Source organism: Streptomyces sp. NPDC047706, from assembly GCF_043204795.1.
In the GTDB taxonomy this organism is placed as follows: domain Bacteria; phylum Actinomycetota; class Actinomycetes; order Streptomycetales; family Streptomycetaceae; genus Streptomyces.
Genome location: NZ_JBIDCW010000020.1, coordinates 1 through 54,905, shown reverse-complemented (window position 1 = coordinate 54,905; position 54,905 = coordinate 1). Strand labels below are relative to the sequence as shown.

Here is a 54,905-nt window from a genome sequence, read left to right as displayed (position 1 = left end):
GCCGTGGAGGCCGCCTGTCCCACGCAGAACGTCGAGATCGGCGCCTGTACGAACGTCATCGTGTCGTAGATCGCCATCAGTGAGGTGAACGATCCGCCGGGGGAGTTGATGTAGATCGCGATCTCGTTCTCCGGCGCCGCCGACTCGAGGTGCAGCAGCTGAGCGATGACGACGTTGGCCACACCGTCGTCGATCTCCGTGCCGAGGAAGATGATCCGCTCCGACAGCAGCCGGCTGAACACGTCGTACGACCGCTCGCCCTGCGGGGTGCGCTCGACCACGTTCGGAATCGTGTACGTCCCCATGGCTACAGCCCCGTCCGTCGCCGTGCGCCCGCCGGGCGGATGTCGGTGAACGATTCCACGACCCGGTCCACGAGGCCGTACTCCCTGGCCTGCCCGGCCGTGAACCAGCGGTCCCGGTCACCGTCGCGGGAGATGGTCTGCGGACTCTGCCCGGTGTGCTCCGCGGTGATCTGCTCGATGGTGCGCTTGGTGAACTCCAGGTTGTCCGCCTGGATCTCGATGTCCGCGGTGGTGCCGCCGATACCGGCGGACGGCTGGTGCATCATGATGCGCGCGTTCGGCAACGCGAACCGCTTGCCGGAGGTGCCCACGCTGAGCAGGAACTGCCCCATGCTCGCGGCGAACCCCATCGCGAGGGTGGAGACGTCGTTGGGGATCAGCCGCATGGTGTCGTAGATGGCGAGTCCCGCGTGCACCGAGCCGCCGGGGCTGTTGATGAACAGGCTGATGTCGGTGCGCGGATCCTCGGCGGACAGGAGCAGCAGCTGCGCGCAGACCCGGTTGGCGGAGACCTCGTCCACCTGGGTGCCCAGCAGGACGATCCGCTGCCCGAGCAACTGCGCGGCCAGGTGGTCGTCGAACCGGGTGGGCGGGGTGTCGCCCTCCTCGGCACGGGGCGGCAGCAGGGCGGTGTGTGGCGACATGTGCGCTCCTCGGGTCGGGGGAGTGGAAGCGTGTGGTGCGTTCTCCACTCTCGGCCCCGGCCCCCGCGCCTGGCGGACTTCTCTGCCCGCCGCAGATTCGCCGAGGGCAGAGCCGCCGCACCCGGCGGCCGCGGTCACCGGCCCCGCTGCTCGCGCAACTGCCGGAAGAACGCCCGGACGTCGCCCACCAGCAGGTCCGGCTCCTCCATCGCCGCGAAGTGCCCGCCCCGGTCGAACGTCGTCCAGCGCACGATGTTGTCGGTGCGGGCCGCCAGGTGGCGCAGCGGGATCTGGATCTCGGCCGGGAACAGGGCGACGGCGGTCGGCGCGGTCGACCGCTCCCGCGGCTCGGCCCTGCGGGCCCCGGTGCGCGCGTGCGCCCGCTCGTAGTAGATCCGGGCCGACGAACCGGCCGTCCCGGTCAGCCAGTACAGCATCACGTTGGTGAGCATCCGGTCCCGGTCGACTGCCTCCTCCGGCAGCTCCCGCGAGTCCGTCCACTCCTTGAACTTCTCGACGATCCAGGCGAGCTGACCGACGGGCGAGTCGGTCAGCGCGTACGACAGGGTCTGCGGCCGGGTGGACTGCAGCGCGGCATACCCCGTGCCCTCCCGCGACCACGCGTTCCACCGGTGCCAGGAGGTGAGCGTCCGCTCCCGCTCCTCGGCGCTCAGCCCCGCCAGGTCCTCGCCGGTCGGCTCGGTGGCCGCCTGCGCGCCGGGCAGCAGGTTCAGGTGCACGCCGATCACCCGGCCGGGATGGGCGCGGCCCAGTTCGCGGGAGATGGCCGCCCCCCAGTCACCGCCCTGCGCCCCGAAGCGCTCGTAGCCGAGCCGGCTCATCAGCTCGGCCCAGGCGTCGGCGACCCGTCCCGCCTCCCAGCCGGTGTCCCGGGTCGGCCCGGACAGCCCGAAGCCGGGGATGCCCGGCAGTACGACGTGGAACGCGTCGGCCGGATCCCCGCCGTGCGCGGCCGGGTCGGTCAACGGTCCCACCACGTCCCGGAACTCCACGATCGAGCCCGGCCAGCCGTGCGTGACGATCAGCGGGGTGGCGTCCGGCGCGGGGGAGCGGACGTGCGCGAAGTGGACGTTCGCCCCGTCGATCGTGGTCGTGAACTGTGGCCACTCGTTGAGCTGCGCCTCGGCCGCACGCCAGTCGTAGGTGCTCCGCCAGTACCGCACGAGTTCACGCAGATAGTCGCCGGGCACGCCGTACGCCCAGCCGGCGCCGGACAGTCCCTCGGGCCACCGGGTGCGGTCGAGGCGGTCGTGCAGGTCGTCCAGGTCACTCTGCGGGATGTCGAGCCGGAAGGGCCGGATGCCGTCGGCGGGCGGTGACGTCGTCATGGTCGCGATGCTAGTTCCGCGTTCCTCCACGTCCGCGGGATGAATGCCGGACGTGGCCGATGAGTTTCGCGGGCCGCGCCGGTCGATACGGATGACCGCTTCGCCGCACAGGAGGTGCCCATGGCCACCGACGGATTCACCACATGCCTCTGGTTCGAGGACCAGGCCGAGGAAGCCGCACACCACTACGTCTCGATCTTCAAGAACTCCCGCATCGGAAGGCTCGCCCGCTACGGCGAGGGCGCCCTCCGGCCCGCGGGCTCGGTGATGACCGTGGAGTTCACGGCCAACGGCCAGAAGTTCGTCGCGCTCAACGGCGGACCGCAGTTCAAGTTCAACGAGGCGGTCTCCTTCCAGATCTTCTGCGCGGACCAGCAGGAGGTCGACCACTACTGGGCCAGGCTCACCGAGGGCGGCGGCGAGCCCGGACCCTGCGGCTGGCTGAAGGACAAGTACGGTGTGTCCTGGCAGGTCGTCCCGGAGGGCCTGGTCGAGCTGGTCACCGACCCGGACCCGGAGAAGGCCGCCCGCGCCACCCGGGCGATGATGTCGATGGGGAAGCTCGACATCGCCGCCGTGCGCGAGGCCCACGCGGGCGAGTGACCCACCGCCGGCCAGGGGCCCGCCACCACGCCCACCCGCGCGGCGGGCCCCCTGCCGCAGCGCGTCCGGCCCGGCCCGTGCGGGCGTGCCCGTGCTCACCGGAAGGCGGCCCTCACCGCCGCTCGGCCAGAACCTCCCCGATCACGTGCCGTGAGTTGGCGGCGAGCAAGGGGTTGGTCTCCCAGTAGTACGGCAGCTGGATCAGCGAGATGGACAGCGCCCAGCCACGCCCGCGCGCCCATGCGGCGGCGTCGGCGCCCACGGCCCGGCGGAAGGTCTCCCGCGCCCCCGCCGGCAGCAGGTTCCAGGCCACGATCAGATCGACGGCCGGATCCCCCACCCCCACCAGACCGAAGTCGATCACGCCGCTGAGCCGTCCCTCGCGGACCAGCACGTTGCCGGGGGAGAGATCTCCGTGCGCCCACACGGGCGCCCCGGTGTACGCCGGTGCCCGCAGGGCCTCCTCCCACAGTGCCGTCACGGCGGCCGTGTCCACCCGCCCCACCAGTTGCGCGACGGCGGCGCGGGTCGGTTCGTCCCGGGTGGCCAACGGCACGCCCCGCAGGTTCGGCGGGCCGTTCCCGGCGTCGACCCGGCGCAGTGCGGTGACGAACTCCGCCAGGTCCTCGGCCAGCCGCTCCGGCTCGTCGAGCCTTCCGGCGACGGGATTGCGCCCCTCCAGCCACCGGTACACCGACCAGGGGAACGGGAATTCCGCGTCAGGCTCACCCCGTCCGGCCGGCCGGGGCGTGGCCACCGGCAGCCGTGGTCCCAGTTCGGGCAGCCAGGTCAGCTCGTGCCGCACGTCGCCCACGGCCCCGGGACGCCGCGGCAGCCGCACCACCAGGTCGCCGCCCAGCCGGAACATCGCGTTCTCCGTCCCGGAGGACTCCAGTCGGCGCACGGGCAGCTCCGCCCACTGCGGGAACTGCCCGGCGATCAGCCGCCGGACCAGCGGGGCGTCCAGGTCGACTTCGTCGGCGTGCATCTTCATGGCACACATGGGAGCCATCCCAGTGGAACGGCCCATGTCGTGTCGAACGATTTTGCGGGCACGGCGGCCGGAGACAGCGACCTCAGGGGGACCGGACCGCCTCGCCGATCACCCGCGTGATCTCCCGCGCGATCCGAAGGATCCCCGGCGAGCGCACCGGGCACGGCTTCGGGGTGGACGTCGTGGGCGCCAGACAGAAGTGCAGGTAGTCGTCGTCGCGGTGGCGCGCGGTGCGGTCACCGGCGGGCTCGGTGCAGTAGTCGGGGTGCGCTCGCTCGTAGGCGGTGCAGGGCAGGTACTAGGTCCAGGTGTAGCGGGCGCCGGCCGGGCTCACCGCCCCGCCGGCGTCGGCCACCAGGTCACCGGCCGCCTCGGCGCGCTCCTCGTACACGGCGTTCACGCGCCGGACCCGGTCGGGAGTCATCGGGTCCGGCCCCTGCAGCACCCAGACGATCCGCGGCCGCCGGTCACGGCCGGCCGCGTCGATCTGCTCGGCGAGACGCCGCGCGTCGGCGGCGTACCGCTCCAGGTAGCGGCCAGGGGAGGTGTCGTGGATGACGCCCTCCATGCACGGCGTGTAGTCCCAGGCGTTCCCCCAGAACTGCAGGACCACGAAGTCCGGCCGCACCGACCGCACCAGCACCGCCGCCTTGTCCGAATCCGGCACGAGGGACCGCACCCCGGTGCCCTCCAGGTAGTCGCACAACGTGGTGCCGGAGTAGGGAGCGCTCGTGTATCGCGCCCGCAGGTCCCGGCGGAGTTCCGAGCCGAGGACCTTCTGGTTCTCCATCGCGAGCGAGTCGCCGAGGTACAGCACGGTGGGAGCCCGCACGGGGACGCGTGGCGCACGCTGCTGGGTGGTGGCCGGTGCCTCGGGCACGGCAGGCGCGGGCGGTGCGGCCTGCGGTGCGGACGCGGGATCCCCGCAGGCGCCGAGCAGCACGGCACCTGCCAGCAGTACCCCGACCATCCACGGCCTGCCCATACGGCAACTCCCGCCCCGCCTCCGACAAGGCCACCCAGGCAAGCACACCCCGGCGGCCGGCGGAAGACACGCGCCGGACAGCGGGCCGGTGACCGCACGCGTGTCCGGTTTCGTCTCCCCGCGTTGGCGTGCCGGTCATCCGGTGTCCCGCCGGTGCCCGCCATGAGAGGACCTTCGATCCTGCTCGGCGCCGCCCTGCTGACCGTGGCGCCGGCCTCTCCCGCGGGGGCCGGGGACGACTGCGCGGACGGCGACTTCGGGCGGGCCACTCTGGTCGCCGACGGCACGTACTGGACGGGCGACGAGTTCGGCCCGTTCCTGCTGCACTTCGACGCCAGCGGACGGCTCCTCGAAGCGCCCATCGCGCTGGACGGCGTCCAGGCCCCGGAGAACCCCTGCCTCGACGGTGGCCGGACCACCCTTGCGGGCAGCAAGGGCTTCGAGGGCCTGGTCCGGTCCGTCGACGGCCGGCGCTTCCACCCGCTGCTGGAAGGCACCGTCACCGGCGACACGCCTGGCGGCCTGCGGTTCAGCGAGTTCGATCTGCGGCAGCGGGCGTACAGGGGCAAACGGTTCGTCTACCACTCGTTCACCAGCACCGCCGCCCCGTCGAACCGCCCCGCCTTGAGATCCGCAAGCGCCTGGTCCGCGCGCGCCATGGGATAGACGTGCGTCCTCGCCCGCACCCCGTGCCGTGCGGCCAGCGCCAGGAACTCGCGGGCATCCTCTCGCGTGTTGGAGGTGACGCTGCGCACCTCCTTCTCGTAGAACAGGTCGGTCTCGTACCGCAGTGGCGGGATGTCCGTCAGATGGATGCCGGCGATGGACAGCACCCCTCCCCGGTCCAGCGCCCGCAGCGCCACCGGGACCAGATCCCCGACGGGGGCGAAGAGGATCGCGCTGTCCAGTGGCTCCGGCGGCGGCTCGCGCACGTCCCTCGCCGAGGCCGCCCCCAGCTCCAGCGCCAGCCGTCGCGCCCCCGCGCCCCGGGTCAGGACATGCACCCGGGCGCCCTCGGCGAGCGCGAGTTGCGCGCACAGATGGGCGCTGCCCCCGAAGCCGTACAGACCGAGCCGTCCACCCGGCGGCAGCGAGGCGCGCCGCAGGGCGCGGTGGCCGATGATGCCGGCGCACAGCAGCGGTGCCGCCACCACGTCGTCCAGGCCGGGCGGCAGCCGGTGCGCGAACGCCGCCGGCACGGTCGTGTACCCGGCGTATCCGCCGTCCGCGTCCCAGCCCGTGTACCGCGAGGCAGGGCACAGGTTCTCGGCGCCGCGCACGCAGCAGGCGCAGATGCCGTCGGTGCGCCGCAGCCATGCCACGCCCACCCGGTCCCCGGCCGCGAAGCCCCGCACCCCCGCTCCGGACCCCGCCACCGCACCGACCACCTCGTGCCCCGGCACGACCCCCGGCCGGTGGACGGGCAGGTCCCCCTCGGTGACATGCAGATCGGTACGGCACACCCCGCAGGCCCGCACCCGCACGAGCAACTCGTCGTCGCCGGGCAGCGGCACCGGCCTGTCCACCCGTCGCAGGCCGCCCCGCTCCACCGGGCCCGGCTCCACCACCGACCAGGCCCGCATCGTCGCGTCCGCCACCGTCATGAGACGCCCCGATCCGCAAGAGCCCCGCGTCCGCCGTCTCCGCCCCCTTCCCCGACCGTCCGGACCCCCTTCCAGTCTCGGACGGAAGTGGGCGTTCGGCGCGCAGGCGGACTTCACGGTGGTTAGCGTGAGGAATCGGAAAAACCCTACCGATCGGAAGGTGCGCAGCCATGGCCGGGAAACCAGAGGGAACCCCCATTTGGGCCGACGCGATGTTCAGCGACGTCGAAGGAGCCAAGACCTTCTACGGCGACGTCCTCGGCTGGACTTTCGGCGAGGCGACGTCGGAGTTCGGCAACTACACGCAGGCCTACTCGGAGGGAAAGGCGGTCTCCGCCGTCGTGCCGCCGGTACCCGGCCAGGAGGGCCAGTCGCAGTGGTGTCTGTACTTCGCGTCGCCGGACGCGGCCGCGACCGCCGGCCGGATCCGCGAGAACGGCGGCCAGGTGCTGATGGACCCGATGCAGGTCGGGGACTTCGGCAGCATGTGCCTGGCCGCCGATCCCAGCGGGGTCGTCTTCGGTATCTGGCAGCCGGGTACGCACGAGGGGTTCGAGGCACCCATGGACCAGCCGGGCGCCTATTGCTGGGCGGAGGTGTTCACCCGCGAGCCCGAGAAGTCGGACCCGTTCTTCTCCGCCGTCTTCCCTTACACGGCGCAGCAGATGGAGGACGACGGCGTCGACTTCCGGATCTTCAACCTGCGGGGCAACCCCGTCCTCGGACGGATGAAGATGACCGACGAGTTCCCGCCCGACGTCCCGCACTACATCAATGTCTACTTCACCGTGGCCGACTGCGACGCCGCCGTCGCCCAGGCCACCAAGCTCGGCGGCGTGCTGCGGTTCGGGCCGGTCGACAGCCCGTTCGGGCGGTTCGCCGCCCTCAGCGACCCGCAGGGCGCGAACTTCTCGGTGATCGACCCCACGACGACCGTGGGGGAGATGCCGGACCTGAGTGACGCTTCCTGACCGGCTCCGCGATCAGGGGCCCGGCCCGCTCATGGCATGATCGGACACATGCGTGAACGAGTGGTGGCCGCGTGCGACGGGGCGTCCAAGGGAAACCCCGGACCGGCGGGCTGGGCCTGGGTCGTCGCCGACGAGGGCGAGACGCCCAGCCGCTGGGAGGCCGGGCCGCTGGGCCGTGCCACCAACAACGTCGCCGAACTCACCGCGCTGGAGCGGCTGCTGGCGGCGACGGACCCGGGCGTACCGCTGGAGGTCCGGATGGACTCGCAGTACGCCATGAAGGCCGTCACCACCTGGCTGCCCGGCTGGAAGCGCAACGGCTGGAAGACCTCCGCGGGCAAGCCGGTCGCCAACCAGGACCTGGTCGTGCGCATCGACGAACTCCTCGACGGCCGTGCCGTGGAGTTCCGCTACGTCCCGGCCCACCAGGTCGACGGCGATCCGCTGAACGACTTCGCCGACCGTGCCGCGAGCCAGGCCGCCTCGGCGCAGCAGCCCGCGGGCAGCGGCCTCGACTCACCGCAGCCGCCGCCCTCGCCGGACACTGCGCCGACGGCCCCGCGCCGCAGGGCGGCCGCGGCCAGGACGGCCCGTAGGGGCGGTGGTTCCGCCCGAACGATCAAGGCGAAGTTCCCCGGCCGCTGTGTCTGCGGCCGCGCCTACGCGGCGGGCGAGCAGATCGCCAAGAACTCCGAGGGCTGGGGTCACCCCGAGTGCCGAACCGGCAACCAGGGGTAAGGGGTTCGAGGATGGCGACGCGCGGCTCCGGAGGGGAGTCGCGCATCGCGTAGGGAGCACTAACTGTCAGTGGCCGCCACCGCCGCCACCGCCGCCACCGCCGTGACCGCCGCCACCGCCGTGACCGCCGCCACCGCCGTGGCCACCGCCACCGCCGTGACCGCCACCGCCGTGGCCGTTGCCACCGTCGTGGCCGCCGCCGTAGCCATTGCCGCCGCCGTGGCCGCCGCCGTTGCCCCAGCCGTTGCCGTTGCCCCAGTCGTCGTCATCGTCGTCGTAATTGCTGTGGTGGCCGTTGCCCCAGTCGTCATCGTCGTCCCACGAGTCGTTGTCGTAGGAGTTGCTGTAACTGTGCCCGGTCGTGACATCGGCGGAAGCCGTGCCCGCTGCGCCGATCGCTGCGCCGCCGGCCATCAGGACGCTGGTGGCAGACGCCGCGATGAGACGCCTCGCGCGAAGTGATCGCATGGTTGTACCTTTCCTTCCATCGTCTCGCGCAGTACGCAGCGCGAGATGGATGGCCGCACCCGCAGCTGATGGAGCGAGCGGCGCGGTCATGGGCGTCGCCGCAAGAATGAAGAAGCACCTCTCGGCCGCCGGCGCCACTTGTCAGCTTCCGCGCCCTGTCGGGCGGGCGGCGCAACGGTCGCGGTCCTCGTTGTGCAGGAACCATGCCGACCGGGGTGTGCCCCGGTTTGCGGCTTTCAACACTAGACGTTAGTCCCGCGCGCGTAACGCGGCATCTTGAAGCGGGCTATTTTTTGAAATTGTCGAAATTGACTGCATAGCTGTGCAAACGCCCGCATCGGGCCGCGCGGGGAAGGGGGGCGTCAGCGCACCGCTGCCGCCCCAGGAGCCAGTCCTGGGGCGGCAGCGGACGGCGCGTCAGCGGGCGGTGCCGAAGTTCTGCGTCCAGTAGTTGCCGGGCTGGGCGAGCCCGACACCGATCTCCTTGAAGGCGCAGTTCAGAATGTTCTTCTTGTGGCCGGGGCTGGACATCCAGCCCGCCATGACCTGCTCGGGGGAGCTGTATCCGTACGCGACGTTCTCGCCGTACGTCCGCCAGTTGTAGCCGGCCGTCGTGATCCGCTGGCCCGGGTCCGAGCCGTCGGAGCCGGTGTGCGACATGTTCCGGTGGGCGGCCATGTCGGCGCTGTGGTCCTGGGCGGCCTTCGTGAGCTTCGCGTTCAGCTTCACCGCGGAGCAACCGGCCTTGCTGCGCTCGCTGTTCACCAGGGTCACGACGCGCTTCACGGCGCTGGACGCGGAGGCCGGTGCGGTGGAGTCGCCCGGCGGTGTCGCGGCGGGGGCGCTGCTCTCCGGCGCTGCCGGCGTCTGCGGTGCCGTGTTGCCCGCAGGGGTGGTGTTCTGCTGCGGATGGGATGCGTTCATCCAGTGGTGCCATTGGCCGTAGGGCCTGGGGGCCTCACTTGCCTCGGCCCTGCCGTCGTTCAGGCAGGCCATGGCGGCCGACGGTACTGCCAGCGCAGTGAGGGCGACGGCGGCGACGGCTATGTGCCGATGGCGCGTCTTCCTGCGGTGCTTCCTCATGGGACCTCGCTCGGTCGTCGCGGGTCGCCTCCGGGCAAGGCACGGCGTGGGCACTGTGCCTGACCTGCGGTGACGCCTTCTGGGGCCGTCATTGTTAAAAGGGGCGTGAGTAGGGGGCAACGAGGCTCACTACTACCCGGCCTCGTAGTGGCCGAAGGCCCTTGAACCGGGCGCGTGGGTGTGCACACCGGGCTCACCGCCCACGCGGCGACGCCTGACGCTCCGTCAAGGCTTCGTGTGCGCCGGGTGGGTGGCGCGAAAGGGGCGAGCCGGTCCCATATGGCCGTATCGTGCGCGCTGTTTGTCTGTTTCGGTCTGGCAAGTCCGTGTATATCGCCCGGGGCTCATGTACTACCGAGACCCGTTGGTGCGGCACCGCCACGTGAGGGATGTCACTGTGTGCCGGTGCAACCTTTTCGGGAGGGCCAATAGCCCGCACGGATGGAAGGCGCGCGCATATAAGCCGATTTGCGGACATCCTGCTGGCATCATGCGCCCATGAGGATCACGACTGCCGGCCACCGGGGCCCGCGAAGATGGCGCCGGTGAAGGCGGCACCCACGGGCACTCAGGAAGCACCGGACGGGAAGCGGCGGCCCCGCCGCGGGGCGCTCGCCCTCGCCCTCGCCGGAGCCGTCGGCATCACCGGCGTCGCCGCGCTCACCGGCACGTTCCCCTTCGGCGACCAGCAGCGGGCCGCACACCGGGACACCCCCGCCGCCGGCCCGTCCGGCATCCCCTCCGGCCCCGCCCCCGCGCCCGGCGCCCCGGGCGCCGGCGATCCTCTCCTGCCGCTCGACGGCAATGGGGGCTACACGGTCCGCCGGTACACACTCGCCTTCGACTGGCGCGCCCCGCGCACGCCCTTCGCCGCCCGGACCACCGTCAGCGCCACCGCCACCCAGGCGCTGTCCCGCTTCAACCTCGATTTCGCGGGCAACACGCTGCACGCCGTGACCGTCGACGGCGCACCGGCGAGGACCGCGCGCGACGGCGACGAACTCGTCGTGACGCCCGCGAAGCCGATCTCCAAGGGCCGCGCCTTCACCGTGCGGATCGCCTACACCGCCGATCCGACCCAGCAACGCGAGCGCGGCGACGCGATCCAGACGTACGGCTGGGTGCCCACCCCGGACGGCACCGTGGTCTGCGCGCAGCCCAACGGCGCCAAGATGATCTTCCCGGTGAACGATCACCCGAGCCTGCGCGCACCGGTGACCTTCCTCATCACCACCCCGCCGGGCCTCAGCGCGGTGGCGAACGGCCGGCTGGTCGAGCGCGTCCGGAGGCCCGACGGCCGGATCCGGTGGACGTACGACTCCGAGCATCCGGTCGCGGCCCAGCTGATCCAGCTGGCGATCGGGAAGTTCTCCTTCGTCGACAGCACCGGCCCGCGGGGGCTGCCCGTCCGGGACGTGGTCCCGGCAGGCCTCGTCGCCGGCACCGAGGCCCCTCGCGCACGCACCGCGGGTCATCTGCAGTGGCTGGAACGCCGACTCGGCCCCTACCCGTTCCGCCGCTACGGTGTCCTGGTCGGCGACACCGATCTGCCGGTGGCGCTGGAGACGCAGTCGCTGTCCGTGGTGCCGAAGGGCGACCTCCTGGGCGACCAGGTGGACGCCGAACGTGACCTCGTGCACGAGCTGGCGCACCAGTGGACGGGCAACAGCGTCGCCATCCGGCGGTGGTCCGACCTGTGGCTGAGCGAGGGCCATGCCCGCTTCTACGAGCGGCTCTACTCCGAGGCGCACGGCGGCGTCGGTATCGAGGACGCGATGCGGGCGGCGTACGAGCAGCACGACCAGTGGCGGCACGACGACGGGGCGCCCGCCGAACCCACCGAGCCGACCCTGTTCAAGGTGATGCGCTACGACGGCTCGGCGCTGGTGCTCTACGCCCTGCGGGAGAAGGTCGGCGAGGAGACGTTCGACAAGATCGAGCGGTCCTGGGTGACGAAGTACCGGGGGCGGGTCGCCGGCACCCGAGACTTCGTCGCGCTGGCGTCCGAGGTGGCAGGCGAGGATCTGACGCCGTTTCTCACGCCGTGGCTGTACGGCGAGCGGACCCCGCCCATGCCGGGCCATCCCGACTGGGAGGTGGACCCCGTCCAGGACTGATCCGGCATGCGGCGGGCCCCGGACCGTACTGTTCGGTAGCCAGGGACGGGACGACCGCCGCCCGGGGCGGGCCCGCCGCCGCCGACCGGGTGGCCTGTGGCGGGCGGCTGGTCCAGCCCGGTGACGCTTGGCGCGACGTGGCGCTTCGGGCACGGAAGCGTACGAGGGGTGACGTGGAGAGCGACTCCGCCGTCGTGGTTGCGCCGAGCATCGCCGGAGGCCCTTGCAATGACAGATCCCGCCACCCCCCGTGTTCCCGACGCAGTACGCCGGCGCCGCCGACGGATCGTCTGCGTGACCGCGTCGGTGGCGCTCCAGGTCCCCCTGCTGGTCACGCTGCTGAGCGTGCCCCACTCCGACAGCGGTCCCGCGGCCGGGAACAGCGCGGCGGAGGAGCGGCGTCTGCAGGACGTCTTCACGGCCGCCGCCGCCGAGTACGGCGTGCCGCCCAGCGTGCTCATGGGCGTGTCGTACCAGCAGACGCGGTGGGACTCCCACCGGGGCGCGCCGAGCGTCGCCGGCGGCTACGGGCCGATGCACCTGGTGGACAGGCCGCACGTCCAGGGCGCGCTGCCGGGCACGGGCGGCCGCGCGAACGCGGGACCGCAGGCCGCGCCGGGCAAGGAGAACACCCCCGGCAGCCGCTCCGTGCAACCCGCCGACCTGCAACGCGCCGCCCGCCTCGTCGGGGTCCCGGTGGAACAGCTGCGCACGGACCCGGCAGCCAACGTGCGCGGCGGCGCGGCACTGCTGGCGGCGACGCAGCGCGAGCTCGGCAAGCCGCTCAGCGCCGACCCGTCCGACTGGTGGGAGGCGGTGGCACGCTTCCCGGGCATGGCCGACGCCGTGTCGGCGAACATGTTCGCGAGCGATGTCTTCGACGTCATCCGGCGCGGTGCGCGGCGCACCACCGACGTGGGACAGCAGATCGTCCTCCCCGCGAGCCCCGGCGTGAAGGCCCGTCCGGCCGACCCGCTCCGGCCGAAGGACATCGAGTGCCCGCCCGAGCTGTCCTGCTCCTGGGTCAGGGCGCCGCACGTCGAGATCGGTGACGGCGAGTACGGCAACTACGACCCGGCCGACCGGCCCAACGACCAGCAGGTCGAGTACATCGTCATCCACGACACCGAGGGTCCGCTGCCGGCGATGCTCAAGACGGTCAAGAACCCCTACGAGGTGTCATGGCACTACTCGGTCCGCTCCAGTGACGGGCACGTCGTGCAGCACGTCAGGACGAAGGACGCGGCCCGGCACTCCGGCAGCCAGTACATCAACGCCCGTTCGATCGGCATCGAGCACGAAGGGATCCTCGCCCAGCCCGACACCTGGTACACCGAGCAGATGTACCAGGCGTCGGCGCGCCTGGTGCGCTACCTGGCCAAGAAGTACGACATCCCGCTCGACCGCCAGCACATCTTCGGCCACGACAACGTGCCGTCCCCGGTGGGCGTGACCATCCCCGACATGCACGACGACCCCGGCCCCTACTGGGACTGGGAGCACTACTTCGACCTGCTCGGTGCGCCGCTGCGCGGCAGGGCCGGACGGGACAGCGACATGGTGGTCGTGCTGCCCGACTACGAGACCCACAAGCCGCTGTTCACGGGCTGCAGGACCAGCGGTGTCCCGTGCGCGCCGCACGGCTCCAGCGCGGTCCGGCTGCACACCGAGCCCCGCGACGACGCCCCGCTGATCCAGGACCCCGGCCGCCGCCCGGACGGCGACCCCTCCACGGAGGACGTCAACGACCTGGGATCACGGGTCTCCGCGGGACAGGTCTTCGCGGTCGCCGGTCGGCGCGGCGACTGGACGGCGATCTGGTACCAGGGCAACCGGGCCTGGTTCAAGAACCCGAGGACACGCCCGACGGCGATCGGGACGACCGGCCGGATGGTGACCCCCAAGGAGGGGCTGAGCGAGATCCCGGTCTACGGGCGTGCCTACCCGGAGCCGGACGCCTATCCGGACGACGTGGCGGCGCAGGACCAGGCACCGCTGCCGTACGGCCTCCTCGCGGGCCAGCGCTATGTGACCCAGGACCGCGTCACCGGTACCTATGTCGACAAGTCGGGCTCCGGCAGCGCCTTCCGGGTGGTGCAGGGCGACGAGGAGTTCTACGAGATCCAGTTCGGCCACCGGCTCGCGTACGTCCGGGTGGGCGACGTGGACGTGGTGAACGGGTCCGCGGCGGCGGGGGCGCCGTCCGGGTCGCGCAAGTGACCCGCACCGTCCTCGGCGCCACCCGCCCACCGGGGCGCTAGGCGTCCGTGTCGAACGTGTAGTGGGCGGTGTGGTCCAGCAGATCCGCCGGGGTCGCGTCGTTCCACGGCTTCATCGGCTCGTTCAGGTCGACCACGTTCGGCGTCCCGGCCGCCGGGAGGTAGCCGGAGTCCGGGTGCCGGCGCTGCCACTCGGCCCACAGCTTGTCGACGAAGGCGTGGTGCAGCCAGAACACCGGGTCGTTGGGGGAGGCCCCGGTGGCCATCTGACCGCCGACCCACACGTGCACCCGGTTGTGCAGATTGACGCCGCGCCAGCCCTCCAGGTGGTTGCGGAAGCCGTCCGAGGCGCTGTTCCACGGCGCCGTGTCGTACGTCGCCATGGCGAGTACCGACTCGACCTCGGCCCGGGTCGGCAGCTCACGCACCCCGCCACCCAGCGACCGGCGCAGGAACGTCCGCCCGTCCACCCGTACGTTGATCGGCCAGTCGCCGCCCGCCCCGGAGAACGGCCCGTCCTGCACCCGCCCGTCCCGGGCCCGCCCGCTGCCGCCGAGGAAGTCGGGGCCCCACAGCGAGGACCGCACCGTGCGGTCGGCGGTCCAGTCCCAGTACGGCAGCGTCACCGACGCGTCCACCGACTGCAACGCGCGCTCGAATTCGAGCAGGTATCTGCGGTGCCAGGGCAGGAAGGACGGCGAACGGTGGCCGGTGCGTTCGCCGTTGTCGGTGTCGGCGAGGATGAAGGCGTTGTGGGTCGTGACGAACTCGTCGTAGCGGCCGCTGCGCTTGAGCTCCATGAGCGCGGCGACGAAACGCCGCTTCTCGCCGGCGGACAGGACGGCCTGGTTCTTGCGGACGGTCATGTGCGGAGGACTCCAGATGCGGTGCGGGAAGGTCAGTTGGCGGGGAGCGGCACGAGCTGGGCGCCCTGCAGCTCGTCGACCGCGGCACGCGCGGCGGCACGCGGGTTCGGCACCGGGTCGTAGTGGCTGACCACGCTGATCCAGGTGCCGTCGGCGTTCCGCATCACATGCAGTTCCGCGCCGTCGACGAACACGGCGTAGCCGCCGCCGTGATGCTGGTGCCCGCCCCCGGCGACCGGGTGGCCCTGTATCCGGCGGCCCTTGTAGACCTCGTCGAAGGAGGCCGGGGAGTGGTGGCCGTGCTCGTGTCCGGCCGCTCCCGGCGTGGCGCGGGTGGCGGGGGTGGTGCTGGCGTCGGCCGCCGCGCCGGAGGCGACGACTGCGGCGGCGCCGGCGGTGGCGGCGAGGGTGGCCGCGGCGGTGAGCGCACGGCGACGGCTGAGTTCCGGCATGCGGACCTCCAGGGGTTCGGTGGACGCTGCTTTCGGCAGGTCGTTCGAGTGACGACTCCGCATGCCTACCGGCCCGGCCGAGAGCGGGAGAAATCGCCCGCACCAGGTTGGCCTCGATCCGGACAAGTGCCCACATCTCATGCAAGGTTGAATCAAGGCGATCTTGCCGACACGACAGCCCGGACAGCCCGGAAGAGGGAATTCCTTCCCCTGGCCGCGATCTTCGCGGCGATCCTTCGCCCGCCGCCACGCCACGCGTGGCCTGGCTCACTCCGCAAAGATGACGCGATTTCAGGAGAGCGGCCGCAGCCGAACCCGCCTGCTACCCTGCGTCGCGCAATGATCGCCTTGAGTAATCCCTAGGGGTGTGCGTGAAGGTCGCCTGCGTCGGTGGCGGGCCCGCCGGCCTGTATCTCTCGATCCTGCTCAAGCGGCAGGACCCGTCCCATGCCATCACCGTCCACGAACGCGACCCGGAGGGCTCGACGTACGGCTGGGGCGTCACGTACTGGCGCGGACTGCTCGACACCCTTCACGAGCACGACCCCGAGTCGGCCCGCGCCCTCAAGGGCCACTCCGTTTGCTGGGACGAGGGCGTCGCGCACGTCCGGGACCTCAGCACACGGCACCGTGGCGACCAGGGCTTCGGTATCGGCCGCCACCGGCTCCTTGAGATCCTCGCCGACCGGGCCCGCGCCCTGGGCGTCCGTGTCGAGCACGAGCGCGAGATCGGCCCGGACCAGCTGCCGGACGCCGACCTGGTCGTGGCCGCCGACGGAGTCCGCAGCGCCCTGCGCACCCGGCACGCCGGCCACTTCGGCACGGAGGTCACGGCGGGCCGCAACTCCTACGTCTGGCTCGGCACCACCAAGGTCTTCGACTCCTTCACCTTCGCCTTCGTCGAGACCGGGCACGGCTGGATCTGGTGCTACGGCTACCCCTTCGACGCCGGGCGCAGCACCTGCGTCGTCGAGTGCGCTCCCGAGACCCTCACCGGACTCGGTCTCGACCGCGCGGGCGAGGGCGACGGACTGACCCTGCTGGAGAAGCTCTTCGCCACCGTCCTCGACGGCCACCGGCTGATCGGCCGCTCCGCCGCCCGGGGCAGCGCCCAGTGGCTGAACTTCCGCACCCTCACCAACCGCACCTGGTACCGCGACAACCTCGTCCTCGTCGGCGACGCCGCCCACACCACGCACTACTCCATCGGCGCCGGCACCACCCTCGCCCTCCAGGACGCCGTCGCGCTGGCGACGGCCCTGCGGGAGCAGCCCACCCTCCCGCAGGCCCTCGCCCGCTACGAGCAGGAACGCAAGGCGGCTCTGCTGCCCACGCAGAGCGCCGCCCGCTACAGCGCCCAGTGGTACGAGAACCTGCCGCGCTACATCCAGCTCCCGCCCGAGCGCATGTTCGCCCTGCTGGGGCAGCGGCACTCGCCCCTGCTGCCGTACGTCCCGCCGCAGTTGTACTACCGGCTCGACCGCGCGGCCGGGCAACTGGAGGCGCTGCGCCGGCTCAAGCGCTGGCTCGGCCCGAAGCTCGCCCGCACGGCACACGGCCGCACGCTGAGGTAGCCCGGCTCGGCCCAGCACCCGCCGCACGAGCGCGCTGCTGAACACGTGAGCGGCGCCGCCGGGCACCGGCCGGTGCCGCGTCCAGCAAGACCGCCGAGTCCCACCCGGGAAGGTCCTCGACAGGCCGCACCGCCGAAGCGACAGGGCGTGCGCGCCCGTCCGTCCGGCGTCGGCCGGATCGTCGGGACCGGTCAACGGGATCTCCACCGAGCCGTCGGCGAAAGAATCGTGCGCCTGCCGTGTTCCCTCACCCCGGTGAGTGAGGGACGCGCAGGTGGCGGTCCGTGGCCACCGCTGCCGCGCACGCCGGTGGCAGGTGACAGACTGACGCGCATGGAAGAGCGTGAATTCGGCAGGTCGGGTCAGCATGCGTCGGTCGTCGGGCTGGGCACCTGGCAACTGGGCGCCGACTGGGGAGACGTCGACGACAAGGAAGCCCTCACGGTCCTGGAGGCGGCGGCCGAGTCGGGGGTGACCTTCTTCGACACCGCCGACGTCTACGGCGACGGACGCAGCGAGGAGACCATCGCCACGTTCCTGAGCAGCCGGCCGGACCTCCATGTGCTGGTCGCCACCAAGATGGGCCGCCGGGTCGAGCAGATCCCCGAGAACTACGTCCTCGACAACTTCCGCGCCTGGAACGACCGGTCCCGCCGCAACCTCGGCGTCGACCGCGTCGACCTGGTGCAGCTGCACTGCCCGCCCACGCCCGTCTACTCCTCCGGCGAGGTCTTCGACGCCCTCGACACCCTCGTCGAGGAGGAGCGCGTCGCCGCGTACGGAGTGAGCGTGGAGACCTGCGCCGAGGCGCTCACGGCGATCGCCCGGCCGAACGTGGCGAGCGTGCAGATCATCCTGAACCCGTTCCGGATGAAGCCGCTGCGTGAGGTGCTGCCAGTCGCCCGGGAGGCCAGCGTCGGCGTCATCGCCCGGGTGCCGCTGGCCTCCGGCCTGCTGTCCGGCAAGTACACCAAGGACACCGTCTTCCCGGAGAACGACCACCGCACCTACAACCGGCAGGGTGAGGCCTTCGACCAGGGCGAGACGTTCTCCGGCGTCGACTACACGACCGGCGTCGAGGCCGCCGCCGAGTTCGCCGCACTCGCCCCCGAGGGATACACCCCGGCCCAGCTGGCCCTGCGCTGGATCGTCCAGCAGCCCGGCGTCACCACCGTGATCCCCGGCGCGCGCTCCGCCGCGCAGGCCCGCGCCAACGCGGACGCCGCGATGCTGCCGGACCTGCCCGGAACCACGCTCGACGCGATCCAGGACCTCTACACCACGCGGATCAAGGACCAGGTCGAAGGTCGCTGGTAGCGCAGCCGTGCACGGGGAACCCGGTGGGGAAATGATTTTCGGAATTTCTCGACCGGGAGGAACCGTGACGACCGCGGAAGGCAGCGTGCACCGTCCCAGAGGACGCGACGAGACCGAGGAGGAGCGGGCCGACCGCATGTGGGTCGACCTCATCCAGGAGGTCCGTGTCGCGCAGATGGGCGTGCAGATCCTGTTCGGCTTCCTGCTGACCGTCGTCTTCACCCCGACCTTCGCGGACCTGTCCGACATGGACCGCAGGATCTACATCGTGACCGTGGTGGTCGGCGCCGCGGCGACCGGTGCGCTGATAGGCCCGGTGTCGCTGCATCGCCTGGTGTCCGGCCGCCGGATGAAGCCGCAGGCGGTGACCTTGGCCTCCCGGCTGACCTTCATCGGCCTGATCCTGCTGCTCGTCACCATGATCTGCACGCTGCTGCTGATACTGCGCGTGGCGACCCACGACCCCTACGTCCCGTGGATCGTGGCCGGAGTGGTGGTCTGGTACGTGCTGTGCTGGTTCGCACTGCCGCTGTGGACCCGGCACCGCCACACGAGCAACACCGGTCACTGACACGTCATCGGCGGGTCAGCGCGCCCAGCTGCCGGTCGTGGAACCGGCTGAGCAGGAGCAGCGAGGCGGTGGCGCCGGCCAGGGCGCAGAACATGTCCCACTGCGTGTCCCACACATCGCCCTGTGTGGCCAGGAACGCGTCCGCCGCCTCGCCGCCGATCACGGCCGCCGCCCACTCCAGCATCTCGAAGACCGCGCTGAAGGCGAGGCACGCGCACACGGTCAGCGGCGCCAGCCAGCGGCTGCCGCGCAGCGGTGAGGTGCGCAGGAGCAACTCCCGTACCAGGACGGCCGGTACGAAGCCCTGCATGAGGTGCCCGAACCGGTCGTAGGGATTGCGGTCCAGGCCGAAGGTGTCACGCGCCCAGTCGCCGAGGGGGACCCGTGCGTAGGTGTAGTGGCCGCCCAGCACCAGGACCAGCGCGTGCGCGGCCAGCAGGCAGCACAGCAGGCCGGTCATCGGGAACCGCCGCCAGGTCAGGAAGAGCACCGGCAGTCCGACGATCACCCACACCGTCTCCAGGAACCAGGTCGCCCGGTCGTACGGCTCCCAGGCGGACACCGCCAGGGCCGCGACCACCAGCCCGGCGAGCAGCAGGGGCAGGCGCCGGCCGGAGCGGGCGGCGGACAGCGGGGAGATCCGGCGTGGTTCGGGACCGACAGCGGACATGGGCGCTCTCCTCTTCGTGGGAGCCCCATCGTGTCGGCGGCGTGCGACGCGGGCATGAGTACGGCTACTCAACTCCCGCCGCGCGCAACGGGTATCCGTACGCTCGCGCCGGCTCCCGCCGCACGGCCCGGCATCGGCACGGCCGCTCAGCCGTCGGCGATGACCTCGGCCAGGAAGTCGTCCACCTCGATCTGCTCCTGCCCGGGTGCGACGATCTCGTAGGTCTGGCGCAGGAACGACTCGACCGCCGCGGCCCAGGCGAACACCACCGCGTGATGGCGTTCGCCGTCCGAACGGACGTCTCCGAGGAACTCCAGGCGCAATTCCTCCCACACCCCCGTCGACACCGGGCGGAACCGCACGTCGCCGACGCCGACGGGCCGACGCAGCCCGTCGAGGAGCATCTCGCGGTCCAGCCGCCACCGGGCGAGCACATGTCCGTCGTGGCTGAACACCGCCGTGACGGCGAAAGGGTCGTCGGCGTCGTAGCTCAGGTGGGCGAGCACGGGGAAGCGGTCCGTGGCGCCCGCCTGGAGCTGCATGACCAGGCTCTTGTGCACATTGGGGTTCACCAGAGGGCCTCCGGGGAGAACGGTCGTAGAGACCTCTAGTACCCCCGTCGTGCACGTGATGCTCAGTCCTGAGGGTGATTCTCCGGTCCACCCCCGCACTACGGGGAGTTCCTCACGGGGAGTTCCTCCGGGGGCCGGACCGTGAAGGGCCCGTTCAGCCGAGGGCGTCGCGCAGCGCCGGCAGCAGGGTCTTCGCCGACCAGTCCAGGTACTCCGGCTGCGAATCGCCGCCGATCTGCACCAGCGCGATCTCCGTGAACCCGGCCTCGGCGTACGGGCGCACCGCCGCCACGAAGTCCTCCGGCTCGGCGCCGCACGGGATCGACGCGGCGACGTCGTCCGGGGTGACGAATTGGGTGGCCGACTCGAAGGAGTCCGGGTGCGGCAGCTCGGAGTTGACCTTCCAGCCGCTGCCGAACCAGCGGAACTGCGCGTGCGCCCGCTTCAGCGCCGCGTCCCGGTCGGTGTCGTAGCAGATCGGGAGCTGGCCCACTCGTGGCTTGCCGGCACCGCCGTGCCGGTCGAAGGCCTCCAGCAGGCCGGGCTGCGGTTCGGTGGCGATGACCAGGTCGGCGAGCCGCCCCGCCAGCGCGCAGGACTGCTCCCCGGAGACGGCGATGCCGATCTGCGGCGGCTGCTCGGGCAGGTCCCACAGCCGGGCCGACTCCACGTCGAAGTGCGTGCCGTGGTGGTTCACATGGCCGCCCCCGAACAGCGCCCGGATGATCTCGACCGCCTCCTGCAGCATCTCGTGCCGGACGTCGGCGGACGGCCATCCGCCGCCCACCACATGCTCGTTGAGGTTCTCGCCGGACCCGAGCCCCAGCCGGAAGCGGCCTTGGGACAGCAGCTGCACGGTCGCCGCCTTCTGCGCCACCACCGCCGGGTGGTAGCGGAAGGTCGGGCAGGTCACGTAGGTCATCAGCGGGATCCGGTCCGTCGCCTGCGCGGCCGCGCCCAGCACACTCCACGCGTACGGTGAGTGACCCTGCGAGCGCAGCCACGGAAAGTAGTGGTCCGAGGTCACGGAGAAGTCGAAGCCCGCTGCCTCGGCCCGCACCACGTGGTCCACGAGATCACGGGGACCGGCCTGTTCGGTCATCATCGTGTATCCGATTTGCACCATGGGGGGCGTGTTTCCGCGCGGGGCGGGTGGAAACGGCACAGTGCCGTACGGACCAGGGGGCGGCGGCAGTCAGGCCCCGGCCGGCCGGAAGGTGCGGAAGAAGGCGTCCAGGGCCTGCCGGTTGCCCGCGTCGTCCCAGTCCCCGGCCGGGGTGGTCCAGCGCAGTGAGTAGCCGCTGCCCCCGCCGATGAGGAACCCGCGGCCCAGCGTGCGCACCCGGGTCCCGTCGACGTCGGCGAGCCACTCCATCTCGGCCGCGGCCTGTCCCCGGTACGTGGTCGCGCGGATGTTTCCGAGCCTCCGGTAGTCCTCGGCGGTCTCCTTCAGCCCGGGTTCGACGTCGTCGCGCCAGACGGCGACCGGATCCGGACCCACGCGCGAGCTGTACGTCACCGCGAGCGTACGCGGGTCGCCGGGTGCGCCGATCACCACGCGGTACGCCAGGTCGGACGCCCGCGTGGTGCTCAACGGCTTCCAGCCCTGGGGAAGGGCGACGGAGAAGCCCTCGGGGGAACGGTAGGTGCGAAAGCCCGGCGGCAGGGCCGGGGCCGAGGGCGACGGGGGCGTGGCCGTGGGCGGCTCGGCCGGGGTGCTCGGGGCCGGAGCCGTCGGCGTCGGTGCCGCAGTGGACGGGCGGTCCGGCTCCGGTGTGCCGGCGGAGACCGGCGGGCGGGGCTCGCCGCCCGACGCGGACGTGTCCGAGCCCGGCAGCTCACGTGTCACCGCGAGCACGGCGACCGCGACCGTGACGACGGCCAGCGCCGTCCCGGCGATCAGGGTCCTTCTGCTCCACCCCGGGTCGGTGGCGTGCAGGGCGGTCGTGTAGGCACGGCGCAGCCGGGGGCCCGGCGCGGGGGGCGGCGCCGCGTCGGCGTCCTCCTTGACGACCCGGGTGAGCGCCTGGCGTGCCACGGGCCGGGTGAGGCGCTCCCGGCCGTCCTTGCGCAGCAGCCCCTGCACGACCTGGGCGAGCGGCCCGGCGCGCAGCGGTGTGCGCAGCGGAAGCCGGTCCACGCTCTTCAGCGTGGCCTCGGGCCGGTCCCGCTCCCGGAACGGCGGGCGTCCCTCGACCATGGTGTACAGGATCGCGCCCAGCGCCCACAGGTCGGCGGCGGGGCCGATCCGCTCGTCGCGGGCCTGCTCCGGTGAGGCGTACGACAGTGCCGTGAGCCGGGGGGCCAGTGTCGCGCCGGCCAGCCCGAAGCCCGCCACGACGACCGGGCCCTCCTCGCGGACGAGGATCTGGCCGGGGCTCAGCTCGCCGTGGGTGATGCCCTCGCCGTGCGCGGCCTCCAGCACGTCGAGCAGCTCCAGCCCGATCCGGGCCGCCCGCACGTAGTTCAACGAGCCGTGTTCGGAGAGAAGTTCCCCGAGCGGCGTGCCGCCCAGCCACTCCGTGACCGTCCACAGCACGCCCTCCTGCGCGACCGCTTCGACGACGGTGGCGACCTGGCCGGGGCGCAGCCGGGCCATCGTCTCCGAGGTGCGCATGATGCGGCCGACGGTCCGGCGCGCGGAGTCCCCGTCGGGCTCGCCCGGGAGCCCGACCTGGGTCAGCAGGCACGGGCGCCCGGCCTCGACGTCCTCCCCGTACCAGCAGACGCGGTTCGATTCGCGATGGACGGTCTCCAGGAGCCGGTACCTCCCGGCGACCAACTGGTGTGCGGAGACGTACGCCTTGCTCATGGTCATCCCTCTGAACGCCTGGCTCTCACCTTTCCCAGAGGTACGCGGGGCGCCACGGAGTGTGTTCAACGCCCGGGGCGCCGATTCGGGCAGGACGGCATCTTTGACGATTCGTCAGTGCGCCGTGCCGCATCCGCCTCGCTCGGCACGGAGCCCCGGCATCCCCCGGAGTCCGGCGTGCACCAGCTCCACCGCGACGGCCGCCGGCACGCCGCTCTCCCCGGGCGCCCCGGCCGCCTCCGCGCCCAGCACCGCCAGCGCCTGCCGGTCCCCTTTGCCGCCCGGCGCGACGGCCGGTGCACCGCCGATCTCGCACCAGCCGAAGGAGTACGCCGCCATCTCCCCCGTCCAGGGGTGCATCCGCCCGACCGCCTCCCGCAGTGCGGGCCGCACCAGCTCCCGGCAACGGCGCAGGACCTCGGGCGCGGACGCCGGGGCGCGGACGGCGGAGTCGAGCGCCGTCACCGTGCGACCTCCAGGGCCCGCTCCGTGTCGAGGCCGAACTCCCGCTGCGCCCGCGCCACCATCTCCCGCGCGTGCCGCAGCCCGATGCGGTCCAACTCGGCGGCCAGGGAAGCCAGTTCCCGGGCGGTCTCTTCGCGGTCGCGGCCCAGCTGGGCGAGTGACTTGGCCAGACCGAGCCGGGCGAGCGCCTCGCCGCGCGGTTCGCTCATGCCGCGGAACTCCGCCAGCGCCTGCTCGTAGAGGTCGCGGGCCTCGGTGTACCGTCCGGCGCGGTAGAGGACGTTGCCGCGCATCTTGTGGTTGTAGGCCAGCGCGCTCGTCAGATTCATCGCCCGGCACGTCGACTCCGCCTCGCCCAGCAGGGCGAGCGCCCGCTCCGTGTCGCCGTCCCGCACGGAGACTACGTCGGCGAGCCCGCGCAGCGCCCAGGCGTGACCGCGCCGGTCGTCGGCGCCCGCGGCGATCCCGGCCGCCTCCTCGAACAGCGCGTGGGCCCGGTCGTAGGACCCGGTGTTGCGATGCATCTGGGCGATGCCCTCCAGCGCCCAGACCGTGTGCCGCGCCTCGCCGCGCCGGCGGGCCTCGGCCAGCAGCTGCTCGTGCAGCCGGCCCACGGACTCGTAGTCGCCCTGGATGCGGCCGGTCTCGGCGAGGCCCGCCAGCGAGTAGCCGCGGACCACGATGTCGCCGCCGCGCTCGCCGAGTTCGGCCGCGAGCCCCAGCAGCCGGCGGGCCAGCGCGAACGCGCCGCACTGCCGGGCCGGCGTGCCGCCGCTCCACATCGCCCACGCCATCGCGGCCGTGTTCCCGGCGTCCCGCGCAACGCGGTAGCTCGCGTTCCACGCCTGGTCCGCCTCGCGGACCTGGCCGAGCCGCCGGTGCGCCTCGGCGACCGCGAGCCCGCAGCGGGCCACCTCGCCGGGTTCCCCGGCCTGTTCGGCGGCCTTCAACTGCTGGAGGCCGGTTGCCAGTACGTCGACCAGCGAGGAGTTCACGGACAGGGTGGTGAGGGCGCCCTGGTACTCGGGAGCGACTGCCTTGCCGTACATGTATGCCCTTCGTGTATACACGATGCGTATACATGGGGTGTATAGCACCCGGAGAAGCCGCCCTGGCCCCGTGGGCCAGGGCGTCACTGTTGTCGATCAAGACGTCGGTGGAGTCCGGGGGGTTGCTCGTGCGGCACAGATCACTTCAGGACCGCCGGGTGGTGTGCTCCGTTCAGTGCTGCTGGGCCTTGTGCGGCGTCGCCTCGCTCGGCCGCACGACGACGTACCCCTCGCCCTGAAGCATCAGCTGGACGGCCTCACCCGAACCGCCGCGCAGCATCGAGCCGATGGACTGCGAGCGGTGCAGGGAGGTCTGGAGTCCGGCGGTCCAGCCGACCACCGCGTCCGTGTCGACGTACACCGGATACTGCGCCGAGACGGGGATGACCAGCGGGCTGCCGTCACACACCAGGCCCAGCCGGCCCTGCCCGCTGAAGACGCTGTTGAACAGCCCGCCGCCGGTGACGCCCGCGCCCTTCACCGTCGCGATCCGGTACGACAACGTGGCGTCGAAACAAAGGACGTTGCGGCCGTTGACCGTGAACTCGTCGCCGGGTTCGACATCGATGACGAAGCAGTTCTGCGCCTCGTGCGCGAACCAGGCCTCGCCCTGGCCCCGCACCGCCATCAGGGGCAGCCCCTCACCGGTGACGGCACGCTTGAGCATGCCGCCCACGCCCTGGCCCTTGCGCTCGAAGGCGAGGTTGCCGCGGTAGGCGATCATCGCTCCCTGACGGGCCAGCATCTCGCCGTTGACGGCGTACCTGACGCACTTGGCGTTCTCGACGGTCATGCCCGGCGCCTGCGCGGGCTGGACCATGTGCTCACTGGAAAAGAGGTCACCCTTCATGCGGGCATCCTGTCCGGTGTATGGCGTTCTGCCAACATCGCCCGGGGAACTGGGGGCGTGGATCCGGGCCCCCGGCCGGCTCGCCGCCGTCGCTCAGCCCCCGAACAGCTGGGTCCAGTACGTCCCCGCCCGGCCGCCCCCGGCGAAGCCGATACCGATGTGGGTGAAGTCAGGCTTGAGGATGTTGGCCCGATGGCCGGGGCTGTTCATCCAGCCGGTCACCACCTCGGCGGGGGAACGCCGGCCGCAGGCGATGTTCTCGCCGACCGAGCGGCGGGTGCAGCCCGCGGCGGCGGCCCGGTCCCAGGGCCGGCTGCCGTCCGGTGCGGTGTGGGAGCAGAAGTCACGGGCCACCATGTCGTCGCTGTGCGCCTGCGCGGCCCTGGTCAGTGCCGGGTCGGGGCGAGGGACGGCAGACCGGCACGGGCGCGTTCGCGCAGGTCAACGCGTTCATCAGGAACAGCGGCACGTTCGACGCCGTCACCGACTTCGACCGCATCCTGCGCAACCCCTACGACCCCGAGCGGCTCATGCCGTTCTTCGACAACGGCGACCATCTGCACCCGAACGACAAGGGGATGCGGGCGCTCGCCGACGCCGTCGACCTCCAGAGCCTGGAGTGCGCTGCCGGACCCCGCGCGGGGGCTCCGAGGTGATCAGGAGGCCCGGCCTCACTGCCGCAGCGTGCGGGTCCAGTCGGCGGGCACCCGCCCGGCAGGACCCGGCGCCGGCTGGTCCGCCGGATGGCTCACCGGTGGCGCCAGCTCGGGCCCGGACTCGTACGCCTCCTTCGTCGCGAAGTTCCAGAACCACTTCTCGCCCGGTTCGAAACTCCGCATCACCGGATGGCCGGTGGCCTTGTAGTGGGCGGTGGCGTGCTGGGCGGGCGAGGAGTCGCAGCAGCCGATGTGCCCGCACTGGGCGCAGCGCCGCAGGTGGAACCACCACCCGCCGACCTCGTCGCACTCCTCGCATCCCGTGCCGCTGGGCGGGACGCCCGGGTCGATGCCGCTGATGTCACTGGTCATGCCGACTCCTCGGGGGCCGTCTCGTCCTCGGTGGCGGTGAGCGGAAGCAGTACCTGGAACCGGGTGTCGCCCGGCACGGACTCCACCTGGAGAGTGCCGTGGTGCTTGTTGACCACGATCCGCCAGGAGATGTCCAGGCCGAGTCCGGTGCCCTCGCCCACCGGCTTGGTGGTGAAGAAGGGGTCGAAGATCCGGTCCCGGATCTCCGGCGGCACTCCGGGACCGGTGTCGCGGAACTCCACCAGCAGGCGGTCGTGGTCGCGTGCCGTGCGCACCGTCAACGCGCCTTCGCCGCCCTCGCTGTTGATCGCGGCGACCGCGTTGTCGATCAGGTTGGTCCACACCTGGTTGAGCTCCGCCGGGTAGGCGGGGACGTCCGGCAGCGTTCGGTCGTAGTCCTTGACGACCTTGATCCGCGGGCCGATCTTGCCGGACAGCATCAGCAGGGTGCTGTCGAGGAGTTCGTGCACGTCGGCCATCCGGTAGGGGGCCCGGTCGAGCTGTGAGTACTGCTTCGCCGCGTCCACCAGCTGCGTGACCCGGGCCGTGGAGTCCTGGATCTCGTCCATCAGCAGCTCGGTCTCGACCGTGTAGTTCAGCCATCCGATCGCGCCCGGCAGTATCTCCTCGTCCACGGCGGCCGCGACCTGGTCCAGCCAGTCCGGATCGAGTCCGGCCTGCACGAAGGTGGGCGCGAGCCGCCAGCCGTCGGGGATGCCGTGCTCGTCCAGCCAGTCGCTCACGGCGTCCTCCCGGTCCGCCGCCTCCAGCGGACTCAGCGTGGGCGCCTTCGCGACGCGTTCGGCAGTGCGGTCCTGGATCTCGATCAGGTTCGCGAGTGCCTCACGGGGATACGGCCCGGCGGAGATGACGCCGAGCTTGTGCCGCATCTTCGCCACCCGCTCACGCAGCGACGCCGTCGCCCGCACGGCCGCCGCCGCGGGGTTGTTCAGCTCGTGCGTGAGCCCGGCCGACAACGAGCCGAGCGCCAGCAGCCGTTCACGCTGCCCGATGGCCCGCTGGGTGCTCTTGGAACCGAAGAAGAGCCCCTCCAGCAGATGCACCGCCATCGGGAACCACTCCTGCATGATGCTCGCGAACGTGCCGGCGGGCAGCACGAAGAAGCGGGTCGGGCCGGTCACCCGCATCGAGTTGTTGTAGACCTGCCGGACACGGTCGCCGAGGTAGGCCTGCATGGCCCCCGCGTACACGCCCCGCTGCGAGGTCCGGGTGACCTCCACGTCGTCCCCGCCGACCCGCCGGTACAGCACGACCGTGCCGTCGAGCATCACGTAGAAGCAGGTGGCCGGCTCGCCCTCGGTGTACACCGGCCCGGCCTCGAAGCGTTCCACCCGGCCCGCCTCGCACAGCCGTCCGAGCTGCTCGGGGGTGAGCTTCTCGAACAGGAACAGGGAGCCGATCTCCTTCGGGTCGCACGGCATCGTCCGTCCGCTCATGACTGCTCCAGATACCGGTGGACGAGCATGACGGCCATGGCCCCCTCGCCGACGGCGGACGCGACCCGCTTGGCCGACTCGGAGCGGGCGTCGCCCGCCACGAACACGCCCGGCACATTGGTCTCCAGGTGGTACGGCGGCCGGTCCAGCTCCCAGTCCGCCGGTGGCCGCCCGTCGGGCGTGAGGTCGGGCCCGGCCAGGATGAACCCGCGTTCGTCCCGCAGCACCGTGGTGTCCAGCCAGTCGGTCAGCGGCGCCGCGCCGATGAACACGAACAGCCACTGCGCGTCCACGAGCTCGGTGTGCCCCGTCGCCAGGTCGCGCAGCGTCAGCTGCTCCAGGTGCTCGGAGCCGTGCGCCGACTCGACCACCGTGCCGCAGCGCACCGAGATGTTCGGCGCCCGCTCGATCTGCTGGATCAGGTAGTACGACATCGACACCGCCAGCGACTCGCCGCGCACCAGCAGTGTCACCGACTTGGCGCCCCGGGCCAGGTACATCGCCGCCTGTCCGGCGGAGTTGGCACCGCCGACGATGTACACGTCGTGGCCCTGGCACGACGACGCCTCGGTGAGCGACGAGCCGTAGTACACCCCGCAGCCGTTCAGCTCGTCGCACCCCTCGGCGGTCAGCCGCCGGTACTGCACACCGGTCGCCAGGATCACGCTGTGCGCGGCGATCCGGGAACCGTCCGAGAACCGCACGACCCGCGCGGCCCCGTTGACCTCCAGTCCCGTCACCTCACGCGCGGTGAGGATCTCCGCGCCGAACCTCGACGCCTGCCGGCGTGCCCGGTCGGTGAGCTGGGCGCCGGACACGCCGTCCGGGAAGCCCAGGTAGTTCTCGATGCGCGAGCTCTGCCCGGCCTGCCCGCCCGTCGCCGACCGCTCCACGAGGACCGTCCGCAGCCCCTCCGACGCCCCGTACACCGCGGCGCCGAGCCCGGCCGGGCCGCCGCCGATGACGACCAGGTCGTAGAAGTCGGCGGTCGGTTGTGTCTCCAGGCCGACGTGGGCGGCGAGTTCGGCCGCGTCCGGCTCGACGAGGGGCGTGCCGTCGGGGGTGATCACCAGCGGCAGCCGCTGCCCGTCCGCGCCCGCTGCGTCCAGCAGCCGCCGGCCCTCGGGCTCGTCGGCCGAGTACCAGCGGTAGGGCACCTGGTTGCGGGCCAGGAACTCGCGGATGTCCGTGGAGCGCGCCGACCAGCGGTGCCCGACGACCTTGGTGCTGGGCACGGGACGGTGGTCGCTGCGCCGCCAGGCGTCCAGCAGGTCGTCGAGGACCGGGTAGAGCTTCTCCTCGGGCGGGTCCCACGGCTTGAGCAGGTAGTGGTCGAGGTCGACGACGTTGATCGCGTCGATGGCCGCGTTGGTGTCCGCGTACGCGGTCAGCAGCACCCGGCGCGCGCCCGGGTAGACGTCCAGGGCCAGTTCCAGGAACTCGATGCCGTTCATCTGCGGCATGCGGTAGTCGGCCAGGATGACCGCCACGAGGTCGCCGCGCAGTTTCAGCTCACGCAGCGCCTCCAGCGCGGACCCGCCGGACTCCGCGCGGACGATCCGGTACGACTGGCCGTAGCGTCGCCGTAGGTCCCGCGCGACGGCGCGGGAGACCCCCGGATCGTCGTCGACGGTCATGATGACGGTCCGCGCGGCGTCGGCGGCCTGTGCCATGCGTCTCCCACCCCGAGAGGTCGGTGTCGGGGCACGGCGCCCCCGTGGTCGTCGCACCCGGCTTCGGCCATCGTATGTTCGATCCCGCCGGTTCGCTCAGGCTCGGCGCCGCCCCCCGCGCCCGCGCGCAGGGGGCCCGCTCAGTGGTGGCGCGAGCGCAGGACGCAGAACTCGTTGCCCTCCGGGTCGGCGAGCACCACCCAGGCGCGCTCGCCCTGGCCGACGTCCGCGGACCGGGCCCCGAGCGCGAGCAGGCGGGTGACCTCGGCCTCCTGGTCGTCGGGGCGGAGGTCGAGGTGGAGGCGGTTCTTGACGGACCTGGCCTCCGGCACCGGCACGAACAGCAGTCCCGGAGCACGGTCCGCGGCGGGCCGGATCTCGTACTCCTCGGCCGACTCGTTGATCACCACCCAGCCGAGCGCCTCCGCCCACCAGTTCCCGAGGGCCACCGGATCGGCGGCGTCCACCACTACCTGCTCCCATGCGAGGCTCATGACGGAAGCGTAGGGAAGACTGAGCGCTGACGATGTGCACGCGACACGAGGAGGCAGCCGGGATGACGCGCCCGATCACCGCAGGGGTCGACGGATCGGAGGAGAGCCTCGCCGCACTGGCCTGGGCGGGCCGCGAGGCCGTCCGGCGCGGACGGGCGCTCCGAGTGGTGCACGCCTGGCGGTACGAGCCGCACGAGGCCGTCCAGGGCGACCACGAGACGCAGGCGCGGTGGGTGCGCGACGCGGTGGAGGCGGGCGTGCGGACCGTCGGCGGGCGGTACGCGGGCCTGGCGGTGACCACCGACATCGTCGAGGGCGATGCCGTCGACGCCCTCGCCGCCGCGGCGGACCAGTCGGAGATGCTGGTGCTCGGATCGCGGGGGCACGGCCGGGTCGTGGGCTTCCTGCTCGGCTCGGTGGGGCAGGAGGTGATAGCCGTGACGTCCCGCCCGGTCGTCCTGGTGCGGTCCGGCGACCGTGCCACGGGCGAGGTGGACGGCCGCGAGATCGTCGTAGGACAGGAGGGCGACGCGCAGGACGGTGCCGCCGCGCTCGGGTTCGCGTTCGAGACGGCAGCCGCGCGCGGGGCGACGGTGCGGGCCGTGCGGGCCTGGACGCTGCCGCCGGTCTTCGCCTACAGCCCCGGCTCCCTGAAGCTGCTCGACGAGGCCGGCGGGCCGGAGCCGTACGAGCAGAAGGCGCTCGCCGAGGCGTTGCAGCCGTGGCGGGAGCGGTTCCCGGACGTGCCCGTGGTGGAGCACGTGGAGATGGGCAGCGCGGGGCAGGTGCTGCTGTCGGTGGCCGGACGCGCCCAGCTGATGGTCGTCGGCCGCCGGGCGCGCCGTACGGCCGTGGGGGCGCGGATCGGTTCGGTGGCGCACGGCGTCCTGCATCACGCGGAGTGCCCGGTGGCGGTCGTACCGCCCGCGTGAGTCACTCGGACGCCGGTTGTCGAAGCGGCTCGCGGGCGCGTGGCAGGATGTTCTCCACGTAGTCCTCGACGGCCGTGTCGAGGCCGATGTCGTGCTGGGCCCGCTCCGAGAGGTACCAGCGGTGTTCGAGGAGCTGGTGGTAGATCTCGGCCGGGTCCATCGCACCGCGCAGCTCCGGCGGCACGGCGCGCACCGTCGGGCGGAAGACCTCCCGCACCCAGCGGTGGGCGAGCACTTCGGGGCGGGCGTCGTGGTCGTCCTGGGTGGCCATCCAGCTCTCCAGGTCGCTCAGCAGCCGCCGGGCCTGGTTCTCCTCGGTGTCGAGCCCGGTCAGGCGCAGCAGCTGCCGCTGGTGGTGGCCCGCGTCGACGACCTTGGGCACGAAGGTCACCGTGTCGCCGTTGGCGGAGTGCTCGATCTGCATCTCGGCGACGTCGAAACCGAGCTCGTTCAGGCGGCGTATCCGGCGCTCCATGTAGTGGTACTTGCCCGCCGGGTAGACCGAGGTGCGCGTCAGCTCCTGCCACAGGCCGCGGTAGCGGGCGCAGATCTCCGTGCCGAACTCGACGGGGTCCACCGACGGGTGCAGCGCGCCCGACGCCTCCAGGTCGAGCAGCTCGCCGCTGATGTTGACGCGGGCCAGGTCCAGGTCGTAGTCGCGCTGGCCGTCGCTGAGGCGGGGGTGCAGCTCGCCGGTCTCGGCGTCCACCAGGTACGCGGCGTACGCACCGGCGTCCCGGCGGAAGAGGGTGTTGGACAGCGAGCAGTCGCCCCACGCGAAGCCGGCGAGGTGCAGCCGCACCAGGAGCACCGCCAGCGCGTCCATCAGCCGGTGCATGGTGGCCGGGCGCATGGTCGTCTCGAACATCGACCGGTAGGGCATCGAGCCGCCCAGGTGCCGGGTGATCAGCACCGACTCCAGTGGGCCGCCGGCCGCGTCCGTGCGGCCGGTGACCACGGCGAGGGCGTCCACCGCGGGGATGCCGAGCCGGTCCAGGTCGCGCAGCAGCTCGTACTCGCGCAGGGCGGGCCGGCGCGCCAGCTCCTTGACGGCGACGACCTCGCTGCCCGCGCGGGCGTAGCGCACGACGTGGCGGGAGATGCCCCGCGGCAGCGGCACGAGGTGCTCCTGCGGCCACTCCTCCAGCGGCAGATGCCACGGCAGCTCCAGCAGGAGGGCGGGGTGTTCGGGGTTGGTGGCATTGATCTGCAAGGCCATGGCGTGAGCCTAGAGTGCCCCTTCCCGCGCCCGGCGGGCGGCGTCCTGCACGGAACCCCGGTGGAGCGGGCCGTGGCCGGGCAGCAGGGCGTCGGCCGCGAGACCCTCGATCACCGTCAGTGAGGCCAGCGCCTGGGCGCGCTCACGGTGGAACATGTCGGGAAGGAGCTGCGGGCCCGCGATCCGCGAGGTGGCGTGGCCGCTGACCAGGGCGTCTCCGGAGATCACGACTCCGGCGTCCGGCAGGTGGAACACGCAGTGCCCGTCGGTGTGGCCGGGCGTGTGCACGGGCACCGGACGTCCCGGCAGATCCAGCGGGCCCACCGCAGGGAACGGCTCGGGCGACGCGACCGGGATGTGGGCGGTGCCGCCGGAGCGCAGCGCGTGCACCGCCCACGGCAGCACACCAGGACGCCAGCCGTTGCGCAGCACCCGGCCCACGGAGACCTGGTGCAGGAACTCACGGCGGGCGTGCGGCACTTCGGCCTCGTGCAGATACACCGGCGTGCCGTAGGTCGCGCTCAGGTACTGCGCGGAGCCGAGGTGGTCGTTGTGCGCGTGGGTGATCAGGACCGCGGCGACCGCCTCCGGCGCGCTCCCCACCGCCGCGAGGGAGTCGAGGAGCTGCTGCCGGTCCCCGAGGTAGCCGGTGTCGACCAGTGTGACGGCGTCGCCGTCCTTGACGATCACCCAGTTGGTGTCGCTGCCGTGCACGAGGTGGATGCCCCCGGCCACTTCCCGTACGTCTGCCCGCATGATCGTCCCGCCTGGTGAGGTCCACGCCCGACACGGACAGCAAAGCAGATCAGGAAGCCGGGACGGCGGGAGGGGCCGGGCGCGTGCCGGGCGGGCACGGTCAGTTCACTCCCCGCGGGCGGAACTGGATGCTGATACGCGGGCCCGTGGCGCGCGTGGACTTCGGTACGCAGTGCTCCCACGTGCGCTGGCAGGAGCCGCCCATCACGATCAGGTCGCCGTGCCCGAGCGGGCGCCGCACGGTTCTGCCGCCGCCGTGCATCGGGCGGAGCAGCAGGTCACGGGGTGCGCCGACGGACAGGATGGCGACCATCGTGTCCTCCCGGGCGCCGCGTCCGATCCGGTCGCCGTGCCAGGCCACGCTGTCGCGGCCGTCCCGGTAGTGGCACAGGCCCGCCGTGGCGAACGGCTCGCCCAGCTCGCGGGCGTAGTGCCCGGACAGCGCGTCCCGTGCCTCGGCCAGCACCGGGTGCGGCAGCGGATCGCCGGTGCCGTAGTACGCCAGCAGCCGGGGCACGTCGACGACGTGGTCGTACATCTTGCGGCGCTCGGCCCGCCACGGCACCTCGGCCGCCAGCTGTTCGAACAATGCGTCCGACCCGCTCAGCCATCCCGGCAGTACGTCGATCCAGGCGCCGGAGCCGAGCGCGGTGCGGCGCAGCCCGTGGAGCGGGCCGAGCCGGACCTCGTCGCTCTGGTCGAAGAGCGAGCCCTGGAGGTTCGTGGTCATGCCCCCAGCGTAACCCTGATTCGAATGTGTGTTCCAAGTGTCGCGGGCATCATGGCCCGGGGAATCCGGGGCGTCACGACCCTGTGGATACATCGCTGTATCGGATACATTCGCGTATCGAACGGAGGGCCGTACATGCAGCGAACAGCCGGGCGCGTCACCAGGCGCCGCGTCCGCACCCGCGCCAACCTCCTGGACGCCGCGTTCGCGGTGTTCGCGGCCAAGGGCTTCGGGCGGGTGTCGATCGAGGAGGTGTGCGAGGCCGCCGGGTACAGCCGGGGCGCCTTCTACTCGAACTTCGCCAGCCTCGACGAGCTGTTCTTCGCCCTCTACCGCCAGCGCGCCGACCTCATCGCCGAGCAGGTCTCCGGCGCGCTCGCCCAGGACGGACCGGACCTCGACGTACCCGCCGCCGTCGACCGGGTCACCGAGGTGCTGCTCCTCGACCTGGACTGGCTGCTGGTCAAGACGGACTTCCTGGTGCACGCCGCGCGCGACGCGGCCGTGGCGCAGACCCTGCTGGAGCACCGGAGCCGGCTGCGCGGCGCGATCGCCGAGCGGCTCGCCCGGGCGGTCCCCGCGCACACCGCACTGCCCGCCGTCCTGGGCGGCGTCGACGCCGCCGCCCACGCGGTGGTCGCCGCGTACGACGGAGTCACCACCCAACTGCTGCTGGACAAGGACGTCGAGCACGCGCGCGCGTGGCTCAAGCAGTTGCTCACCGCGCTGCTGACCGACGGCAGCGGCACCCCCCGATGAGTCAGGAAAGGACGATCGCCATGGACGCCGACGTCATCGTCGTAGGAGCCGGCCTCGCGGGCCTGGTCGCCGCGCACGAACTCACCAGCCGGGGCCGCCGGGTCGCGCTGGTCGACCAGGAGAACGCCGCCAATCTCGGCGGGCAGGCGTTCTGGTCCTTCGGCGGGCTGTTCCTCGTCGACTCGCCCGAGCAGCGGCGCCTCGGCGTGAAGGACTCCTTCGACCTCGCCTGGAGCGACTGGCAGGGCAGCGCCGGATTCGACCGGACCGACGACGAGGACTCCTGGGCGGTGCGCTGGGCGCGGGCCTACGTCGAGTTCGCGGCGGGGGAGAAGCGGTCGTGGCTGGAGAGGCACGGCATCAAGTTCCTGCCCACGGTCGGCTGGGCCGAGCGCGGCGACCTGCGCGCCCACGGGCACGGCAACTCCGTGCCCCGCTTCCACATCGCCTGGGGCACCGGCACGGGAGTGGTGGAACCGTTCGTGCGGTACGCCGTGCAGGCCGCCCGCGACGGGCTGCTGACCTTCCATCACCGGCACCGGGTCGACCGGCTGGTCTTCGGCGACGGCGCCGCCCGCGGCGTACGCGGCACGGTGCTGGCCGACGACGACTCCCCGCGAGGCGTCGCCTCCAACCGGGACCCGGCCGGCGAGTTCGAGCTCACCGCGCAGGCCGTGATCGTCACCACCGGCGGCATCGGCGCCAACCACGACATCGTCCGGCGCCACTGGCCCGAGCGGCTCGGCACCCCGCCCGCCGAGATGGTCACCGGCGTCCCCGCCTACGTCGACGGCCGGATGCTCGACATCAGCGCCGAGGCGGGCGTGCGGCTGGTCAACCGCGACCGTATGTGGCACTACACCGAGGGCCTGCGGAACTGGGACCCCATCTGGCCCGGCCACGGCATCCGCATCCTGCCCGGCCCCTCCTCGATGTGGTTCGACGCCCTCGGCCGCCGGCTGCCCGACCCCTGCCTGCCCGGCTACGACACCCTCGGCACCCTCAAGCACCTGCGCACCACCGGGGACATCGCGGAGCACGACCACTCCTGGTTCATCCTCACCCGGCGGATCATCGAGAAGGAGTTCGCGCTGTCGGGCTCCGAGCAGAACCCCGACATCACCGCCAAGGACCGCAGGGCGTTCCTGCGCGAACGCGTCCTCGGCAAGGGGGCGCCCGGCCCGGTGGCGGCCTTCCTGCGCAACGGCGCCGACTTCGTGACCGCCGCCACCCTCGAACAACTCGTCGAGAAGATGAACGGCCTCACCGGCAAGCCGCTCCTCGACGCCGAGGTGATACGCCGTCAGATCGAGGCCCGCGACGCCCAGCTGTCCAACCCTTACGGCAAGGACGCACAGGTACAGGGCATTCGCAACGCCCGCCGCTACATCGGCGACCGCCTCGGCCGCGTGGCCACCCCGCACCGCATCCTCGACCCGGCCGCGGGCCCGTTGATCGGCGTCAAGCTGCACGTGCTGACCCGCAAGACGCTCGGCGGCATCCAGACCGACCTCGACTCCCGGGCTCTCGGTGCCGACGGGCAGCCGCTCGACGGCCTGTACGCGGCGGGGGAGGTCGCCGGCTTCGGTGGCGGCGGCGTGCACGGCTACAACGCGCTGGAGGGCACCTTCCTCGGCGGCTGCCTGTTCTCGGGACGTGCGGCGGGGCGGGCGGCCGCCCGGCAGACCGGCTGAGACACTCCGGGGCCCGCCTTCTCAGGACTCCAGAAGGCGGGCCAGCACCGCCACGTGACCCTGCTCCAGGTTCTTCGAACCGGTCACCAGCGTGACCGTGCCCTTGGCCGCCAACTTCCTCACCCCCTGCAGGAGTTCCGCCGCCTCGGGCTCGGCGAGCTCCGCCTCGTAACGGCGCGCGAACTCCTCGTACGAGCCCTCGCCCGCGTGGTACCACTGGCGCAGTTCGGTGGACGGCGTCAGTCCCTTGGGCCACTCGTCCACGCCTGCCGCCTCCTTGGTCAGGCCGCGCGGCCACAGCCGGTCCACCAGGACGCGCACGCCGTCCTCGGGCTCGGGTGGTTCTTGGACTCGTCTGACACGGACACTCATGCGGGAAGCCTTTCGAACGGGACGGGTGTGACGGGAGCGTACGCCGGGCGGGTGGACGCAGCCGTGGAACCCCGCGGGATCCCCACCCGTGTCGGTCAAGGTCGGCACATGATCAGACGCACCTGCCGGTTCCTGCTGCCCGCCGCCCTGCTGTTCACCGGGTGCGGCGCCGAGGACGCCGGGCACCCGGACCCGGCACCCGCCCGACCGCCGGTCGCCTCCGAGGCCAAGGCCCCCGGACCCACTCCGGGGCCGTCCCTCGGGACGGCCCCCCTGCCGCTGCCCGGGGCTCGGCCCGCTGACCCGCGCCCAGGTGCCCGCCGACGCACGCCAGGCCGTCGTGGTGACCGGCCTCGGCAGGAACTCCCCGCTGTCCGTCGCCGTCCTGTACGAGCGGACCCTGGCCGGCTGGCAGCAGCGCAGGAGCTGGCCCGCGCACAACGCGCTGCTCGGCTGGACCGACCGGCACCTGCTCGGTGATCTGCGCTCACCCGTCGGCGTCCACACCCTCACCGACGCCGGGGGCCTGCTCCCCGACCCGGGGACGCGGATGCCGTACGACCACTCGGCGGCGTTCACGGCGACCGGTTCCGGTTTCGAGGGCGAGCCGCTGTCCGGCTCCTTCGACCACGTGGTCGCCATCGACTACAACCGCCGGCCCGGCACCTCGCCCCTGGACCGGACCCGGCCGCTCGGCGCCGCGCGTGGCGGGGGCATCTGGTTCCACGTCGACCACGGCGGCCCCACCCAGGCCTGCGTCACCCTGCGGCGGGCCCACATGAAGGAACTGCTGCGCTCGCTGGACCCCGACCGGCACCCCGTGGTGGTGATGGGTGACGCCGCCTCACTGGCCCGCTGAACCCCGGAAGACCGCTCGGCGCACGGCCTCCGAAGGGGGCTTTCCGCCGGTGCCGGCAAGGCGCCGCACGGGGCGGGCGGGGTTCCGGTGCGCGGGGCGGCCGGCGCAGGCCGCCGGGGCCCCGGTCACTGCGTACGCAGCGCCTGCGCGGCCGTCGCCGTCACTGCCTGAGCCACCGCGGCCAGCGCGGGGGAGTCCAGCTTCCACTGCTGCCAGTACAGCGGCACGTCCACCGCCCGGCCGGGCGCCAGGTGGACCAGGCGGCCCGCGGCCAGCAGCGGTTCCGCCTGGACCTCCGGAACCAGGCCCCAGCCGAGGCCGGCCGCCACCGCCTCGACGAAGCCGTCCGAGGTGGGCACGAAGTGCCGTACCGTGCTCGCGCCGCCGCCGCGCCGGAGCCGGCGGACGAACGCGTCCTGGAGGTCGTCCCGGCGGTCGAAGACCACGACCGGCGCGTTGGGGAGCCGCTCGCGCAGCGGCCCGTCCAGATGCCGTGCGGCGAAGTCGGGGCGCGCCGCTGCGACGTACCGCATGACGCCGAGCGCACGCACCGAGCAGCCCGTCACGGGCAGGGAGGACGAGGTCACCGCGGCCATCACCAGGCCCTCGCGCAGCAGGGCCGCCGTGTGGTCCTGGTCCTCGCGGCGCAGCTCGAAGCAGAGCCGCAGCTCCTCGGGGACACGGCTGAGCGCCGGAAGGAACCAGGTCGCGAGCGAGTCGGAGTTCACCGCGACGGACACCCGGGTCGCCTCCGCGGTACCGCTCATGCCGAGTTCGGCGCGCGCGTCCCGCTCCAGCCGGCCCAGCTGCCGCGCGAGCCGGACCACGATCTCGCCGGACTCCGTGGGGCGTACCGGCTTCGTGCGCCTCAGCAGAACCCGGCCCGTGCGCCGCTCCAGCGCCTTCACGCGCTGACTGACGGCCGACGGTGTCACGTGCAACGCGGCGGCGGCCGCCTCGAAGGTGCCCTCGTCGACGACCGCCAGCAGGGTTTGCACCTGGTCGACCGGAAGCTCCGTCATCACCGCCCGCTTCCTCGCACACAGCCCGATCGTCATTAGCTGCGCTAAGGATACGTAAGAAACTTCAGCTGTACCGCCAGTGATCGTCGCCGTAGCGTCGAGGGCATGTCCCCAGCTCTGTCCGCCGCGGCCGCCGGATTCGGCACCGGCCTCTCGCTCATCGTCGCCATCGGCGCCCAGAACGCCTTCGTGCTGCGTCAGGGGGTCCGCCGCGAGGCCGTCCTCGCCGTGGTCGGCATCTGCGCGCTCTCCGACGCCGCCCTGATCGCCCTCGGGGTCGGCGGGGTCGGCGCGGTGGTGACGGCGTGGCCGGGCGCGCTGACGGCGGTGGGCTGGATCGGCGGCGCGTTCCTGATCTGCTACGGCGTCCTGGCCGCCCGCCGGGTCGTCAGACCCCAGGGGGCCCTGCGCACGGAGGGTGACACGGCCGGCTCGCGCCGGCGGGCGGTGCTCACCTGCCTGGCGATGACCTGGCTCAACCCGCACGTCTACCTCGACACCGTCTTCCTGCTGGGCTCGATCGCCGCCGATCAGGGGCCGCTGCGCTGGACGTTCGGGATCGGCGCCGCCTCCGCCAGCCTGTGCTGGTTCGCCGCGCTGGGCTTCGGGGCACGGCTGGTCGGTCGCCGGCTCGCGAAGCCGGCGGCCTGGCGGGTGCTGGACGGGCTGGTCGCGACGACCATGGTCGTCCTCGGGGTCACGCTCCTCGTCGGCAGCTGAGCCCGCCGCCAGAGGCCGCGGTCCCGAGAGGTTCGCGCTCGTCGTGGGGGCGGGACGAGAGCGCTCCCACCGGCCTGGGATAGTGATCCCCGGATTCGAAAGATGTAACGAGCAACCGGAAAGCGCGTGGACACCAGCGAGAGCAGCACGGAGCACCCCGCAGACGATCCCGCCCCCGCAGAGCCGCCCCGCCGCGGCTGGCGGCGCTGGGCGATGGACACCCGCCCCCTGCGACGCCCCGCCTATCGCAGGCTGTGGGCCTCGACCGTCGTCACGGCCGTCGGCAGCCAGCTGACCGCGGTCGCCGTGCCCAAGCAGATCTACGACATCACCGGCTCCTCCGCCTGGGTCGGCTACGCGAGCCTGGCAGGTCTGCTCCCGCTGGTGGTGTTCGCGCTGTGGGGCGGGGCGGTCGCCGACAGCATGGACCGCCGCAAGCTGCTCCTGCTCACCAACAGCGGCATCGCCGTCACCTCCGTGCTGTTCTGGGTCCAGGCCGCGACCGGCCTCGACTCCGTGGCCCTTCTGATGGTCCTGCTCGCCGCCCAGCAGGCCTTCTTCGGCCTGAACGCACCGGCCCGCAGCGCCTCCGTCGCCCGGCTCGTCCCCGAGCACGAACTGGCCGCCGCCAATGCCCTCGGCTCGACGGTCATGCAGACCGGCCTGGTCGCCGGGCCGCTGCTCGCCGGCGCCCTCATCCCCGTCATCGGCCTGCCCGAGCTGTACCTCCTGGACGCCCTCGCCCTGTGCGCCGCCGTCTGGGCGGTGCTGCGGCTGCCCTCGCTGCCGCCGCTCGCGGCCACGGCGGCGCGGCGTGCCGGGGTGCGGGAGATCGCGGCGGGCTTCCGCTACATCGCGCTGCACAAGGTGCTGCTGCTGTCCTTCCTCGCCGACATCGTCGCCATGGTGCTCGGCATGCCCCGAGCCCTGTTCCCGCAGCTCGCCGCCGAGACGTTCGCCCCCTACGGCGAGGGTCTCGCCCTCGGCCTGCTGTTCGCGGCGATCCCGATCGGCGCGGTGGCGGGCGGACTGTTCTCCGGAGCCTTCTCGCGGGCCCGGCGGCACGGCTGGATGGTGATCGGCGCGGTCGTCGCCTGGGGCCTGGCCGTCACCGGGTTCGGGCTGAGCACCAGCCTGTGGGTCGCGGTGGCCTTCCTGGTCGCCGCCGGCGTCGCCGACATGGTCTCGATGGTGTTCCGCGGTGCGATCCTGCTGTCCGCCGCGACGGACGAGATGCGCGGCCGGATGCAGGGGGTCTTCACGGTCGTGGTCGCGGGCGGCCCACGTCTCGCCGACGTCCTGCACGGCACCGCCGGTGCGGCCTTCGGCGCCCGCGCGGCCGTCGTGGGCGGCGGCCTGCTGGTGGTCGCCGTGATGCTGGCCCTGGCCGCCGCGATGCCGGACCTGCGGCGCTATCGCGTGTGAGGCGCGGGCCCCGGCTCTAGATGCCGCTCCGCCGGCGCATCGTGTACTGCTCCATCAGCTGGCCGCGGGTCGTCTCCAGCCGGTGCGCCAGGATCTCGGCGACGATGCGGACCAGGGACATGCCGAGCTGCGGATCCTGCTCGCACAGCTCCAGCACCGGCTGGGCCTCGAACTCGTAGGCGCGTACCGGGCTGAAGGCCTCCGCGCCGAAGTCCCACCGGTGCGGCGGGAACAGCCAGGACCAGCCCAGCAGGTCGCCGGCGCCGAGGCTGGCGACGGTCACCCGCTGCGTGGATGTCACCTGCTGGTCGAGGGAGACCGCGCCGGAGCGGATCACCCAGAATCGGTCGGCCGCGCCCCCCGCCTCGAAGATCCGGGAGTCCTCGGGGAATGACACCTCCCGTGCGAGCGTCATCAGGCGCTGTCGCTGTGGCGGGGGCAGGGCGGTCAGCAGTTTCGTCGCTTTGGTCATGGCGCAAAGCTCCTCGCCGGCGGAACGGACCCGGTGCGGTACCTATGCCCATTTCAGCGGCTGCGGGCCCACCGGGCACCTCGGCGCATGGAAAAGCCCTGGCTGGACGGGGGAAGCCAGCCAGGGCCGTAAAGGATGGTGACGGAGGAGGAGGTCGTCGACCCCGTCACCCCTTATGTATGAACGATAAACCATCTCGCGCCAGGTTACTCACCCCTAAGGGGGTCACGTGACTCGTTTCACGTCCTCGCCCCGCGCCCCGGGCCAGATCCCCCCGTGCTCGCGCAGCCGGCCGCGCAACCCCCGTGCGGCGTCGGGCGGGTACTCGCGGTTCGGGGCGGGTGAACGACGAACTGCCCCGAGCGGCGGGTACCCGGCGAGGGCCGCCGGCACAGGTGCTCGGGAGTGATCCACGGACATGGGCGCCGGGTTCCCGGCACCCGGGCGCCGATCCGGCAGCCCGGTCAGCCCACCTCGGCGTGCCGGCCGGGGGTCAGGATCTCGTCCAGCACCCTGAGCACCGCCTCGTAGGTCAGCCGCCGGACCGCAGCCTCGCGGGCTCCGGCCGGATCGGTCGGTTCCAGGGCCTCGCTGCGCTCGCGCCAGGCGCGTTCCTCCTGCTCCGCGCAGGCCCTGCCGCGCTGGATACGCCGCAACAGCTCGTCTGAGTCCACGACATCGGTCATGTATTCCACCTACCCCGGTGTCCGGCATCAATGGCCGGGAGGCGGGTTTGGTGTGCCCCAGGCAGGTGAGCCGACTCATGAGGGCAGCGCCGGACAGACCCGTTCTTTCGACTCAGTGGTTGCTCTACCAGTCGATCAGTCAGGGAGCTGAGAAGTGAGCGCGCAGGAGTGGACCGAGCCCGCAGGTGAACCGGCCGACCAGGCCCGGGCCTGCCGAAGTGGGATGCGCCGACCGGCCGATGTGCGCCGGGCGATACGGCACGCGGTGGCCTGCCGGTGCCGGGACACCGGTACCCCGTGCGACGAGGGAGGGCTCTCGGACGCCCTCCTCGTGGCATCGGAGCTGACGACCAACGCCATCCTGCACGGCGGTGGCGTCACCGGCGTCGACGTCGACGTCGTCGGCCACGAGGTGCGGGTCTCGGTGAGCGACCGCAGCGACCGGCTGCCGGTGGCCGTGGCGCCGGTGGACGAGCAGGGGCGACGCCGGGTCGGCGGGCGCGGCTGGCCGATCGTCTGCCGGCTGGCGTGCGAGGTCCGGGTGGCTGATCTGCCCACCGGCGGCAAGCGCATCACCGCGGCGGTACCCGTTTTCTGAGAGACCTTCGGATGCCCGGAGTTTGTTCCTCCGGCGCCAGGGCAGACGCATTTTCGTGCTTCGGACCGGAGGCGCGCCAGCGGGGAGCGGTACGCGCTCCGGGGCCTCCGGGTGATCGGGGCCGGCACCCTTCCCGCGGACAGTCCCTGAAGTCCCTGAAAAGACCGTTCAGGAGCGATTCCGCATGCTCATCGACATGTCGACAAGCCGTCCCGGCACGCCCGACTCCTCCACGGTGCCCGCCCAAGCCCGGCGGCGCCACGACGACGCTCCCGCGACCGCCGAACTCTTCGCCCGCCTGCACACGCTCCAGGACGGGCCCGAGAGGGACGCCCTGCGGGACGAACTCGTCACCGCCTGGCTGCCCATGGCCCACCGCATCGCCGGCCGGTTCCGTGACCGGGGCGAATCCCTGGAGGACCTCAAGCAGGTGGCGGCGCTGGGGTTGGTCAAGGCGATCGACCGGTACGACCCTTCCCGTGGAGCCTTCGAGAGTTACGCCGTGCCCACCATCACCGGAGAGGTCAAGCGGCACTTCCGGGACCGGATGTGGGCGCTGCGCGTGCCGCGGCGTGTGCAGGAACTGCGCAACAAGGTCCGGCTCGCCCGCCGGGAGCTGAATCAGAGTCCGGGCGCGCCGGAGCCCACCGTCGCGGAGATCGCCGCGCACACCGGGCTCACGGAGGAGGAGGTCGCCACCGGCGTGGAGGCGCTGGAGAGCTTCAGCACCCTCTCCCTGGACGCCGAGCTCACCTCCGACGACGAGGGCTACAGCCTCGCGGACACCCTGGGCGCGCCGGACGGCTCGTACGACGTGGTGGTCGACCGGGAGTCCGCCAAGCAGAGCCTGCGCAATCTGCCGGAACGTGAGCGGGCCATCCTCTACATGCGCTTCTTCGAGGACATGACGCAGAGCCGCATCGCCGACCGGCTCGGCATCTCGCAGATGCACGTCTCCCGCCTCATCAGCCGTAGCTGCGCACGGGTCCGCGACGAGGCCCTCGGCACCCGCCCGTCCCCGCCCGGCCCCACCGCCCCCTGACCCCGGCAGCCACCCGGCCCGGGCCCCGCAGCGACGCGGGGCCCGGGCCGGAAGGGTGGCGCGTCGCGGCCGGTGCCGGCAACCGTCCCGTACTCCTCACCACATCCGGCCGGCGGCCCGCTCCCAGGCGGCGGGCCCGTACCCGCATGCCCCTCGGCACGCGGGTACGGGCCCGCCGGGTCACCTCAGCTCTGTGCCGCGGGTCCCTCCACCTGCGCACGGACCTGCTCCGGAGACAGATACGAGTGCGTGTACTCGGAATCCGTCAGCCTGACCGGGCGGCGGGCCTGGAAGCCGGTGCGCACGAAGTCGTCACCGGCGGCCGCGTTGAGCAGCCAGTTGGTCATGACGCGGGTCTTGGCGACGTTGGTGCGCAGCGCCGACCAGTGGTAGCCGCGGGCGACCGCCTGGGCGGGCAGGCCGCGCAGCTCGATACCCAGGGGCTTGGAGACCGCGTCGCGCCCGCCGAGGTCGACGACCAGGCCGAGGTCCTTGTGCACGTACGGCTGCATCGGCTGGTTCCGCAGCGTCGCGATGACGTTGTCGGCGACCTTCTTGCCCTGCCGCATCGCGTGCTGGGCGGTCGGCGGGCAGACCGCCCCCTTCTCGTCCTTCGCCTCGTCGGGCACCGCCGCCGCGTCGCCCAGCGCGAACACCCCGTCGTGGCCCGGCAGGCTCATCTCCGCGGTGACCGCGAGCCGCCCCCGCACGGTCTCGGCGCCCAGCGTGGCGATGAGCGGACTGGCGACGACGCCCGCCGTCCAGATCAGCGTGCGCGTGGGCACCACCCGGCCGTCCGTGAAGGTCACCTCGTGCGGGCCCGCCTTCTCGATCGAGACACCGAGCGAGATCTCGATCCCGCGCCTGCGCAGCACCTCCTGGGCGCTGCGGCCGAGCTTCTCGCCCAGCTCGGGCATCAGCTTGGGAGCGATGTCGATCAGATGCCACCTGATCAGGCGCGGGTCCAGCCGGGGGTACCGCTTGACCGCGTTGCGCGTCAGACGCTGCAGACAGGCCGCCGTCTCGGTGCCGGCGTAGCCGCCGCCCACCACGACGAACTGAAGCCGTGCGGCGCGCTCGGCCGGATCGTGACTGGCGTCGGCGAGGTCCAGCTGCGAGATGACGTGGTCACGGAGGTAGGCGGCCTCCGCAAGCGTCTTCATCCCGAAGGCGTTGTCGACCAGCCCCGGGATGTCGAAGGTCCGCGTGACGCTGCCCGGTGCCAGCACGATGTAGTCGTAGGGCACGTTGACGATCTCGTCGGTGATCGTGCGGATCACGCAGACCTTGGACCTCAGGTCCACACCGATCGCTCCGCCCGGGATGATCCGGGTGCGATAGCGGCGGCTGCGGCGCAGGGACAGCGCGATCGACTGGGGCGTCAGCACGCCGGAGGCGACCTGGGGGAGCAGCGGCAGATAGAGCTGGTAGGCGAACGGCGTCACCAGGGTGACCGCGGCCTCGTCGGGGGAGAGCCGGCGCTCCAGGCGCCGTACACACTCCACTCCCGCGAAGCCCGCGCCCACCACCAGGATCCTGGGTCGTGTCACGATGTCCATCCCTTCCGCGGTTCCGGGCGGTCTGCCTCGACGCCATGCGCGTGCCCCTGGATCGCGGCTTCGCACCTGCACCTGCACCGATCCCACCGTGCCCGTGGCCGCTGCGCCAGTCGGGTGCGGCAGGCAGACGAACGGGCGGACCACGGCGGCCACGCCGGGCCCGCGATCCGCACGTGCCGGCCGGAAGGGAGGGCGGCCCCGCCGAACCGGCGCTCAGGCCCGCCGCCTCACCCCTCCGGCTCCGAGGACTCCTGCGCGTCGATCAGCGACAGCGCCTCGTCGGCGTTCTTGGACACCGGCACCGTGATGCTCACGCCGGTGAGGTCCAGGACCCGCTGCACGGGAGGCGTGGGCGAGAGGATGTGGACGCTGCCGCCGCTGCGGCGGGTCTCCTGATAGATGCGCAGGATGATGTTCATGCCGGACGAGTCCATGAACGGCACCTCGGACACATCGAGGACGAAATGACGCCGGCCGTGATGCAACTGGTTCGCCAGGTGATGCTGGAACTCGGTCGCGGTGTCGACGTCCAGATAGCCTTCGACCCGCACCAGGGCGACGTCCTCCCGCGGCAGCGTGACCTCGACGGACAGCGGGTTGTGGGCAATTGTCACGAGTACCTCCAACAAGGCTGACGGCCAGGGCTGGTCTCCCAGCTCGGCGCACTCGGTGCACGCCCCTGAGTCGATCAACTACGTCGATCATCACGTCGGTCGACGCGAGGCGCGCGTACCCCCGCGGCGGCTTCTCATGCAGTCCGCCACCCGCCGAATGCCGACAGGGACCGGGGGTAGTTGGGAGCTGTGGAGCACATGCGCGAAGGAGGAGGAATCATCGGCGTGACCATCGACAGAATCTGGTCGTACGCACCGGGCACCGGCCAGGTCGCGGAGCGGGACCTGACGGGGTTCACCGTCGACGCCACGGACGGCACGCTCGGACACGTGGACCGGCTGGCGGACCCGCACGGCATGCGGCATCTGGTGGTCGACACGGGCGTCTGGGTGTTCGGCAGGAGTGTCCTGGTTCCGGTGGGCCTGATCACGGGCATCGACACCGAGCACCGCCAGATCTCGCTGGCCTGCACCCGCGCGGAGGTCAAGGAGGCCCCGCGCTTCCGCACCGACAGCGAAACGCTCGACCCGCGTTATCTGGCGACGGTGGGTGACTACTACGGCAACCTGCCGCCGCGCGAGCCGACCACCACCTGACCTCAACCGACAGTCCCCGCAGTGGGCGCAGAGCCGAGGAAGACGACATCGCATGGACAAGACCGACGTCGCAGCCCCTGTCCGCGCCGGACACCTTGCGCCCGGCCGCACACGTCGGGCGGGCCCGGTGCGCACCGCGGCCGAGGCGCGGGCGCATGCCCTGTCGGTGGTCCTCGACGAGTGGAACTCGGCGTCCCGCACGGCGCACGAGCGGGACGTCATCGATCTGCAACTGGTCGTCTCGGAGCTGGTCAGCAACGCCATTCGGCACGGTGGCGGGCTGGCCGGCTTCGAGGCGGTGCCGACGCCGGACGGCGTGCGCCTGGCCGTCCATGACCACAGCGAGGCCGTCCCCGCCGCGGCCTTCGGCTCCGGCGACCTGCCGGGCGGCCACCACGGCAGCGGGTACGGCTGGCCGCTGATCATCCGGCTGGCCCGGGACATCGCCGTCGAGCCCCGTCCAGGGGGCGGCAAGACCGTCCGCGTGCTGGTACCCCTGCGGGCCGTACCGGACCAGGCGTCCGGCTGACCCGCCTCACCAGGGCAGGAAGACGTGGACGTCCTTGCCCCGATCGTCGCTGACGACGCTCACCTGGTCGCACAGCGTCTGGATCAGATGCCAGCCGATGCCGCCACCGCCGGTGTCCGGATGGAACGGGCGGGGCGCCGGTGCCGTGCTGCTGGTGTCGTGCAGGGTGACATGCACCCCGTCGAAGGTCCGCCTGATCCGCAGCTCGAAAGGGCCGGGTGCGTACTGGACCGCGTTCGCGGCCAGCTCCGTGACGACCAGCAGGATGTCGTGCCAGGACTCCGGGGTCGCCGGCGGTGCGGTGCGGGCCAGGGCCCGGAGGAAGTCCTCCGCGGCCAGACGCGCACCGGTCACGTCCTGCGGCTCACCCGGGAAGCCGGCAGTCCGGTTCGGGATTCCTTGGCCTGCCAGTGTTCCGTCCCAACGCGGCTCGGTTGCCATGTCGCCTTTCCAGCCTCTCGTCCGCAAGGCTGCGCTTCGCTCTCTTGGGTCGCACTCTGCGGGTTCCCGTACCCATGGGGCCTACGCGTCTCACCTCGCCGGAAGTGCCCGGATCGCCGAAGCGGGCGCTTGCCTGCGCTACCGCCGGATCCCCTCCGGGAGCCAGAAGCGATCCCGGAGACGCAAAGGGAATGTTCGCGTCCCGGAAAGTCCCCGCGAAGAACCGGAAAAGTCCCCGCGAAGAACCGGAAAATTCCCCGCGAAGAATACGTCACCGCACACGCCCGGCGGCGGTGCGAAGAACTCAACCATGGTGACCGCGGGAGGAATTGACGGGCACTCGGGAAGCACGCGAGACGCGGATCCAGCTGGTACGTCGGCGGCTGACCAGGCCTACCGGAACACGTTGTCGGAGTCGTCCCAGCCGCCCGGTTCGTCCGGCGTGGCGAGCCGGGGCGGGCGCGAGCGTGCCTGGTACATGGCGTCGATCTCCCCGGCGTAGTGCCGCACGATCGCGTCCCGCCGCAGTTTCATCGACGGCGTCAGCAGCCCGTTCGTCACGTCGAACGGTTCCGGCAGCACCCGGAACACCCTGATCGACTCGGGGCGCGACACCGCGCTGTTGGCCGCCGCCACCGCCCGCCCGACCTCCTCGCGCAGCGCGTTCTCCTCGCGCGCCTCCCGGGCCGGTGCGTCGCCCTGCAGCGCCAGCCCCGCCCGCCAGTGCGCGAGGAAGTCGGGGTCCAGGGTGATCAGCGCACCCACGCACGGCCGGTCGTCGCCCACGACGACCGCCTGGTGGATCAGCGGATGCATCCGGAGCCGCTGTTCCAGCGCGGCCGGGGCGACACTCTTGCCGCTGCTGGTGACGATGACGTCCTTCTTGCGTCCGGTGATCGTCAGATAGCCCTCGGAGTCCAGGCGCCCCAGATCGCCGGTGGCCAGCCAGCCGCCCCACAGCGCGGCCCGTGTCGCCCCCTCGTCGTTGAGGTAGCCCTGGAACACCGAGGGGCCGCGCACCAGGATCTCCCCGTCCTCGGCGAGGCGGATCTCCATGCCCGGCAGGGGCTGCCCCACCGTCCCGGACTTCTCCCGCCCCAGCGGCTGCATGGTCACCCCGCCGCTGGTCTCGGTGAGGCCGTAGCCGTCGTGCACGTAGATGCCGATGCCCTCGTAGAACAGGGACAGTTCGCGGTGGAGCGACGAGCCGCCCGAGGTCCCCCGGCAGATCCGTCCGCCCAGCGCGGCCCGCAGCCGGCGGTACACCGTCCGCTCGTACAGCGCGTGTTGCATCCGCAGCTCGAAGCCGGGCCCCGGCCCCCGGCCGAGCCGCTGCCGCTCGGTGGCCGCCGCGAAGGCCCGCGCCGTCTCCGCGGCGCGCTCGAACACGGCACCACGGCCCGCCCGTTGTGCCGCGCGCAGGAAGTTCTTGTAGATCTTCTCCAGGAGCGAAGGGACGGCGTACAAGTAGGTCGGGCGGAAGGACTGCAGCGCCGCCGCGAGCGACTCCGCGCCGGGGTCCGGCTCGTGTGCCATCAGCAGCCCGCCGCGGATGCACAGCCCCTGGATCATCAGGCCGTAGACATGCGAGAAGGGCAGAAAGACGAGGATCCGGCCCTGCTCGCCGGGCGGCGCCGCCGTGTGGGCCCAGCCGGCCAGCAACGTGTCGCACGGGGCTGCGAGGCCCCGGTGACTCAGCGCGCACCCCAGGGGCCGTCCCGACGTGCCGGAGGTGTAGGCGATCACGGCGGTGGAGTCGGGCAGCACGATGCGGCGCAGCGAGTCGACCGTGAGCGCCGGCAGGAATGCGCCGCGCGCCGCCAGCTGCTCCAGCGCGCCGGCGTCCAGCTGCCAGACGTGCCGTAGTTCGGGCAGCCGCGCGCACACCGGGCCGATGGTCATCACGCCCTGCTCGTCCTCGACGACCACGGCCACGCAGCCCGCGTCCCGCAGGATCCACTCGACCTGGTCGCGCGACGACGTCGGATAGATCGGCACGACCTCCGCGCCCACCGCCCACAAGGCGTGGCAGAGGACGGTCCACTCGTACCGGGTGCGGGCCATGATCGCCACGCGGTGGCCCGGCGAGATGCCGGAGGCGACCAGCCCTCTGGCCAGGTCGACGACCTCGTCGCGCAGTTCGATCGCCGTGACCTCCTCCCAGCTGGTGGAGGAGGGGCCGGTGCGGCGCGCGATCAACGGCAGGGTCGGATTCGCCTCCGCCGTGTCGAAGATGCTGTCGGCGAGACCGCCCGTCAGGGGCGGGACGGCGGGGGGAGCGAGGGCGAAGTCGCGCATGCGCTGCTCCTGACGTGTACGGGCTGTGACCTCGCCGACGAGAACCGTTATCGACGGTGGTCGAATCTAGCCCAGGTCAGACCGTTTCGTGCCGGGAACCGGGAACTGGACCGTCCGTCTTGATGATCTCGGCGGGTTCGGGGGACTCGGAGGGCATGAGTCACACCAATCCCGATCCCGAACCCGACCGCTCGACAGGGCTGGAACCGGGCGGAGGCGTACCCCCCGGGGAGACGCCGCCCGCGGAGAGCAGCATGCCGGGAGCCCTGCCCCGGGACACGCACAACCCGACCAAGGGCTGGGCAAAGGCCCCGCTGACGCTGATCCTGGTCATGGTGGTGCTGGTCGCCGCCTTCTTCCTGGTGTACAGCCTGGTGCTGATGCTCTGACGGCCCCGGGGGTCTCCCCTGACGCCACCCTCACCAGCCCGCGTGACTCCAGGCGCGGGGCGTCACCTCTGGGTCTGCCGCGCGCACTCCAGGACGACGTCCCGCAGGCTCCTTCTGCGCTCCAGCAGCTCCCGCTGGACCCGGGCCCCGTTGCCTCGCCGCAGCAGATCCGCGCAGGACTCCTTGGCGCGGTCCAGGTCACCGCTGTCCGCGAGCGCGTCGCCGACGTGCTCCAAAAGGGCGCGCACGACCGTCTCGGCGGGCGCGGGCCGCATCGCCGCAGGGTGCAGCAGTTCCCCCGTGAGGCCCGAACGGGCGGCCCGCCAGGCGGCGAGGCGCAGCACGCTCACGCTGTGCTCGTCCGGGCCCCGGCCGGCCTGCCACTCGCGCGCGGCCGTCTCGACGAGCCCGCGGGCGAGCGTCGCGACCAGCACGGCGGTGTCCGCGTGCAGACAGACGTCCGCCACCCGGATCTCGACCGTGGGGTAGTTCCGGGACAGCCGGGCGTCGAAGTAGAGCATGCCCTCGTCCAGGAGGGTCTCGGTGGCCATCATGTCCGCGACCCGCCGGCGATAGTTCGCGGCCGAGCCGAACAGCTCGGCCGGTCCGGCCGACGGCCAGCGCTGCCACACCCGGCTGCGGTAACTGCTGTAACTGGTGTCCTTGCCCTGCCAGAAGGGCGAGTTGGCGCTCAGTGCCGCGAGCACCGAGAGCCACGGCCGCACCCGGTCGACGACCGCGACGCCCTCCTCGTCGGACTCCACGGCCACATGGACATGACAGCCCAGGACGAGTTGCTCCTGCGTGGCGATCCCGTACTGCTCCGCCATCCACTGGTAGCGGTGGTGCGCGCCGACCGCGGGCTTGACCGGCAGCGGCGACGTGGCCAGCGCCGCCACCGAGCAGCCGATCTCCCCGGCGTTGCGCGCCGCCTCCCGGCGGCAGCGGACGATCTCCGCACTCAGCTCCGACATCCGCGTCTGCGGATGCGTGTTGAACTCCAGCATCTGCTCGTGGAGTTCCTTCTCGAAGACGAAGCCCTCGGCATGGTCGTGCGCGGCGCGCGCCAGCACCGCGGCCGACCGTGCACGCGGCTCCCCACTCTCCGGGTCCACCAGGAGGAGTTCCTCCTCCACACCGACGGTGCGCACCTCACGCGGCCTTTCGACGACCTTCCAGGACGGCGGAGACCCGCCGTACGTCTCCGAATGCCCCCGGAAGGCCACTCGGACACCTGAAAGCCGCGAGCGGCCGCCGTCAGGCCGGACGCAGCCAGACCGTGGCCAGCGGCGGCAGGGTCAGCCGGATACTCGCGGGACGGCCGTGCGACTGTTGCGCCTCCGCCTTGACGGGGTCGGGGTGGGTGACGTCGCTGCCGCCGTACCGCGACGCGTCGGTGTTGAGGATCTCCCGCCAGGCGGGGATGTCGCCCGGGACCCCGAGCCGGTAGTCGTGCCGGACGGCGGGGGAGAAGTGGGAGACCGCCAGCAGCGGCACACCCTCGTCGTCGTAGCGCATGAAGGCGAAGACGTTGTCGTCGGCCGCGTCGCACTCCACCCACTGGAAGCCGCCGGGGTCCGTGTCGCGCTGCCAGAGCGCCGGTGTGGCCAGGTAGCGGGCGTTGAGATCGCGGACCAGGTCCTGGACCCCCCGGTGATCACCCGCCGCACAGTGGCCGGGGTCGAGCAGCCACCACTCGGGGCCGTGCTCCTGGGACCACTCGCCACCCTGGGCGAACTCCTGCCCCATGAACAGCAGCTGCTTGCCGGGGTGGGCCCACATGAAGCCCAGGTAGGCGCGGTGGTTGGCGCGGCGCTGCCACCAGTCGCCGGGCATCTTGCTCACCAGGGCCTGCTTGCCGTGGACGACCTCGTCGTGCGAGATGGGCAGCACGTAGTTCTCGCTGTACGCGTAGATCATCGAGAACGTCATCTCGTGGTGGTGGTACTTGCGGTGGACCGGCTCCTTGCTCATGTACTGAAGCGAGTCGTGCATCCAGCCCATGTTCCACTTCAGCCCGAACCCCAGGCCGCCGCTGTCGGTCGGCCGGGTCACCCCGCCCCACGCGGTGGACTCCTCGGCGATCGTCACCACGCCGGGCGCACGCCGGTAGACGGTCGCGTTCATCTCCTGCAGGAACCGCACGGCGTCCAGGTCCTCACGCCCGCCGAAGGCGTTCGGCGTCCACCGGCCGGAGTCCCGCGAGTAGTCGAGGTACAGCATCGAGGCGACGGCGTCGACGCGCAGGCCGTCGATGTGGAACTCCTCGCACCAGTACACCGCGTTGGCGACGAGGAAGTTGCGCACCTCGGTCCGCCCGAAGTCGAACTCGTACGTCCCCCAGTCCGGGTGCTCGGCCCGCTGCGCGTTCCCGGGTTCGTACAGCGCGTCCCCGTCGAAACGGGCCAGCGCCCAGTCGTCCTTCGGGAAGTGGGCCGGCACCCAGTCCATGATCACGCCGATACCGGCCCGGTGGCAGGCGTCGACGAAGTACCGGAAGTCGTCCGGGGTGCCGAGCCGGGAGGTGGGCGCGTAGAAGCCGGTGACCTGGTAGCCCCAGGAGCCGCCGAAGGGGTGCTCGGCCACGGGCATCAGCTCGACGTGCGTGAAGCCCAGGTCCTTGACGTAGGCGGGCAGCTCCTCCGCCAGCTGACGGTACGTCAGTCCGGGGCGCCAGGAGGCGAGGTGGACCTCGTAGACCGACAAGGGGGCCTGGTGCACCGGGGTGTCCCCGCGGTGCGCCATCCAGTCCCGGTCGCCCCACTCGTAGTGCGAGGCGGTCACGATCGACGCCGTGTCCGGCGGCACCTCGGTGCGGCGCGCCATCGGGTCTGCCTTGAGGAACCGGTGGCCGTACTGCGAGGTGATCTCGAACTTGTACGCGGTGCCCTCGCCGACGCCCGGCAGGAACAGCTCCCACACCCCGCTGGCGCCGAGCGAGCGCATGGGGAACGCCGTCCCGTCCCAGTGGCAGAAGTCTGCCGCGACCCGCACCCCGCGCGCGTTCGGCGCCCACACCGTGAAGCGGGTGCCGGTCACGCCCTGATGAGTCATCGGCTCGGCGCCGAGCGCCTGCCACAGCTGCTCGTGCCGCCCCTCCCTGATCAGATGCAGGTCGAGCTCGCCGAGGGCGGGCAGGAAACGGTACGGGTCATGGACCTCGTGCTCGTCCTCCCCGTACGCCACCAGCAAGGTGTACTCGGGGACCGTCTGCCAGGGCAGAACGGCCGAGAACAGGCCGTCGCCCTCCGAGGTGAGCGCGACGCGCTCCCCGCCGGCCAGCACGCTCACCGCGCGCGCGAACGGCCGCAGCGCCCGCACGGCGATGCCGTCGGGCACGGGATGCGCGCCGAGCAGGGCGTGCGGGTCGTGATGGGCACCGGCCAGCAGGCGCCCCCGCTCGGCCGGATCCAGCTCAGGAGCGCACCCGCCCGGCGTCCGGACGGACGGGAGCGGGCCGGAGGCTCCCGGGGGTGAGATGTCGCGCAGCGCCACGGCTTTCAGTCTCCTCTCACGGCGAGTCGTTCGATCGCCGCCATGGGTACGGGGAGCCAGTCCGGGCGGTGCCTGGCCTCGTACAGCACCTCGTACACCGCTCGGTCCGTCTCGTAAGCACGCAGCAGGCCGTGCTTCTTACGGGGATCCCAGCCGGCTCGGGCCGCATAGCCCGCACAGTAGGCCTCCCGGCAGCGGCGCGCCCACTGAGGACGCCAGGGCCGGCGCTGCCGGGCCGCGTAGTCGAAGGAGCGCAGCATGCCCGCGATGTCCCGGACCGGGGACTGCGCACCGCGCCGTTCGGCGAGCGGACGGGACGGCTCGCCCTCGAAGTCGATCACGAACCACTCGCGGCCCGCCCGCAGCACCTGCCCCAGATGCAGATCGCCGTGGATACGCTGAGCGGGTGGCCCGGCGTCGCACGTCAGCAGCGCGCTGAACGCCGACCGCAGCCCGGGGGCGAACGACCGGAGCGCCGGAACGCTGTGCGCGGCGGCGTCGAGGCGTTCCGTCATCGCCGCCGCGGTACGTCCGTTCTCGGACCGCCCGCCGGCGGCGAAGGCCGCGGCCAGCGCCAGATGCACCTCTGCCGTGGCCCGCCCCAGCTCATGGGCCTCGGCCGTGAAGTCGCTGCCGGTGGCGAGCGCGTGCAGCGCGAGGGTCCAGCCGTCGGAGGCGTCGCGCAGGAAGGGCTGCAGGACCCCGAGGGTGGCCTCCTGCGGCTGGGCCGTGCAGAACCAGGCCACCGGCGCCGGCACCCGCTCGCAGCCCTGCCCGGCCAGCGCGCCCGGCACCTCCAGGTCGGGGTTGACGCCCGGCTGGATCCGCCGGAAGACCTTCAGGATGAACTCGTCGCCGTACACCAGAGAGGAGTTGGACTGCTCGGCTTCCAGCACACGGGGCACCAGACCGGCCGGGACCGGCTTGGCCGGGTCGGCCTCGAAACGCAGCGGGCCCGCGGTGCCCGGATGCCGCAGACGCTCCAGCAGCAGTTGCGCCGAACGGAGGTCCTGGAGGGCGTCGTAGACCGTCATCCCGGCCAGCGGGCCTTCCTGCGCCTGACCGATCAGGGCCCGGCCCAGGCGCGGCGACGGATGCTGCCGGACGCCCAGGAACAGCTGGTAGCAGTCCCCGGGCGGGGTGGTGCCGCCGGGGGAGGGCACCCCGGCGAGACCGCTGTGGCCTCCCGCGTGACCGGCGTGCACGAGCAGGTGCAGACAGCCCGGGAAGAGTTCCGTCAGCGACAGCAGGCGCAGGTCCGTGACGGGCCGGTCCTTGCCGGCGAACCAGCGCTGCCGCGGCAGCCACTCGCGCAGCAGCCCGTCGAGGGAGGACATGGGCGCGGCGAGGCCACTGTCGCTCGGCAGGAGGGATGCGGTCTTCGTCATGGTGCCGCCTCCTTTCGTCGGCGCACGCTCACAGTCGTCGGCCGATACGAGATGCGACTCGGACGAGCCGGAACCAGTAGAAGCCGTGGCCCCCGAGGGTCAGCAGGTAGGGCAGTTCTCCGATGGCCGGGAATCGCACCCCGCCGAACAGCTCGACCGGATGCCGGCCCGCGAACTCGCGCAGGTCCAGCTCGGTCGGCTGGGCGAACCGGGCGAAGTTGCTGACGCAGAGCACCAGGTCGTCCTCGTACTCACGCAGGAAGGCGAGCACCGCGGGATTCGACGACTGCAGTTCGGTGTACGAGCCGAGCCCGAAGGCGGGGTTCTGCTTGCGGATCTCGATCATCCGGCGGGTCCAGTGCAGCAGCGACGAGGGCGA

At 72.2% G+C, this 54,905-nt stretch carries 53 protein-coding genes and 4 pseudogenes (1 of these 57 running past the window's edge); 20 read left to right on the top strand and 37 right to left on the bottom strand.

Annotation, left to right across the window (positions count from 1 at the left end; all coding sequences use genetic code 11):
* From ACGF8A_RS23240 to ACGF8A_RS23230, 3 genes are all read right to left on the bottom strand, one after another.
* Positions 1-305 carry the 5' portion of a ClpP family protease gene (locus tag ACGF8A_RS23240; protein WP_393111115.1) on the bottom strand. 298 nt of this gene lie to the left of the window's left edge, so 305 of the gene's 603 nt are visible here — the first part of the coding sequence; the start codon lies at positions 303-305; the stop codon falls past the left edge of the window.
* Between the two features lie 2 nt (positions 306-307).
* Positions 308-949, bottom strand: a complete 642-nt coding sequence (locus ACGF8A_RS23235) for an ATP-dependent Clp protease proteolytic subunit (RefSeq protein ID WP_393111113.1) — start codon at positions 947-949, stop codon at positions 308-310.
* A 134-nt stretch (positions 950-1,083) separates the two neighbouring features.
* Positions 1,084-2,298, bottom strand: coding sequence for an epoxide hydrolase family protein (locus ACGF8A_RS23230; RefSeq protein WP_393111111.1), 1,215 nt, complete (start codon positions 2,296-2,298; stop codon positions 1,084-1,086).
* A gap of 120 nt (positions 2,299-2,418) precedes the next feature.
* Here ACGF8A_RS23230 and ACGF8A_RS23225 point away from each other — a divergent pair, with 120 nt between their 5' ends.
* Positions 2,419-2,901, top strand: a complete 483-nt coding sequence (locus ACGF8A_RS23225) for a VOC family protein (protein ID WP_393111109.1) — start codon at positions 2,419-2,421, stop codon at positions 2,899-2,901.
* 112 nt (positions 2,902-3,013) lie between these two features.
* Here the strand turns inward: ACGF8A_RS23225 and ACGF8A_RS23220 are convergent, their stop codons facing one another.
* Both ACGF8A_RS23220 and ACGF8A_RS23215 read right to left on the bottom strand, forming a co-directional pair.
* Positions 3,014-3,889, bottom strand: coding sequence for an aminoglycoside phosphotransferase family protein (locus ACGF8A_RS23220; RefSeq protein WP_393111275.1), 876 nt, complete (start codon positions 3,887-3,889; stop codon positions 3,014-3,016).
* An 88-nt stretch (positions 3,890-3,977) separates the two neighbouring features.
* Positions 3,978-4,880: pseudogene (locus tag ACGF8A_RS23215) on the bottom strand (SGNH/GDSL hydrolase family protein).
* A gap of 162 nt (positions 4,881-5,042) precedes the next feature.
* Here ACGF8A_RS23215 and ACGF8A_RS23210 point away from each other — a divergent pair.
* The gene (locus ACGF8A_RS23210) at positions 5,043-5,546 is read left to right on the top strand and encodes an esterase-like activity of phytase family protein (RefSeq protein WP_393111107.1); all 504 of its coding nucleotides are present in this window, start codon (positions 5,043-5,045) and stop codon (positions 5,544-5,546) included.
* Here ACGF8A_RS23210 and ACGF8A_RS23205 read toward each other — a convergent pair.
* Positions 5,459-6,463: a zinc-binding alcohol dehydrogenase family protein gene (locus tag ACGF8A_RS23205; protein ID WP_393111273.1), complete on the bottom strand. Its 1,005-nt coding sequence runs from the start codon at positions 6,461-6,463 to the stop codon at positions 5,459-5,461. The two genes, ACGF8A_RS23210 and ACGF8A_RS23205, sit on opposite strands and share 88 nt — an antisense overlap.
* Before the next feature lie 191 nt (positions 6,464-6,654).
* On the opposite strand from ACGF8A_RS23205, the gene ACGF8A_RS23200 reads away from it, so the two are divergent.
* Together ACGF8A_RS23200 and ACGF8A_RS23195 are read left to right on the top strand one after the other, a co-directional pair.
* Positions 6,655-7,455, top strand: coding sequence for a VOC family protein (locus ACGF8A_RS23200; RefSeq protein ID WP_393111105.1), 801 nt, complete (start codon positions 6,655-6,657; stop codon positions 7,453-7,455).
* A gap of 36 nt (positions 7,456-7,491) precedes the next feature.
* Entirely contained in the window at positions 7,492-8,193 is a 702-nt protein-coding gene (locus ACGF8A_RS23195) for a ribonuclease H (protein WP_393111103.1), read from the top strand.
* Positions 8,194-8,259: 66 nt separating this feature from the next.
* Here the strand turns inward: ACGF8A_RS23195 and ACGF8A_RS23190 are convergent, their stop codons facing one another.
* Both ACGF8A_RS23190 and ACGF8A_RS23185 read right to left on the bottom strand, forming a co-directional pair.
* Complete coding sequence (locus ACGF8A_RS23190) at positions 8,260-8,661, bottom strand: hypothetical protein (RefSeq protein WP_393111101.1); 402 nt, start codon at positions 8,659-8,661, stop codon at positions 8,260-8,262.
* 417 nt (positions 8,662-9,078) lie between these two features.
* On the bottom strand, positions 9,079-9,744 hold the full coding sequence (locus tag ACGF8A_RS23185) for a CAP domain-containing protein (protein WP_393111099.1): 666 nt from the start codon (positions 9,742-9,744) through the stop codon (positions 9,079-9,081).
* Positions 9,745-10,289: 545 nt separating this feature from the next.
* On the opposite strand from ACGF8A_RS23185, the gene ACGF8A_RS23180 reads away from it, so the two are divergent.
* Complete coding sequence (locus ACGF8A_RS23180) at positions 10,290-11,861, top strand: M1 family metallopeptidase (RefSeq protein WP_393111097.1); 1,572 nt, start codon at positions 10,290-10,292, stop codon at positions 11,859-11,861.
* Between the two features lie 294 nt (positions 11,862-12,155).
* The gene (locus tag ACGF8A_RS23175) at positions 12,156-14,081 is read left to right on the top strand and encodes an N-acetylmuramoyl-L-alanine amidase (RefSeq protein ID WP_393111095.1); all 1,926 of its coding nucleotides are present in this window, start codon (positions 12,156-12,158) and stop codon (positions 14,079-14,081) included.
* A gap of 37 nt (positions 14,082-14,118) precedes the next feature.
* On the opposite strand, the gene ACGF8A_RS23170 is transcribed toward ACGF8A_RS23175, so the two are convergent.
* The gene (locus tag ACGF8A_RS23170; RefSeq protein WP_393111093.1) at positions 14,119-14,946 is read right to left on the bottom strand and encodes a tyrosinase family protein; all 828 of its coding nucleotides are present in this window, start codon (positions 14,944-14,946) and stop codon (positions 14,119-14,121) included.
* A gap of 32 nt (positions 14,947-14,978) precedes the next feature.
* Positions 14,979-15,398, bottom strand: coding sequence for a tyrosinase cofactor (locus ACGF8A_RS23165; RefSeq protein WP_393111091.1), 420 nt, complete (start codon positions 15,396-15,398; stop codon positions 14,979-14,981).
* A 371-nt stretch (positions 15,399-15,769) separates the two neighbouring features.
* Here ACGF8A_RS23165 and ACGF8A_RS23160 point away from each other — a divergent pair, with 371 nt between their 5' ends.
* From ACGF8A_RS23160 to ACGF8A_RS23150, 3 genes are all read left to right on the top strand, one after another.
* Complete coding sequence (locus tag ACGF8A_RS23160) at positions 15,770-16,972, top strand: FAD-dependent monooxygenase (protein ID WP_393111089.1); 1,203 nt, start codon at positions 15,770-15,772, stop codon at positions 16,970-16,972.
* Between the two features lie 333 nt (positions 16,973-17,305).
* The gene (locus ACGF8A_RS23155; protein WP_393111087.1) at positions 17,306-18,289 is read left to right on the top strand and encodes an aldo/keto reductase; all 984 of its coding nucleotides are present in this window, start codon (positions 17,306-17,308) and stop codon (positions 18,287-18,289) included.
* 31 nt (positions 18,290-18,320) lie between these two features.
* Positions 18,321-18,860, top strand: a complete 540-nt coding sequence (locus ACGF8A_RS23150; RefSeq protein ID WP_393111085.1) for a DUF6328 family protein — start codon at positions 18,321-18,323, stop codon at positions 18,858-18,860.
* A 4-nt stretch (positions 18,861-18,864) separates the two neighbouring features.
* On the opposite strand, the gene ACGF8A_RS23145 is transcribed toward ACGF8A_RS23150, so the two are convergent.
* From ACGF8A_RS23145 to ACGF8A_RS23090, 12 genes and pseudogenes are all read right to left on the bottom strand, one after another.
* Entirely contained in the window at positions 18,865-19,530 is a 666-nt protein-coding gene (locus ACGF8A_RS23145; protein WP_393111083.1) for a DUF2238 domain-containing protein, read from the bottom strand.
* Between the two features lie 146 nt (positions 19,531-19,676).
* Positions 19,677-20,102 carry an SsgA family sporulation/cell division regulator gene (locus ACGF8A_RS23140; protein ID WP_393111081.1) on the bottom strand — a complete coding sequence of 142 codons (426 nt, stop codon included), beginning with the start codon at positions 20,100-20,102 and terminating at the stop codon, positions 19,677-19,679.
* A gap of 154 nt (positions 20,103-20,256) precedes the next feature.
* Positions 20,257-21,228 (bottom strand): LLM class F420-dependent oxidoreductase, encoded by a 972-nt coding sequence (locus tag ACGF8A_RS23135; RefSeq protein ID WP_393111079.1) that lies wholly within the window; start codon positions 21,226-21,228, stop codon positions 20,257-20,259.
* Between the two features lie 69 nt (positions 21,229-21,297).
* Positions 21,298-22,914, bottom strand: coding sequence for a serine/threonine-protein kinase (locus ACGF8A_RS23130; protein WP_393111077.1), 1,617 nt, complete (start codon positions 22,912-22,914; stop codon positions 21,298-21,300).
* A gap of 177 nt (positions 22,915-23,091) precedes the next feature.
* Positions 23,092-23,379: pseudogene (locus ACGF8A_RS23125) on the bottom strand (polyprenyl synthetase family protein); the annotation flags it as partial.
* Positions 23,376-24,428 carry a tetratricopeptide repeat protein gene (locus ACGF8A_RS23120; protein WP_393111075.1) on the bottom strand — a complete coding sequence of 351 codons (1,053 nt, stop codon included), beginning with the start codon at positions 24,426-24,428 and terminating at the stop codon, positions 23,376-23,378. The pseudogene ACGF8A_RS23125 and the gene ACGF8A_RS23120, both read right to left, overlap by 4 nt.
* A gap of 172 nt (positions 24,429-24,600) precedes the next feature.
* Entirely contained in the window at positions 24,601-25,278 is a 678-nt protein-coding gene (locus tag ACGF8A_RS23115; RefSeq protein WP_393111073.1) for an AIM24 family protein, read from the bottom strand.
* Between the two features lie 93 nt (positions 25,279-25,371).
* A pseudogene (locus ACGF8A_RS23110) lies at positions 25,372-25,718 on the bottom strand (CAP domain-containing protein); the annotation flags it as partial.
* A gap of 231 nt (positions 25,719-25,949) precedes the next feature.
* Positions 25,950-26,306 carry a UBP-type zinc finger domain-containing protein gene (locus ACGF8A_RS23105; RefSeq protein WP_393111071.1) on the bottom strand — a complete coding sequence of 119 codons (357 nt, stop codon included), beginning with the start codon at positions 26,304-26,306 and terminating at the stop codon, positions 25,950-25,952.
* The gene (locus ACGF8A_RS23100) at positions 26,303-27,763 is read right to left on the bottom strand and encodes an ATP-binding protein (RefSeq protein WP_393111069.1); all 1,461 of its coding nucleotides are present in this window, start codon (positions 27,761-27,763) and stop codon (positions 26,303-26,305) included. The genes ACGF8A_RS23105 and ACGF8A_RS23100 overlap by 4 nt, the downstream gene beginning before the upstream one ends.
* The gene (locus tag ACGF8A_RS23095; protein ID WP_393111067.1) at positions 27,760-29,436 is read right to left on the bottom strand and encodes an FAD-dependent oxidoreductase; all 1,677 of its coding nucleotides are present in this window, start codon (positions 29,434-29,436) and stop codon (positions 27,760-27,762) included. The genes ACGF8A_RS23100 and ACGF8A_RS23095 overlap by 4 nt, the downstream gene beginning before the upstream one ends.
* 140 nt (positions 29,437-29,576) lie before the next feature.
* Positions 29,577-29,930 carry a VOC family protein gene (locus ACGF8A_RS23090; RefSeq protein ID WP_393111065.1) on the bottom strand — a complete coding sequence of 118 codons (354 nt, stop codon included), beginning with the start codon at positions 29,928-29,930 and terminating at the stop codon, positions 29,577-29,579.
* A 62-nt stretch (positions 29,931-29,992) separates the two neighbouring features.
* On the opposite strand from ACGF8A_RS23090, the gene ACGF8A_RS23085 reads away from it, so the two are divergent.
* Complete coding sequence (locus ACGF8A_RS23085) at positions 29,993-30,862, top strand: universal stress protein (RefSeq protein ID WP_393111063.1); 870 nt, start codon at positions 29,993-29,995, stop codon at positions 30,860-30,862.
* 1 nt (position 30,863) lies between these two features.
* On the opposite strand, the gene ACGF8A_RS23080 is transcribed toward ACGF8A_RS23085, so the two are convergent.
* The 3 genes from ACGF8A_RS23080 to ACGF8A_RS23070 all read right to left on the bottom strand — a co-directional run bounded on the left by ACGF8A_RS23080 (position 30,864) and on the right by ACGF8A_RS23070 (position 33,567).
* Entirely contained in the window at positions 30,864-32,081 is a 1,218-nt protein-coding gene (locus ACGF8A_RS23080) for a DUF4032 domain-containing protein (RefSeq protein ID WP_393111061.1), read from the bottom strand.
* A 9-nt stretch (positions 32,082-32,090) separates the two neighbouring features.
* Positions 32,091-32,837, bottom strand: a complete 747-nt coding sequence (locus ACGF8A_RS23075) for an MBL fold metallo-hydrolase (RefSeq protein ID WP_393111059.1) — start codon at positions 32,835-32,837, stop codon at positions 32,091-32,093.
* 100 nt (positions 32,838-32,937) lie between these two features.
* On the bottom strand, positions 32,938-33,567 hold the full coding sequence (locus tag ACGF8A_RS23070; RefSeq protein ID WP_393111057.1) for an alpha-ketoglutarate-dependent dioxygenase AlkB: 630 nt from the start codon (positions 33,565-33,567) through the stop codon (positions 32,938-32,940).
* A gap of 135 nt (positions 33,568-33,702) precedes the next feature.
* On the opposite strand from ACGF8A_RS23070, the gene ACGF8A_RS23065 reads away from it, so the two are divergent.
* Positions 33,703-34,326 (top strand): TetR/AcrR family transcriptional regulator, encoded by a 624-nt coding sequence (locus tag ACGF8A_RS23065; protein WP_393111055.1) that lies wholly within the window; start codon positions 33,703-33,705, stop codon positions 34,324-34,326.
* Positions 34,327-34,346: 20 nt separating this feature from the next.
* Positions 34,347-36,020 carry an FAD-binding dehydrogenase gene (locus tag ACGF8A_RS23060; protein ID WP_393111053.1) on the top strand — a complete coding sequence of 558 codons (1,674 nt, stop codon included), beginning with the start codon at positions 34,347-34,349 and terminating at the stop codon, positions 36,018-36,020.
* 21 nt (positions 36,021-36,041) lie between these two features.
* Here the strand turns inward: ACGF8A_RS23060 and ACGF8A_RS23055 are convergent, their stop codons facing one another.
* Positions 36,042-36,392 (bottom strand): DUF488 domain-containing protein, encoded by a 351-nt coding sequence (locus tag ACGF8A_RS23055; RefSeq protein WP_393111051.1) that lies wholly within the window; start codon positions 36,390-36,392, stop codon positions 36,042-36,044.
* A gap of 108 nt (positions 36,393-36,500) precedes the next feature.
* On the opposite strand from ACGF8A_RS23055, the pseudogene ACGF8A_RS23050 reads away from it, so the two are divergent.
* Positions 36,501-37,251 (top strand): annotated as a pseudogene (locus tag ACGF8A_RS23050) (hypothetical protein).
* Between the two features lie 125 nt (positions 37,252-37,376).
* Here the strand turns inward: ACGF8A_RS23050 and ACGF8A_RS23045 are convergent.
* Positions 37,377-38,273 carry a LysR family transcriptional regulator ArgP gene (locus tag ACGF8A_RS23045; protein WP_393111049.1) on the bottom strand — a complete coding sequence of 299 codons (897 nt, stop codon included), beginning with the start codon at positions 38,271-38,273 and terminating at the stop codon, positions 37,377-37,379.
* A gap of 105 nt (positions 38,274-38,378) precedes the next feature.
* Between ACGF8A_RS23045 and ACGF8A_RS23040 the strand changes: the two genes are divergently transcribed.
* A complete protein-coding gene (locus tag ACGF8A_RS23040) occupies positions 38,379-38,993 on the top strand; it encodes a LysE/ArgO family amino acid transporter (RefSeq protein ID WP_393111047.1) in 615 nt (204 codons plus the stop codon).
* Between the two features lie 126 nt (positions 38,994-39,119).
* Positions 39,120-40,418: an MFS transporter gene (locus ACGF8A_RS23035; protein WP_393111045.1), complete on the top strand. Its 1,299-nt coding sequence runs from the start codon at positions 39,120-39,122 to the stop codon at positions 40,416-40,418.
* A 16-nt stretch (positions 40,419-40,434) separates the two neighbouring features.
* Here the strand turns inward: ACGF8A_RS23035 and ACGF8A_RS23030 are convergent, their stop codons facing one another.
* Entirely contained in the window at positions 40,435-40,890 is a 456-nt protein-coding gene (locus ACGF8A_RS23030; RefSeq protein WP_393111043.1) for a cyclic nucleotide-binding domain-containing protein, read from the bottom strand.
* A gap of 464 nt (positions 40,891-41,354) precedes the next feature.
* Complete coding sequence (locus tag ACGF8A_RS23025; protein WP_393111041.1) at positions 41,355-41,576, bottom strand: hypothetical protein; 222 nt, start codon at positions 41,574-41,576, stop codon at positions 41,355-41,357.
* Positions 41,577-41,799: 223 nt separating this feature from the next.
* Here ACGF8A_RS23025 and ACGF8A_RS23020 point away from each other — a divergent pair, with 223 nt between their 5' ends.
* Positions 41,800-42,174: an ATP-binding protein gene (locus tag ACGF8A_RS23020; protein WP_393111271.1), complete on the top strand. Its 375-nt coding sequence runs from the start codon at positions 41,800-41,802 to the stop codon at positions 42,172-42,174.
* Positions 42,175-42,358: 184 nt separating this feature from the next.
* Entirely contained in the window at positions 42,359-43,216 is an 858-nt protein-coding gene (locus ACGF8A_RS23015; protein WP_393111039.1) for a SigB/SigF/SigG family RNA polymerase sigma factor, read from the top strand.
* A gap of 185 nt (positions 43,217-43,401) precedes the next feature.
* Here ACGF8A_RS23015 and ACGF8A_RS23010 read toward each other — a convergent pair whose 3' ends face one another.
* Entirely contained in the window at positions 43,402-44,775 is a 1,374-nt protein-coding gene (locus tag ACGF8A_RS23010; protein ID WP_393111037.1) for an NAD(P)/FAD-dependent oxidoreductase, read from the bottom strand.
* A 227-nt stretch (positions 44,776-45,002) separates the two neighbouring features.
* Complete coding sequence (locus tag ACGF8A_RS23005; RefSeq protein ID WP_393111035.1) at positions 45,003-45,389, bottom strand: STAS domain-containing protein; 387 nt, start codon at positions 45,387-45,389, stop codon at positions 45,003-45,005.
* A gap of 225 nt (positions 45,390-45,614) precedes the next feature.
* On the opposite strand from ACGF8A_RS23005, the gene ACGF8A_RS23000 reads away from it, so the two are divergent.
* Together ACGF8A_RS23000 and ACGF8A_RS22995 are read left to right on the top strand one after the other, a co-directional pair.
* Positions 45,615-45,986: a PRC-barrel domain containing protein gene (locus ACGF8A_RS23000; protein WP_393111033.1), complete on the top strand. Its 372-nt coding sequence runs from the start codon at positions 45,615-45,617 to the stop codon at positions 45,984-45,986.
* 52 nt (positions 45,987-46,038) lie between these two features.
* Positions 46,039-46,515, top strand: a complete 477-nt coding sequence (locus tag ACGF8A_RS22995; RefSeq protein WP_393111031.1) for an ATP-binding protein — start codon at positions 46,039-46,041, stop codon at positions 46,513-46,515.
* Positions 46,516-46,521: 6 nt separating this feature from the next.
* Here ACGF8A_RS22995 and ACGF8A_RS22990 read toward each other — a convergent pair whose 3' ends face one another.
* Both ACGF8A_RS22990 and ACGF8A_RS22985 read right to left on the bottom strand, forming a co-directional pair.
* The gene (locus ACGF8A_RS22990) at positions 46,522-46,956 is read right to left on the bottom strand and encodes an ATP-binding protein (protein WP_393111029.1); all 435 of its coding nucleotides are present in this window, start codon (positions 46,954-46,956) and stop codon (positions 46,522-46,524) included.
* Positions 46,957-47,349: 393 nt separating this feature from the next.
* Positions 47,350-49,254, bottom strand: a complete 1,905-nt coding sequence (locus ACGF8A_RS22985; protein WP_393111027.1) for an AMP-dependent synthetase/ligase — start codon at positions 49,252-49,254, stop codon at positions 47,350-47,352.
* A 155-nt stretch (positions 49,255-49,409) separates the two neighbouring features.
* Here ACGF8A_RS22985 and ACGF8A_RS22980 point away from each other — a divergent pair, with 155 nt between their 5' ends.
* Positions 49,410-49,643, top strand: coding sequence for a DUF6480 family protein (locus ACGF8A_RS22980; protein ID WP_393111025.1), 234 nt, complete (start codon positions 49,410-49,412; stop codon positions 49,641-49,643).
* A gap of 62 nt (positions 49,644-49,705) precedes the next feature.
* Here ACGF8A_RS22980 and ACGF8A_RS22975 read toward each other — a convergent pair whose 3' ends face one another.
* From ACGF8A_RS22975 to ACGF8A_RS22960, 4 genes are all read right to left on the bottom strand, one after another.
* On the bottom strand, positions 49,706-50,794 hold the full coding sequence (locus ACGF8A_RS22975) for a glutamate--cysteine ligase (protein WP_393111023.1): 1,089 nt from the start codon (positions 50,792-50,794) through the stop codon (positions 49,706-49,708).
* 106 nt (positions 50,795-50,900) lie between these two features.
* Positions 50,901-53,138: a 1,4-alpha-glucan branching enzyme gene (gene glgB / locus ACGF8A_RS22970; RefSeq protein ID WP_393111021.1), complete on the bottom strand. Its 2,238-nt coding sequence runs from the start codon at positions 53,136-53,138 to the stop codon at positions 50,901-50,903.
* A gap of 5 nt (positions 53,139-53,143) precedes the next feature.
* Entirely contained in the window at positions 53,144-54,526 is a 1,383-nt protein-coding gene (locus ACGF8A_RS22965; RefSeq protein ID WP_393111019.1) for a maltokinase, read from the bottom strand.
* A gap of 28 nt (positions 54,527-54,554) precedes the next feature.
* A partial coding sequence (locus ACGF8A_RS22960) for an alpha-glucosidase C-terminal domain-containing protein (protein ID WP_393111017.1) occupies positions 54,555-54,905 on the bottom strand: 351 nt, incomplete at its 5' end.

Coding starts and splice junctions, on each gene's coding strand:
- ACGF8A_RS23210 (WP_393111107.1), top strand. CDS start 5,043: ATGAGAGGACCTTCGATCCTGCTCGGCGCCGCCCTGCTGACCGTGGCG.
- ACGF8A_RS23020 (WP_393111271.1), top strand. CDS start 41,800: ATGCGCCGACCGGCCGATGTGCGCCGGGCGATACGGCACGCGGTGGCC.
- ACGF8A_RS23060 (WP_393111053.1), top strand. CDS start 34,347: ATGGACGCCGACGTCATCGTCGTAGGAGCCGGCCTCGCGGGCCTGGTC.
- ACGF8A_RS23100 (WP_393111069.1), bottom strand. CDS start 27,763: ATGAGCGGACGGACGATGCCGTGCGACCCGAAGGAGATCGGCTCCCTG.
- ACGF8A_RS23030 (WP_393111043.1), bottom strand. CDS start 40,890: ATGACCAAAGCGACGAAACTGCTGACCGCCCTGCCCCCGCCACAGCGA.
- ACGF8A_RS22980 (WP_393111025.1), top strand. CDS start 49,410: ATGAGTCACACCAATCCCGATCCCGAACCCGACCGCTCGACAGGGCTG.
- ACGF8A_RS23150 (WP_393111085.1), top strand. CDS start 18,321: ATGATTTTCGGAATTTCTCGACCGGGAGGAACCGTGACGACCGCGGAA.
- ACGF8A_RS22990 (WP_393111029.1), bottom strand. CDS start 46,956: ATGGCAACCGAGCCGCGTTGGGACGGAACACTGGCAGGCCAAGGAATC.
- ACGF8A_RS23195 (WP_393111103.1), top strand. CDS start 7,492: ATGATCGGACACATGCGTGAACGAGTGGTGGCCGCGTGCGACGGGGCG.
- ACGF8A_RS23070 (WP_393111057.1), bottom strand. CDS start 33,567: ATGACCACGAACCTCCAGGGCTCGCTCTTCGACCAGAGCGACGAGGTC.
- ACGF8A_RS23130 (WP_393111077.1), bottom strand. CDS start 22,914: ATGAGCAAGGCGTACGTCTCCGCACACCAGTTGGTCGCCGGGAGGTAC.
- ACGF8A_RS23095 (WP_393111067.1), bottom strand. CDS start 29,436: ATGGCACAGGCCGCCGACGCCGCGCGGACCGTCATCATGACCGTCGAC.
- ACGF8A_RS23225 (WP_393111109.1), top strand. CDS start 2,419: ATGGCCACCGACGGATTCACCACATGCCTCTGGTTCGAGGACCAGGCC.
- ACGF8A_RS22985 (WP_393111027.1), bottom strand. CDS start 49,254: ATGCGCGACTTCGCCCTCGCTCCCCCCGCCGTCCCGCCCCTGACGGGC.
- ACGF8A_RS23115 (WP_393111073.1), bottom strand. CDS start 25,278: ATGAAGGGTGACCTCTTTTCCAGTGAGCACATGGTCCAGCCCGCGCAG.
- ACGF8A_RS23190 (WP_393111101.1), bottom strand. CDS start 8,661: ATGCGATCACTTCGCGCGAGGCGTCTCATCGCGGCGTCTGCCACCAGC.
- ACGF8A_RS23230 (WP_393111111.1), bottom strand. CDS start 2,298: ATGACGACGTCACCGCCCGCCGACGGCATCCGGCCCTTCCGGCTCGAC.
- ACGF8A_RS23105 (WP_393111071.1), bottom strand. CDS start 26,306: ATGACCAGTGACATCAGCGGCATCGACCCGGGCGTCCCGCCCAGCGGC.
- ACGF8A_RS23045 (WP_393111049.1), bottom strand. CDS start 38,273: ATGACGGAGCTTCCGGTCGACCAGGTGCAAACCCTGCTGGCGGTCGTC.
- ACGF8A_RS23075 (WP_393111059.1), bottom strand. CDS start 32,837: ATGCGGGCAGACGTACGGGAAGTGGCCGGGGGCATCCACCTCGTGCAC.
- ACGF8A_RS23015 (WP_393111039.1), top strand. CDS start 42,359: ATGCTCATCGACATGTCGACAAGCCGTCCCGGCACGCCCGACTCCTCC.
- ACGF8A_RS23170 (WP_393111093.1), bottom strand. CDS start 14,946: ATGACCGTCCGCAAGAACCAGGCCGTCCTGTCCGCCGGCGAGAAGCGG.
- ACGF8A_RS23165 (WP_393111091.1), bottom strand. CDS start 15,398: ATGCCGGAACTCAGCCGTCGCCGTGCGCTCACCGCCGCGGCCACCCTC.
- ACGF8A_RS23145 (WP_393111083.1), bottom strand. CDS start 19,530: ATGTCCGCTGTCGGTCCCGAACCACGCCGGATCTCCCCGCTGTCCGCC.
- ACGF8A_RS23040 (WP_393111047.1), top strand. CDS start 38,379: ATGTCCCCAGCTCTGTCCGCCGCGGCCGCCGGATTCGGCACCGGCCTC.
- ACGF8A_RS23185 (WP_393111099.1), bottom strand. CDS start 9,744: ATGAGGAAGCACCGCAGGAAGACGCGCCATCGGCACATAGCCGTCGCC.
- ACGF8A_RS23025 (WP_393111041.1), bottom strand. CDS start 41,576: ATGACCGATGTCGTGGACTCAGACGAGCTGTTGCGGCGTATCCAGCGC.
- ACGF8A_RS23235 (WP_393111113.1), bottom strand. CDS start 949: ATGTCGCCACACACCGCCCTGCTGCCGCCCCGTGCCGAGGAGGGCGAC.
- ACGF8A_RS23010 (WP_393111037.1), bottom strand. CDS start 44,775: ATGGACATCGTGACACGACCCAGGATCCTGGTGGTGGGCGCGGGCTTC.
- ACGF8A_RS23200 (WP_393111105.1), top strand. CDS start 6,655: ATGGCCGGGAAACCAGAGGGAACCCCCATTTGGGCCGACGCGATGTTC.
- ACGF8A_RS23080 (WP_393111061.1), bottom strand. CDS start 32,081: ATGGCCTTGCAGATCAATGCCACCAACCCCGAACACCCCGCCCTCCTG.
- ACGF8A_RS23220 (WP_393111275.1), bottom strand. CDS start 3,889: ATGCACGCCGACGAAGTCGACCTGGACGCCCCGCTGGTCCGGCGGCTG.
- ACGF8A_RS23205 (WP_393111273.1), bottom strand. CDS start 6,463: ATGCGGGCCTGGTCGGTGGTGGAGCCGGGCCCGGTGGAGCGGGGCGGC.
- ACGF8A_RS23120 (WP_393111075.1), bottom strand. CDS start 24,428: ATGTACGGCAAGGCAGTCGCTCCCGAGTACCAGGGCGCCCTCACCACC.
- ACGF8A_RS23085 (WP_393111063.1), top strand. CDS start 29,993: ATGACGCGCCCGATCACCGCAGGGGTCGACGGATCGGAGGAGAGCCTC.
- ACGF8A_RS23065 (WP_393111055.1), top strand. CDS start 33,703: ATGCAGCGAACAGCCGGGCGCGTCACCAGGCGCCGCGTCCGCACCCGC.
- ACGF8A_RS23090 (WP_393111065.1), bottom strand. CDS start 29,930: ATGAGCCTCGCATGGGAGCAGGTAGTGGTGGACGCCGCCGATCCGGTG.
- ACGF8A_RS23135 (WP_393111079.1), bottom strand. CDS start 21,228: ATGGTGCAAATCGGATACACGATGATGACCGAACAGGCCGGTCCCCGT.
- ACGF8A_RS23155 (WP_393111087.1), top strand. CDS start 17,306: ATGGAAGAGCGTGAATTCGGCAGGTCGGGTCAGCATGCGTCGGTCGTC.
- ACGF8A_RS23055 (WP_393111051.1), bottom strand. CDS start 36,392: ATGAGTGTCCGTGTCAGACGAGTCCAAGAACCACCCGAGCCCGAGGAC.
- ACGF8A_RS22995 (WP_393111031.1), top strand. CDS start 46,039: ATGGACAAGACCGACGTCGCAGCCCCTGTCCGCGCCGGACACCTTGCG.
- ACGF8A_RS22965 (WP_393111019.1), bottom strand. CDS start 54,526: ATGACGAAGACCGCATCCCTCCTGCCGAGCGACAGTGGCCTCGCCGCG.